The following is a 56410-nucleotide window of genomic DNA, read 5'->3' as shown; positions in this document are numbered from 1 at the left end:
GAGCGTGGCATCGCAAGCAAGCGCATCAAGGCCGAGAATGGTGCACAATGCGGGCCAGTGCTGATCACTTGCGCTGATATGGAGCCAATTTCCGTCACGGCATTGAAAGGCTGCGGAAGGCACGCGGCCGGGATGTTCCGTGCCTGAACGGGTTATGTCTTCGTCGAGCGCAAAAAGACGGGCGGCGGCAAGTGCCAGCAGGCTTGCCTGCACATCCATCATCGCCAGATCGATATGACATCCCTTGCCGTTCTTCCCGCGTCCGATCAGCCCGGTCAATATGGCAATGGCAATCCACAAGCCCGATGACATGTCGGCTATGGGTATGCCTGTCTTTGCAGGCGGGCTGTCGGGATGGCCAGTCAGGTGCATAACGCCGGACAGAGCTTGGAAGATGGTGTCGTAGCCGTGGCGATGACGATAGGGGCCGGTCTGGCCGAAACCGGTGTTGGAGACATAGATCAAACCCGGATTGCTCGCCGAAAGCCTGTCATAGCCGAGATTAAAATTGTCCATGTCGCCGGGCAGGAAGTTTTCAACAATTACGTCCGTTTGCGCCGCCAGCCTTGCGGCGATCTCCTGGCCCTCGCGGGATTTCAGATTGAGCGTCAGCGAGCGCTTGCCGCGATTGAAGGCGAAGAAATAGGCGCTCTCACCCTCGGGCAGACGTGGTTCAAATGAGCGCGATTCATCCCCATTGCCCGGCCGCTCCAACTTGGTGACATCAGCGCCGAGTTCGGCCAGAATTTGGGTTGCCATCGGGCCGGCGAGAACCCGGGAAAAATCAAGAATGCGAATCCCTTCAAGCGGCTTCATGACTGCGTCTCCCTGAAACCGCGCATCCGGGCATTGACCGCGCGGCCCGCTGCCATTGCCTGGTCATAGGGAAGATCGGCCACGGTGTAATAGAGAGTCTTGACGGCGGCCATGGCCTGCGGGTTGGCGCTGGCCCATTGTTCCGCAATCCCGACAGCGGTATCGAGAACAGCGTCCGGATCGACCACACGATTGGCAAGGCCCAGCTGAAAGGCTTCTTCAGCGCCGATCAGGCGTCCAAGACTGACCATTTCAAAGGCGGCTTTGCGCCCGAGCGAGCGCTGCAGGCCGGTCATGACGAGAGCTGGAACGATCGAGTGTTTGAGCTCGGGATAACCGAATTTGAGATTGGTGCCAGCAACCATCATATCAGCGCCGATAGCAAGGCCCGCACCGCCGCCGACGGCCGGCCCGCACACGGCGGACACCACGGGCTTCGACAGGCCCTGCATCATGGCCTGCGTGCGGCAGGTCAGGTCGGCACGCTTGTCAACAAGGTCCTGATTTGCCGGGGTCAGGGTGCTGAATTCGGAAAGATCGGCACCTGCACAGAAGCCGCGCGGGTTTCCTGCAAGAACGATAGCACGAATGGCATCGTCGTGGTCTGCGGCCATCAGGGCGTCGTGCAGAGCCTGGGTCAATGCCGTATTGAGGGCATTCAATTTATCCGGGCGGTTGAGCGTGATGATGCGGACTGCGCCGCGATCCTCGACAAGCAAGACGGCTGATTGGACGGTTTGCTGCATCATGTGATCCTATGCTGCGAGATGGCCGAAGCCGGCACGGGCGACGCGGCTTTGCAATTGCCGGCCCAGCACCTTTTCGCACAGCTGCGAGGCATGGCTGAGGCGGGTAAGGTCAAGGCCGGTATGGATACCCTCGGCTTCGAAAAGGTTGACAAGGTCCTCGGTGGCGACATTGCCGGTATAGCCCTGTCCGTACTGGATTTGCGCGGGATGGCCGCCCACACCGCCAAACGCACTGTCAAACCAGCGGCAGCCAGCGTCAAAGGCGGCCACGCAATTTGCAATCCCGCTGCCGCGGCTGTCATGAAAATGCGCTATCGGTATGATGTCAGGCATTTCATCGGCGATGCGCCGGAAGATCCGCTTTACGTGTGACGGCGTTGCATGTCCGGTGGTGTCGCAGACTGAAACATGGGTAACGCCAAGCGCGGCGAAACGCCCGATATCGGCGAGGACGCCGGTTTCGTCGACCCGGCCTTCAAACGGGCAGCCGAAAGCCATGGACAGGACGCCGATTAGGCGAAAGCGTCCATTGGACAATTTCACCATATCGGCAATGTTTTGCCATTGCTGATCGCGTGTCGTGCCAAGATTGCGTTGTGTGTGGCTCTGCGTCGCCGATACGAGAAGGCTCAGTTCATCAGCGCCATATCCGGCATCTCCATCCGCAATGGCGCGCTCGACGGCGCGCCTATTGGGACATGTGGCTTTGTAGTGACTGCCTTTGCGGCGCGTGATCCCGGCCAGAACGGCGGAGGCATCGGCAAAGGAGGGTATGCGAACGGGGTTGCTGTAACTGGTCGCTTCTATGCGCTCAAAGCCTGCCGCGGTGAAGGCATTGATCAGTTCAATCTTTGTGCCGCTCGGGACCGCTGCGGTTTCGTGTTGCAGACCGTCCCGAGCGAAGCATTCGCAGATGACCACCGTTCGTTCCATCCGATTCACTCCATCCCTATTTGGTTGAGTAAGTGAACCATATAGTTCATAATGTCAACTAAATTTCGCGTGGAGTTGATCACTCCTCGTCAAGCTGCTGCAAGTCGTCCTGTGATGCTGTCTGCTTCAGGTGGTGGTAATACTGCGTGCTGCTACGCGTTACGCGCTGCAGGAGTTCAATCAACATGTGGCGTTCGGCCTGGCTGAGCGTGGAAAGCATGTGCTCGTTGCGTTCAAACGAATCGTCCAGAATCTGTTCCGACAGATCGAGGCCCTCCGCGCTCAGGCACAGCAGAATGCTGCGGCCGTCGCCTGGGTTGGCGGTCTTGTCGATATAACCGCGCTCGATCATTGCCGAAACGGTGCGGCTCATCTGGCTTTTAAGAAGACCGCTATGCTTGGCAAGCTCCTGCAGCGGTACTTTTCCGAGATATTTCAGCACGGCAAGGGCGCGCCATTCGCGTGCAGTAATGCCATATTTGGGGCGTATCGACAGGGCGGCAATCCGCGTGGAAAGGCCGGCAAGACGCTGGAGCTCAAAGGAGAAGAGGTCGCGGATATCGCCATCCGGACCTCGCCCGGCGTGTTGCGGGCCAGATGCGGATTCGTGTGCGGTACTCCCGGCAAGAGGGGCAACGGAGCGTTGACCGTCTGCCGCGATTTTGTCGGGTCTTGCATCCCAGTGCGTTTGGGTGGTTTGCGGTTGTTTCATTCAGTCTCCGTGAAATGCATTGGATTTACGTGTCAAAAAACTAGTTGACAATGTAAACTAGATAGTTAATTTCATCAACTAGATTGCCACGATATGAAACATTTGTCGACAGTGTCGATGATCCTGCAGGGGAAGCAGGCGACGTGAGAAGCAGTCAGCTCAAACGGGAGAACGAGCAATGCAAATCGGACGTATTACATTATCAGGTTTGTTGATTGGTGCTGCTGGTCTGGCAATGGCGTCAGGATCTTTTGCCGCGAACGAAACCGTGACCATCGCCGGCTTCGGCGGCAATCTGCAAAAGGATCTTCGCGCCACGTTGTGGCAACCGGCGGCCGACAAGGCCGGGCTTTCCATCGCGGAGGAAACCCATGACGGGCTGGCAGCCGTGCGTGTACAGGTTCAGTCGGGTTCACCGACCTGGGATCTGGTCCATCTGGGATCCGATGATTGCGCGGTCGGCGGCAAGGAGGGCCTGTTTGAGCCCCTGGATTACAACGTCATCAACACCGACGGCTTCGACAAGCGGGGATATGGCGAGCACTGGATTGCCACCAATTCTTATTCGGTCGTCCTGGCGTGGCGCACTGATGTTTACAAGGACAAGGCGCCGCAAAGCTGGAAGGATTTGTGGGACACGGAAAAATTTCCGGGCCGCCGTGCATTGAGCACCTATCCGCAGGAAATGCTTGAGGTGGCTCTGATGGCCGACGGTGTGCCGAAGGACGAGCTTTATCCTCTCGACAGCAAGCGGGCCTTCCGCTCGCTCGATAAGATCAAGAGCAAGGTCGCGGTATGGTGGTCGTCGGGTGCTCAGTCTTCGCAGTTGATCAAGGATGGAGAGGTGGACATGATGGCGATCTGGGGCAGCCGCGTTGCCAGTGTGATTGCCGATGGAGCGCCCGTTTCCTACACGTATCAGGATGCTATTTTGGGTTATGGCTGCCTGGCCATCCTCAAAGGCGCGCCGCATGTCAAGGCGGCACAGACATTGGTTGCGGGTGTGGTTTCGCCTGAAATTCAGGCCCGCATTCCGGAAATGATGCCCTATTACGGTCCGACCAACAGTCTGGCTTTCCAGGTCGGAAAATTCTCACAGGAGGTGCTGGCGCGCTCCAACATGTCCCCCGAGAACCTCAAGAAGCAGGTGTTTCTCGATGCAAACTGGTGGCGGGATAATACCAATCTGGTGCGTGAAGACTATAGTCTCTTGATGGCAAACTGACGAACAAATGACTTCGGGAGGGCATCATGGGTGCAGGTAAGGTTTCCATTCGCCACGTTCACAAGGCCTATGGGGCGTTCAAGGCGCTCGATGGAATTTCACTGGATATTTACCCGGGGGAGTTCCTTACCCTTCTGGGGCCGTCAGGTTCGGGCAAAACCACGCTGCTCAACGTGATAGCCGGTTTTGAGCGGCCCGATAGCGGCAGTCTGATGGTGGATGACGTGGAATTCATTACCCGGCCGCCGCACAAACGTGACCTTGGCATGGTGTTTCAAAACTATGCCCTATTCCCCCACATGGATGTTTTCGACAACGTCGCCTATCCGCTCAAACTGCGTGGGATAGACCGGGAATCGATCCGCAACCGTGTCATGGGTGCGCTTGAAACCGTCCATATGGACAAGCTGGAGGCACGGCGCATTGGGGAACTGTCAGGTGGTCAGCGCCAGCGGGTGGCCTTGGCGCGTGCTATCGTGTTTGAACCCAAGATACTGCTCATGGACGAGCCGCTTTCGGCCCTGGACAAGAATCTGCGCGAGCATATGCAGATGGAATTGAAGCGGCTGCATAATCGTCTGGGGATGACGACGGTCTACGTGACGCACGATCAGCAGGAGGCACTGACCATGTCGGATCGTATCGCGGTGCTTGACCGGGGCAGGGTCGTCCAGCTCGATACACCGCAGAACATCTATGATCATCCCAACTGCAAATTTGTGGCCGGCTTCATGGGTGAAACGCGCTTCCTGCCGGTCGAATGGCGCGACAACAGTTATCATCTGGGCAACAGGTCCTTGCGCCTTGCTTCCCAGCCCTATTGCGATGTCAATGGCTGGCTGATCGTGCGCCCGGAGCGGTTGCGCTGGGCCGGTAACGCGCAACGCGACAACCGGATCGCCGGCAAGATCATGGACATTGTCTATCGCGGCGACAGTCATCTCATATCGGTCAGCCTGGCGGGTAACCACGAAATTTCCATCCGCCACACGGGGTTGGAAGGAAAGGAACTGCCCGTGCCTGGCCAGGAGATCGAGCTATGGCTGACGCCTGAAGCCAGCGTTGTTGTTGGAGATGCGGTCCAATGACCGTCATGGTGCAAGAGACCGAACCGGTCGTTCTCAACAATTCTCTGCTCCAGCGCTCCCGCAACCTGCAGGGCATCTCTTTTATCGGGCTATCGCTGCCTGCTGCGATGCTGGTGGCGGCGGTCCTGATCATTCCGTTCAGCTGGCTGGCTTGGCTTTCCTTATTTGATGCTGCCGGGAACCTGTCGACGGAAAACTATGTGCGGCTGCTGCGCCCTGCTTATGTTGATAGCTTTCTCACCACGTTCAAGGTTGCTGGATTGGTCACAGCCATCTGCGTCCTGCTTGGCTATCCCGTTGCCTATCTTTTGTCGCAACTGCCGCAGCGCGCAACCCAGATACTGATGGTCTTTGTAATCTTGCCGTTCTGGACGTCGGTTCTGGTGCGTACCTACGCCTGGCTCGTTCTGCTTCAACGGCAAGGCATCATCAATCAATGGCTGCTATCAAGCGGTCTTATCAGCGAGCCTTTGCCGCTGGTACACAATATGACGGGAACCGTGATCGGGATGGTGCATGTCATGCTTCCGTTCCTCATCTTGCCGCTTTACGCCTCGATGAAAGCGATTGATCCGGTTCTGTTGCGTGCCGCAGCCAATTGCGGCGCTTCACCGGCGCAGGCGTTCCGGCAGGTCTTTCTACCCCTATCCCTGTCCGGTCTTTCTGCCGGTATCGCCCTGACCTTTGTCCTGTGCCTTGGCTTTTATCTGACGCCCGCCCTGCTTGGCGGGGGACGTGTGGCCATGTGGTCGACCCAGATCGCCGACATGGTGGCCAAATTTGCCAATTGGGGAGCGGCGAGCGCATTGAGCGTGGTTCTGCTGGTCGTGACAGGGGGAATTCTTTGGGGCGTGAACCGTTTCATGCGCGTACCGGACGCATGGGGAGGCAAGCGCTGATGTTGCGTCGTCCCGCCACCTCAACACAGATCACGCACCTTCAGCGATTGTGGCTCTATGGTCTCGTCGGACTGGTTATCGCCTTTCTCATCATCCCATGCTTGATCGTTGTGCCCATGTCATTTTCGGATTCGCAATATCTGGAGTTCCCGCCGCGGGTCTGGAGTCTCCGTTGGTACGAGGCTTATTTCTTCTCGTCGGAGTGGCGCCAGTCGACATGGGTGTCGCTGAAGGTCGGCGCCGTGACAACCATTTTGGCAACCATTCTGGGCACACTTGCAAGTTACGGACTGCACAAGTCGACAAACGTGTTCAAACCCATCGTCCGCGGCATGCTGGTGCTGCCCATGATGGTTCCGCTGATCTTCGTGGCGATCGGTGTCTTCTTCGTTTACGCCAGGCTTGGTCTCAACAATACGATTGCCGGTCTTGTACTGGCACACACAACGCTGGCTATTCCTTTCGTCATGATCGCTGTCGGGAATGGGCTTTCCGGCTTTGACATGAATTTGGAACGTGCCGCCCGGGGACTTGGAGCCTCGCCGGTTCGCGCCTTTCTAACCGTGACGCTTCCGCAGATCCGTATTTCAGTCCTGTCGGGTATGCTGTTCGCCTTTGTGACCTCCTTCGATGAGGTGGTGGTCTCCATCTTTGTGTCGAGCGGCGCAAACTCCACTCTGACCAAACGAATGTTCGCCAATATACGTGATCAGGTTGATCCGACGGTCGCAGCCATTTCGTCCCTACTCGTTGTTTTGTCGATTGTGGTCCTGGTTGCCGGCCAATTCATCCAACGGCGCGGCCGTTCCGGCCCTTCGCCAGACTAAACATCCGCAAGATGCGCTTGAGCAAAAAGGAAAGAAACCGTGACCTATAACTCGCTACGAATGCGCGACATCAGCACGCATATCCATCCGCAAACAAATCTGGCGCTGCATGAGACGCTGGGGCCGACGATCATGATGCGCGGGGAGGGTGCCTATGTGTATGATGACGACGGCAAACAATATCTGGAAGGCATGTCGGGCCTGTGGTGCGCGGCACTGGGCATGAGCGAGAAACGGCTCGCCGATGTTGCGACCAGACAGCTCAATACGCTGCCCTATTACCAGAATTTTGCCCATCGTTCGACGGAGCCTGCCATTGAACTGGCCGAGCGCCTTCTCAAGGTCGCGCCGGTGCCGATGTCAAAGGTTTTGTTCCAGAGCTCCGGCTCGGAAGCCAACGATACGGCCATCAAGCTCGTATGGTACTATTTCCATGCCATGGGCCAGACACAGAAGCGCAAGATCATCGCGCGCTATCGCAGCTATCACGGGACGTCAATTGCATCGGCAAGCTTGACCGGCCTTCCACACCTTCATCGGGATTTCAACCTGCCGCTGGAGGGTTTCCTGCACGTCACCTGTCCGCATTTCTATAGGGAAGGCCAGCCCGGGGAGACGGAAGAGGCATTTTCAACCCGGCTTGCTGAAGAGCTGGATCAGCTGATCCTTGCCGAAGGACCGGAAACGGTCGGCGCCTTTTTTGCCGAGCCCGTGATGGGGACCGGTGGGGTGATCGTGCCGCCCGCCGGTTATTTCGAGAAAATCCAGGCCGTTTTGCGTAAGCACGACGTTCTTCTGGTTGCAGATGAAGTCATCACCGGCTTTGGCCGTACCGGAAACTGGTGGGGAAGCCAGACCTATGACATGAAACCCGATATCGTGACCTGTGCCAAGGCGCTGACCGCGGCCTATATGCCGCTCTCGGCACTGCTGATATCCGAGCGGGTCTATCAGGGGATGCGGGCGCAAAGCGAGAAGATCGGCGTCTTCGGCCACGGCTATACCTATGGCGCGCACCCCGTTGCCTGTGCCGTCGGTGTCGAGGCGCTGCGCATTTATGAAGAGGACGGGATCATCGATAATGTCCCGGCACTGGCCGCGCGGATGCAGGCGGCAATGGCGCCGTTGGCCGATCACCCGCTGATTGGCGAAATACGCGGAGTAGGGCTGATGTGGGCCGTCGAGCTTGTGCGGGACAAGCAGAGCAAGGAGGCCTTTGCGCCGGACATGCAGTTTGGTCTGGGTGTCCAGAACCGGGCGTTCGAAAGAGGGCTTGTCTGCCGGTCGCTGGGTACTGGCATCGCCTTGGCACCGCCACTGATCTGCACGGAGGAGCAGATCGACGAAATCGTTGCCCGCTTCACGCAGGCGCTCGACGCATCACTCGACGCCTACAGCGCGTCGGGCGGAACAAGCTGCGGCTGACATGTTTGTCCCGGGCAGCTTCGTGTCCGGCGGTGTCGCAAAGTCTTGATTGTCATAAAACAGGGGAAGGAAAGAGCATGGGTGTTCGAAAGCTGTCTTTATGCCTGGTCTTGATGCTTGGTGCCGGTTTTCCGGCTGCTGCCAGGCAGGTTGAGATCGTCAAAAAGGGCAATACCGAAATTGAAACCATCGTTGACGGAAGCGGCCCGGCAATCGTCATCCTGCCGTCGACGGGGCGTGATGGCTATGAGGATTATGATGCGGCGGCGGAGCACTTGGCCAAAGCGGGGTTTAAAGTGCTGCGGCCGCAGCCAAGGGGCGTGGGACAATCCAAGGGCCCGATGGAAGGCGTGAGCCTCTACGATTTTGCCCGGGACACGGCCAATGTCATCGATGCCCTGGGTGATGGCCGGGCCGTTGTCGTCGGCCATGCCTATGGCCATTTCATCGCCCGCATGGTTGCCACCCAGTACCCCGAGCGGGTTCGGGGCGTTACGATTGCAGCGGGTGCTGCCAGCGATACCGCAGAAAGAAATCCGCTGGTCTGGTGGGCGCCGGATTATGCCTCCACACCTTCCCTGTCCGATGATATGCGGCTGGCAGCCTTGAAGGGTGCTTTCTTTGCCAAGGGGCATGATGCCACCCTGTGGCTGCAGGGATGGTATCCCCAAGTTATCAAGATGCAATCCGAAAACCCGGTTCCGCGGACGATCTGGTGGGCGGCGGGCAGCGCGCCGATTCTTGAAGTCATTCCTGAGGAAGATCCGTTCAAGCCGCGCGACCGCTGGGGTGAATTGCGCCAGCAATTCGGTGACCGGGTGACGACCATCACCATTGCCAATGCGTCGCATGCCTTGTTTCCGGAGCAGCCGGCTGCCGTCGCCGACGCCATCGCGACCTGGGCAAACGGCTTGCCGAAGTGATGGAGTGGCGGGTCCGCACACATGAGCGCCCGCAGCGGAATGATGCAAAGATCAGGGGTGTGATAAATGCTGGCAATCTATGATCCACGTCAAGAATTGCACCAGCCGCTGACGCGGCTGGCAGGAGGGGTCCTGCGTCCAAATCTGGAACAAGCGGACCGCATTGTGTCATTCCAGAATGCGCTGCACAGGATGTCCATTGCTACTTCGGTGCCTGCCGATGCGGGTGATGAAATCCTGCACAGCGTGCATGAGACCGGATATCTGGATTTCCTCGCCACTGGTTATGCCGAGTGGCGGGCTATGCCGGACACGGGACCGGAACTGCGTGTCAGCGCGCATCCCAATGTCTACATGAACCGCTTGCCGCGCAATTTCTACGGACGCGCGGGCTATTACCAGGCCGATGCTGGCTGTGTGATCGTCGAAGGGACGTGGCCGGCCTGCCGTGCGAGCGCGATGACGGCGATTGAAGCAGCGAGGCGTGTCGTTGATGGTGCGCCAGCTGCCTATGCACTCTGCCGCCCGCCTGGGCACCATGCCTATGCCGACAAGGCCGGCGGCTTTTGCTATCTCAACAATACGGCACTCGCGGCGCAAGTTGCACGCGGAAGCACGGACCGCGTTGCCATCATAGATATTGATGTCCATCACGGGAACGGCACACAGGCAATCTTTTATGATCGGTCCGATGTCTTGCATGTCTCGGTGCATGGGGATCCCGCCGATCTCTATCCGTTTTATGCTGGCTATGCTGATGAGTGCGGGCGGGGCGCCGGCGAAGGGGCGAATTTGAACCTGCCCGTGCCGCTGCTGAGTGACACTGCCGTTTACTGCGCCGCTGTCGAACGCGGGCTCGGCGTGATCAGCCATTATGCTCCGGAGATGTTGATTGTCGCACTTGGCCTCGATGCATCGACAGATGACCCCTTTGCCTGCATGCGCGTGGATCGGACCGGCTTCGCGCGCATGGGTGAGGCCATTGGTACCATGCGCCTGCCGACGGTGATCGTGCAGGAGGGGGGATACCATTCACCTGAGCTTGAGCACAATTTCGAAGCCTTCCTGACCGGCTTCCTGCACCGTCATGGCTGAGGAAAACATGCACCCGGACAATCAGACAGCAGAGTGATACCACAGACGAAAGGGTTGCACGGAATGTCTTCGACTTCTTCTGATGCCATGAGCCTCGAACGGCTGGCCCGTTTTGGCGAGGATTGGCGGCGTCATGACCTTGATGCCTGCATGGGCTATTTTACCGACGATGCGGTCTATGCTGCGTCGACGGGACCGGGACCGGGCACGATCTTTGCGGGAAGGCAGGCCATCCAGGACGAGCTGGCGCGCATTTTCCGGTCGCTGGAGCCTGGATCGTTCAAGCCCGGCGCCTGCTCTATCAGCGGGAATCGCGGCTTTGCGTTGTGGGAGCTTGAAAGGCGCATGCCGGATGGATCGATTATAATCTTCGAGGGCATTGACGTGTTCGAGTTTCGAGGTAATTTTCTCACGCTAAAAGATTCTTATCGCAAAACGTTTGCGTGAAAATTGTCCAAATCCCCGAGTTACTAGCTGCACTTAAACCAACGAGGCGGAACCATCAACCGATGCGAGAGGACGCGCATCGGTGCGACTTCGATGATTGCCAATGGAAATGAATGTTGTTGGTATCATTGTAGCCGTGGCGGCGTCACCTTCGGCGATGACGGCGGACTGATCGGCGCGATCGGGGTCTCCGGTGGAACCCCGGAACAGGATGCGGTACTCGCCCACGCAGCTGCCGCTTGATACTACAGTTCTAGGGCCGCCACTATAGCGGCCATAGAACGTTGAGAATGCTGAGTAAGGTTCTGTCGCAATAATTTGCATGGGACATTATAAGTACAAGCCAGTTAGACTTAGGCAGCGAGTATTTGGGGTTCTAAGTCCTAAACCAGACTTTAGAGCCAAGATATCAACGTGAGCAACTTGATCTCTTCAGCGTCATTTACATAAAGATTCTGATCGGCTGCATCCTGCGTGCGCACTTGGCATGGCGCCGTGTCAGTATTGCCTCAATGAGGCTATCCCGCTGAGGATGAAATCAACTCCTGCGAGAAAATCCATTCGGTCGTCGTGAGTGGGCAACTGTGTGGCTACGCTTCGCGTGAACGGATACTCATTCGGATCGAGCTGAGACCAAACGATTGATACCTCTGCTAGAAAGTTGGCTCGATCAAAGCCTTGCTCAAGACCAAGCTGGGCGTTGGCCGCATTCTGGCTGCCAACGCCAAGGATGTAGTTCAATAAAGCAGCTACGACTGTCCATTGTGTGTTGTCTGGGACGCCCAAGGCGCGAACCTGCTGGCCGAGGCGTTCGAAAATGCGCACCATTGGCAACTGCCCAGCCGCACGTGTGAGAGCTGATCCCACCCACGGATGCGCGTCGATTGCGTCAAACATGCCGAGTGCAACGGCGCGAATTGTTGCCTCGGGCGTTGTGCCAACAGATGTGGTGTTCATCGTACGAGAAACGATGGCATCGCAGGCGGCCGTCAGAAGCTCGCTTTTGTTGGCGATATGCCAATAGATTGCACCAGGACCCGTGGCGAGCCGTTTGGACAGGGCCTGAAACGTCAGTCCGCCTTCGCCGCTTTTGTCCAAGAGCTCAATGGCCGCTTCAATGATTCGATCCGTCGAGAGCGATTGCTCCCGTCGCTGGGTGCTGCGTGCTTTTTTCATCATGTCGCATCTTGACATAAATGGAATGACGTTCCAAGTATGGAATGACATTCCATTATTAATTCAGAGTTTCTGACAGAATTTTACAACACGAAGGAATTAGGATGACGATATCAGTTGCAATTATTGGAGCGGGGCTTGGCGGTCTGACTTTAGCCCGTGTCCTCCATGTTCACGGCATTGAGGCGATAATCTATGAAGCGGAAGCCTCGGCAGACGCACGCGCGCAGGGAGGAATGCTTGATATCCACGAACGTAATGGGCAACTCGCACTCAAGGCGGCGGGACTATTTGAAGATTTTCTCGAACTCATTCACCCGGGAGGCCAGGCGTCGCGAGTGCTCGACAAGGAAGGCAATGTCCTGCTTGATAAACCCGACGACGGTACACTCAGCCGACCCGAAGTAAATCGGGGAGAGCTTCGCAGGATACTGCTTGGCTCACTTCCTGCCGATCGGATTCGCTGGAACCATAAAGTCACAGCCGTGACCCCACTCGGCGATGGACGGCACATGGTGGCCTTTGCTGACGGTTCCACGGTGACTACGGATCTTCTGGTGGGCGCGGACGGTGCTTGGTCGAAAGTTCGTCCGCTACTTTCCCCCGACAAGCCAGAATATGTTGGCACGTCATTCATTGAGACGTACCTGTTTGACAGCGACAATCGGCACAAGGCAAGCGCGGAAGCAGTTGGCGGTGGCGCGCTGTTTGCACTGGCGCCGGGCAAAGGCATCCAGGCGCATCGGGAGCCCGACGGAGTGCTGCACACATACGTGGCGTTAAACAAGCCCGAAGACTGGTTTGGCCATATCAACTTCGCCGATCCGGCGACTGCCTTGGCCTGCGTTGCCAAGGAATTTGAAGGCTGGGCCCCAGAGCTGACAGCGCTGATCACCGACGCTGAGACCGCCCCTGTGCTTCGTCCTATCCATTCACTCCCGATCGAACACAGATGGGATCGCGTACCCGGGGTGACACTGCTCGGTGATGCAGCACACCTGATGATACCGTCCGGGGAGGGGGCAAACCTTGCGATGTATGATGGCTCTGAACTCGCGAGAGCCATTGTTGCCAACCCCGGGAACGTTGAAGCAGCGCTTCTGGCCTATGAAACGGACTTGTTTCCTCGCAGCGCATCTGAAGCTGCAGAGGCAATGCAGATTAACGCACTATTATTTGGCAGCAATGCTCCTTACAGCCTCGTTGATTTTTTCACGGATAACCAGCCGGTCGAATAAAGAACTGCATATGAGCAAAATGACTTTGGAAAGTGCCAAAGGCCTCGTGAATGGGCGAAAGTAGACTGATAGATTTAAGTTTTTTCCTATTAGATTGCCGATACGCTCCGTAAATCCCGTTGCGTGATTTTGACTGGGTTCTGATCGTCAAGGACTTATTGAAAGAAAAGCACTTGTTGCAACAGCATTCCCGGTGCTCGGGCATACCAAATGTTTGTTATCTTATCACTTGGGTGTGCCTGACCGATTCCGGACTGGCAGAATTCAACTGGATGTTGAGTCTTGGATTTCACTATGGATAACACCTTTACCCCTCTTTCGATCAAGACCGACCTGTCTTGGGTGCCGGATACGCTTTCAATTGGCGAGCCATTCGTAACAGCTCAGACATATGTCGAAACGTATCTGGCAGATCCAAAAAAATGGCATTGGTCGACGGACCTTCTTAACGAACCGCAGGACTTGGTCCTGAAGCGGGTCCTTGCCATAATATCCCAAGCACGGCTTCCCGATCATGCCCTGGCACTTGGTCAATTGGGAGCGGGCCCACTTGAAAATATGATGTCCAAGGAGCTGCTAGATCATCTGCAGTCATGGGTGCCATTCAGCGCGACGATGTCCTACGCGCTTGGTATGGTGCGAATGACATTCGAAGACACCAAGCTACAACAGCGTTTTGAAATTATGATGCAGCGGTCAGATGGTGTGCCCGGATAAGACAAGGCTGATCCAGTGGTGGATCGTTGAGTGTTGAATTTCATCCCAATTTGATCCACTTTTTCATTTCGCTCCGACCATATGGAGAAATAGAAACCCATGTGTTCTATGATGCTTAACTTCACAGGAGTGGATCACCAACAGATGGAAAAGCCGTTCAATGCGTGCTGCGAATCAATAGAAAGTGGCTGTGAGAGTAAACCCACGTTTTATAATCAGCTCTTTTTATGGCCCTTCGATGTTTGTTCGAGCCGATAATCTCCCTCGCCGATTGCAACGCCAACTTTACAATCGATGAGATGGACAGCCTCTGTTCCATTCATATCGCGCGGGATACAGCTTCCGCCGTGCGTACAGTAGAGCCAGCCGTCAGGTCCTTTTCTGGCAATGTCCAACGGTAGTTTCTGTCCTTTTTGCCAAACGTTGCTCATGTCGTCGGTAATGGACTGTCGAACCAGGGCATGGCAGTCTGCCGCTTCACTCGCTTGCCCGGTTATCGATAGCAAGACCAATGAAATTCCAAGGCTTCGCGCAACATTTCTCATCTTATTCTCCTTGTACTCAGATAAAATTTCTCGAAAGTGAGCCTTTATTTATTGGTATGAGGATTGCTTTGGTGCTCGGCTACTTCCGCTTTAAGTCACCCTCATACACTTGAAATCCTCACCCAGTGTTGTTCGGCTATTTCGATCAGTTTCGATTGCGATGGGGGGCGGAAGACATCCGGGGTAACCCTAGTGTCTGTACCAAATTCGGCATTTTTCAGCACTATCAAATCCCGGGATTTGGGGTTTGGCGGTGTAGATATCCGATCGTCAACGTTGGGGATGGCTGCGATCAATCGGCGCGTATAAGGATGCGCTGGCGTTTGAAATATTTGCTGCCAACCTCCAGATTCCACAACTTCGCCGAAATACATTACGAGCACCCGGTCGCTCATATGCTCCACGACGCTCAGATCATGGCTGATCATCAGATATGAGAGGCTAAGCTGTTCCTTGAGATCTAATAGCAGATTGATGATCTGGGCTCGTATGGATAGGTCAAGTGCGGACACCGGCTCATCGAGAACAACGATTTCCGGTTCGAGGATGAGTGCGCGCGCGATGCCAATGCGTTGGCGCTGTCCACCAGAAAACTCATGCGGATATCTGTTCGCCTGTTCAGGTGTAAGACCGACATTTTTGAGCATCACTTCAATTCTGGCTTCGATTTCGGATGCTGCTGTAATCCCATGAAGGCGTAGCGGTGCCGAAAGCGATTTACGTACTGTCTGCCGCGGGTTCAAAGAGGCATATGGGTCCTGGAATACCATTTGCACCGCCTTTGCTCGCTGCATGCGTGTCGGTGCATTCGGCCCGGTGAAGGGTTGGCCGCGATATGAGATTGTTCCTTCCGTTGGCTGTTGCAAGCCAAGGATGGTGAGAGCCGTTGTGGTCTTGCCGCACCCTGACTCGCCGACAATAGACAGGCACTCACCCTTGGCAAGTGAGAAGGTCACTCCGTTGACAGCGTGAAGCATATGCCGGCTGCTGCCGAATAGGCTTCCGCCGCTCATTGAAAAGCGAACATGCAGGTCTTCCACACGTAGAATAGGAGCTGTCATGGTGTGCTCCCTTCTTTGATGCGTGGAGCAATGCAACGCGTTTTCGTCAGAATCGATCGATCAGTGATGATGCTGTCGATATCGACCAATCGCTGACGTCCGTTTTCAAGGCGACCTCCCAGTCGAGGGAGCGCGCCCAGCAGACCTCGGGTGTAGGGATGCTGAGGGTCGGAAAACAGGCGGTCTGTACTATTTTCTTCAACCAGGCACCCCGCATACATGACACCAACCCGCTGGCATACGGCAGCGATTACCCCAAGATCATGACTGATAAATAAAACGGCAGTCTGGCGCTCGGCACACAAATCCTTGATGAGCTTCAGCACCTCTGCCTGAACTGTTACATCGAGCGCCGTCGTCGGTTCGTCAGCGATGAGAAGGTCAGGATCGCAGGCCAGCGCGATCGCGATCATGACGCGTTGACGCAAGCCCCCGGACATCTGGTGTGGGTAGTCGTTCACGCGGCGTTCGGGGTTAGGTACGCGAACCCTTGCAAGTGAGTCGACTGCTAGCCGTCGTGCTTCGCGCCAATTTTTCCCCTGGTGCAGGATAAACATTTCGGCAATCTGGCGTCCAACGGTCGATAGTGGATTGAGCGCCGTCATGGGTTCCTGGAAGATCATTGCGACATTCTTTCCTCGCAGGCGTCGCATTTCACGCTTTGGCAAGGTCAGCAAGTTTCTGTCCTTGAAAATGATTTCGCCGCCGGAGACTGACAGTGGTTTTCGCAAAAGACCCATCACAGCAAGCGAGGTTATTGATTTGCCCGAACCGGACTCACCGACCAAGCCGTAAGCTTCGCCAGGCATGATTTGGAATGAAATGTCGTTAAGCAGCGGATGAAGGTCTCGCCCGAGCCTGAGCCCAAGGTGAAGATTCCTGATGTCGAGAAGTGGCTGGGTCATGGTTTGCGCGTCCTCATGTGCGGATCGAGGCTGTCACGTAGGCCATCGCCGAGGAGATTGAAGCCAAGCACGGTCAGGAAGATTGCAAGGCCCGGAAAAACGGCGATCCAGGGCGCGAGCTGGATAAGCTGACGGGCATCCGTCAGCATGGAACCCCAGCTTGGAGAAGGAGGCTGAATTCCAAGTCCGATGAAAGAGAGCGCGGCCTCGGAGAGAACCGCAGATCCCATCCCCAACGTCGCCATGACGAGAATAGGACCCATCATATTTGGGAGGATTTGCGTAAACATGATGCGCATATCTCCATAGCCGAGAATTTTCGCGGCTTGGACATACCCTTGCGATTTGAGGGAGAGGGTCGATGAACGCGCCACCCGGCATGTCCAACTCCAATTGGTCAGGCCGAGCGCGATCAGGAGCGACGGGAGACCTGGGCCCAGCACAGCTAAAACGGCAAGCGCGAAGATCAACGATGGGATCGCGAGCATCACGTTGGTAAGACCGCTGACCAGATCGTCCCACCAGCCACCCCAGTAGCCACCAGTCATACCGAGTGTAACGCCGATGAGGGAATTGATGAGTTGTGAGACGATACCAACGGTCAATGAAATCTGTGCGCCGTAAAGCGTGCGGGTCAATACATCCCGGCCCTGTGCGTCTGTGCCGAACCAGAATGTTGCGTCGGGAGGTAGTTCAGAATTCATCAAATCCGCATTGAAGACCGGATCGAAAGGAGCAATCCATGGAGCAAGGATGCCGGCAAAGATTACCAGTGCGGTCAGGGTCGCACCGAGCCAGAAATTAAATCCAAAACGCATTGCCGTTACCCCTGCTTGATACGAGGATCGATCGCCGCGTAAATGAGATCGACTGCCGTGTTGATGGCGAGGAACCAGAGCACTATGACGAGGATCGTGCCCTGAACCACAGGAATGTCGCGGATTGCGACGCTGTCTACGAGCAGCGAACCTATGCCTGGCCAAGCGAAGAGCTTTTCGATAATGACGGCCTGGCCGACGAGCGATCCGAATTGCAAACCGACAGTGGTAATGATCAGCACGAGCGCATTGCGTGCCACGTGCCATCGCATGACCTTGACGTCACTCATGCCCTTGGCGTGAGCAGTGCGGATAAAATCTGAGTGGAGTACGTCGAGAACACCTGCGCGCGTTGTGCGAGCGAGAAGAGCCATCGGCGCGACACCCAGCGTGATTGCAGGCAGGATGAGGTTCTGGAACGACCCGTCGCCATAGCCGAAGCTGGGTAACCAATTGAGCTGGAGGGCGAAGATATACATCAGTACGAGTCCCAGCCAAAACTCCGGAACGGACAGGCCAGAGACCGCACCGATCATCGTCGCGGTATCCACTATCGAGCCCGGCCTCAGGGCGGCAATGAAGCCCAGAGGCAGAGCAACGATGAGAGCGAACATCATTGCTGCCGATGCGAGTATGAAGGATGCCCAGATGCGATCAGTAATGAGATTGATCACTGGCTGCCGGGTCCGAAAGCTGGTGCCGAGATTGAAATGTGCGAGGTTGGTGATATAGGTCGCGAACCGCTCAACAAGTGGTTTGTTCAGTCCAAGTTCTTCGTTAAGGCGCGCAATAAGTTGAGGATCGGCAGCACGCTTTCCATCAGCCAGAAGACTTGTCGCGAAAGTTCCTGGCACGACTGAGAAAATCACGAATATGATCAGCGCTGCGACGATCACGGTCGGTATGGTTTGCAGAACGCGGCGTATTGTGAAAATAAACATGAGCGGATCCAGTTAGCGGCTGATCGGTAGTGACAATCGAGAAGGGGCAGTTCCGCCAATCTCTCTCGATATTCACTTGCGCGATGCCGGAGCAATCTCGTCGATCCAGATTTGGTCGTAAGGTTGTATTGCCAACTCGTTTGCGTCCGGGACGAGCCCATGAACCCATGGCTGATAGGCCATTACCGCCTTGTTATAATTGAAAAACCAGTAGGGCGCGTCGTCTTGCACGAGGTTATTGGCTTCTCGCAGCAGATCGCTTTGCTTGCTCGGATCACGCTCTTGCTCGGCAGCTTCAAAAAGCTTGTCGAACTCGGAGCTGGCATAGCTGGTAAAGTTGCAGGCGGACTGCGGCGTCTTCGAATAGAAGCATCGCATTGCGCTCAGTGGATCCGGTCCTGACGGGATGGACCATAGGAACGACTGGAAATTGTTCGTTGTTACCTGATCGCCCAGTACTGTGCTTTCGACCGGTTTCGGTTTGACGGTGATCCCGACTTTTTTCAGCATCGGCAGAATCGCTTCGACGATGGGAACGCCCCAACTTTCATTTGGGCTGGCTGTGACCTCAAACTCAAAGCCGTCAGGATAACCGGCTTCGGTGAGAAGAGCCTTTGCCTTTGCTGGATCGAATGCGTACGGCGCTTTGTTCTTGTCGAAGGCCGGAGATGAGAGTGGCAACCACCCGGTTGCGGGGTAGGCCTTATTCTTGATCAGTCGTTGCACGATCAGCGGCGTGTTAATTGCATAATTTATCGCCTGGCGCACGCGCTTATCCTGGAATGGCTTCAAAGCTGGATTAAGGCCGATGCCGCGCGTGTAGACTTCGGCGACTTCAAGAAGGTGATCTTTCAGCGCCGGGTCTTTTTGGTAGATTTCGTAGTGCGTCGGGCCAAGGATCGAAACATCGATTTCCTTGTTTCGAAAGGCAACATCACGCGTTGCGTCTTCTGCCATGAGGACGATATTGATGTGGTCAAGATAAGGCTTGCCTTCTTTGTAATACTTGTCGAATTTCTCGACCACCACCTGAGAGCCAGGCACATGCGCCTTGAAGACAAATGGACCCAGTCCGACGGGATGGGTGGCGAAGCTGGATTCATCCTTCACGTTCGACGGATAAATTGCTGTCGTGTTTTGCATCAAAGAAAAGCCGGGGTCGATCGGTCCGGTGTAGGTGATTTCAAGCGTGTTTTCGTCGATTTTTTTCAGACCGGAAATGTCGGGTGATTTGCCTGCAATATATTCGTTAGCGCCCTGAATCACTGCAATGTAGCTGGCACCGGGGAAGGCGTTTTTGGGATTGGCAATGCGTTTGTAGCTGTAGACGATGTCATCGGCAGTCAGGGGTTTGCCGTTGTGGAAAATGGCATTCTTCCTGAGGTGATAAGTGTGAACATTGCCGTCTGACGACACGTCCTCAGATGCTGCCAACTCCAGAACCGGTTTGTTCTGGGTCGAGTCCCAGCTGTAGAGTGCGCGATGGATTGCTTGTGCAATGAGCTCTTCCTGGGTGTTGGGGCTCGCCTGTTCGTCGAGTGTGGCAAAGTTCGAACCATAAGGCGCAGTGAAAATGAGCGTCCCGCCATAATGCTCACCGGAAGCCAGAACGGTCGTGGCCATCCCGAGGCTCAATATGGCGGTGGTCGTAATTGTCTTCAGCATTTTATGTTCTCCCTCTCGTGCCGTTAGCGGCATCGTTTCAATTCGTATGCCCGCTTTCACAGCGCCTCATGCACGACGCGGCCTGCAAGCAATGTGAGCACACACCGGGTTGCCGACAGAATTTCGTCTGCGGATGCTTCAAGAAGATCATTGTTGAAGACGGCGATATCCGCCCATTGTCCTTGTATGAGCCGACCCCTTTGTCCTTCCTCCTTCTGAGAATAGGCGCCGAACTCGGTATAGGCCTGTAGAGCCTCCTCCGGGCTCAGTGCTTCCGAGACATTCATGATCGTGCCCCGGGCCGTCTTTCGGGTCATCATGGCGTGCAGGTTGGGGAAGGGGTTCGGGGAGCATACGGGCGCGTCCGAGCCGGTTGACGGCTTTAAGCCCATGCGCATCCACGTCGCGATGGGAGCTGATGCGTGAGCTCGAGCCTCACCCACAACAGAAATATAGCTGTCGCCGAAATCGTGTATGGAGACGATCTGAGGTGCAGGCAGGATTCCTGCCGCCTTGATGCGCTTGTTCTGGCTGGCGCTTACGAAGCTGCAATGTTCGATACGATGGCGGCGATCCGGATCCGGATTTGCTGCGAGCGCCTTTTCATAGCTAGTAATGAGCTGTTCGATTGCCTGATCGCCGATGGCGTGGCAGACCATTTGATAGCCTCGGTCGTGATAGTCCTTTATGACCTTATCTGCGATGTCATTCGGCAGCATCTGCACACCAATATTCGCCGGTTCGCCCTCATAGGGTTGTGACATCCAAGCGGTGCGGCCACCTGCAGATCCATCAAGGAAAACCTTCACGCCTCCGACACGCAACATGTCGTCGCCGGCGCCGGACAAAAGTCCTGCTCGCCATGAATCTTCGACGATGGAATTACCGGGGTCGCCTAATAGGGTTAGCCATACACGCACGGGGAGGCGACCGGCTATCTTCGCCATTTGATATGCTTGAATTTCCGCGAACCCGGCGATGTGACCAACCGCGGCATCCATGCAGCTTGTTATGCCGAAGGAAAGTAAATGCTGTCCGCCGCGCTCGATAGCCTCGATCAGTTCTTCGGTTGTTGCAATCGGAAGCGCCTCTTTCAGAAGGTGCTGGGCGTTGTCCGCTAACAGCCCATTTAGTTTGCCGTCTGTCTTACCGATCACACCGCCGCTTGGGACAGGCGTATCTTCGGTGATCCCGGCGAGTTCGAGGGCGCGTGAATTGGCAATCGTGATATGGCCACATGCGCGCATCAACAGGACCGGATGATCCGGAGCGGCTCGATCCAGATCTTCGCGCGTGGGATGAACGCCGGTGTCTAGGTTAACCTGGTCATATCCGAAAGCCTGCACCCATGCGCCTGTTTGTGTGCTAGCAGCCCGGGCGGTAATTTTTTCCAGTAATGTTGCCAGGGTAGGAGCGACTGAGAATGTCACCTCAACGTCGTTCATTGCCATGCCAGTCGCAATCAAGTGCAAATGGTTGTCTACCAATCCTGGGCATGCAAAGCGCCCTCCAAGATCGATTACCTTGGTAAGAGAGCCCTTTAGGTTGAGGACATCAACATTTGTTCCGGTTGCGATAACCTTGCCTTGCCAAACAGCAAGTGCCTGGCAAATGCCTTCAGAGGAGCCGCGCCAAATGCGCCCGTTGTGCAATATGAGATCGGCTTCCACCAACAATGACATTACCATCCTCCCTAATCGTTACACGAGGCTAAGTTTCGACTGCATTACGGCAGAACCCGGAATGCGAACGTTGCGACAGGGGGAGGATAGATTATTCCATTTGGAACTAGAAATTTATTTAATCATTGATTTCGATAAAAAAATTGAATGATAAGCTATGTGAGGCATTTAAGTGATCTATAGGTAGGTTATTGTGCCAAACCGAAATATTCGGCGACCAAAATGGGCAAATATTTTAGCCATAACAATAATGATCGACACCTAAAAACGCGCGTCTAGAAGGCGAGGAAGCATTGTGTATCTGCGGCAGAGCGGACAGGTACTTTAATCTGATTTTTATGCGACCCAACAAGACGCGGCTAACGCAGTACAAGCGTATTGTTGCGCCTCAACATCGTGCCTGGCATGAGCGCGCCGTCTCGATGAATCGGATCACTGCGGGTCTGGTCGGATCCCCTACTGTTGCTATCGCTGTCAGCAGTTTGACCCCCAGATCCTCGACTGGCTTGAAGACGAGCAGGGGATGAGTCCCAGATAATGAGGCCGGAACAAAGGCGACGCCGAGCCCCGATGCGGCCTGATCGAGCATCGAATGCCACCTGAACATTTCTTCGCGCAATTTCGGTTGGAAGCCGGCTTTTCCGCAGGCAGCAAGTATTGAGTTGTACATGATAGGCCCGAGTTGCTCGGCGCATACGATCAGGCGCTCGTGCTTGAGCTCTGCTAATTGGAGAGCAGGCTGCGCTGCCAGCGCGTGATCGGCACGAAGAGCAGCGACGATAAGCTCTTCCCCGGCAGGTCGCATTACCAATTGCGGAGCGTTCAACGGTGGATGAAGGAAAGCCACGTCAAGCGATCCCGCGGTCAAGGCGTCAACTTGCTCAATGGTCGGCATATTGATGAGGGTGACGTCCACGCCAGGATAAAGATCGGTGTAACGACGAATGGCGGCGGTCATGTTTCCTGCTTCCGGCAACTCGCAATAGCCGATCACCAATGCGCCGGAATCTCCACGAGCGGCATCCTGCGCCATCTGAAAAGCGCCGTTTACATGGTTCAGCGCCGCGCTCAATTCCCTGGCCAGTATCATGCCGGCCTCAGTGAGAAGGACCTTGTGAGGCGACCGCTTTAGAAGAATGCATCCCAGTTGCTCTTCAAGTTTTTTGATCTGATAGCTGAGGGCCGGCTGGGTCAGATGAAGGCGAGCCGCTGCCTTGTTGAAGTGCAATTCCTCGGCAAGGACGCAGAAGCTTTTAGCATATTTGATCATGGTTTATGATAAGAATTATTGATCAGAAAACGCAAGAAAATAAATTTCCCCTGGTGCACGCACTTCCATATTCTTTACGTGGGCACGGCATCCTGCCAGGCCTCACCATCGCTGTTCCACGGGTTGGGTAGAGCACGACGCAACATTTCACGAATCCCGCTGGCCAGAGCTTCGATGGTAGAGACTGTGTTCCGGAAAGCGGTGATCATCATGAGAGGAAGCCCCATTGGTTGGAATAAGTGAAGAAATGCCCGTAGACCAGGTGAGAAAATATTGCTGCGGCACGGTTGGAAAGCTTATCTCTTCCAATATGAAAGCGGCATTGCTTTCGCTATGCCTCTCAGCCTTGTCACTCGGCTATTTGGGCCCCGCCCTCGCTGAGAATGCGCCTGACAACTCAGATTCTGCTGGCGAAGATGCAAAACACACAAAACGTAATGACATTCCACCACGCCTTCAATGGGAGGCAAACTACGGTTATTGCGGTGAGGTGGCGCTCATCAGCGCAGGGCTTTATTATGGACAATATGTTTCGCAGTACGATGCGAGAGCGATTGCCAGTAAGAATGCCGATCAAACGACTGAAAAGAGCCAGCTTCTACTCGGTGTAAATGATAGTTTTGCTGCCAAGCAGATGCATTTGAATGCAGTCGAATGGAATACCGACGCGAAGTCAAACGCAGATGACTTTCTCGTTTGGGTCAGGAAAAATGCCGCTTCCAGTTATCCGGTGATAATTGGCGTCTACATGAATCACTCCCGCTTTCAGGAATCCGGAGCGGAACAAGATGCCGGGCATGAAGAGTACGATCATATCGTACCCGTAATGGCGATCTCCTCAGTCCGGCCATTTGCGGAGTCCAGCCGCTATGACGGCAATGACGTTATTACATTTAGCGACAATGGCCTTTATACCGGTAGCGACAGGTCGGCTGATAAACTTTATCGCTCTTCGTTTGAAGCGTTCCAGGCCGATCGCCGGCAAGCAAATTCGAAGTCACGGCCACTTTATTCCCTGCGACGATCGGGCGGCAACTATGGTTTGGCGGTGAAGGGAGTAATGGATCGTGACGGTCAGACATTACCCGTCCGGGTGTCGACCAACCGGAATTATGAAAAACCCTCTATGAACGAAGGTTCAAACGCTCGCCCTGCGCCGATGAAGCTTACCTTGACTGTGAAAGTATCCGGATTAAAGCCCGGCGTTTCGTATACGCTTTACCGTTACGATAATTTTAAGTCCGTTCCTGATGCATCTTTCAATACGCATGCGGCAAATGCATCCAAAAACTGGCCGATAAAAATTCAATCGGGGTCAAGCTTCACGGTTAAGGAGGAAATTTCGTCGGATCAGTCCGCGATCTTCCGCGCAGTCCCGTCCACAGCGCCTTGATCTTGCAGGGTCCTTGGCCCACCGCCCTCTGCTCAGCTATTTTACAACTGGGCTATTGAAAAAGGTGCAAGGCGGTACGCTGTTTGTTTAGGTTTGCGCTGATCAACAAGGGCGTCGTTGCCAGCATGCAGGAAATGGCAATGCAAGTCTTGGAGGGTGGGCGATGCGATCCTGGAGCTTTCACAGCTGGCTTTCTTCCAATCTGCAATAGTAGCAGGTAGGGAAGTAGCCAAGCAGCGTCAGGTAAGCGACGAGGCGAATCCAATTAAGAGTATCATCTTTTGCATACTGAACTAACGACAGGGCACCTGAATTAAATACGACGCCGAGCAGCAATTCGGGAATTGCAACGACCATCGCGGTAATCTTGAGAAACCGATGCGCTGGAAATACAAACAGAAATGCGATAGTGAAGCAGGCAATGCCAGAGCCGGACGGCCAAACAGCATAGCATATATGCCGTCCAAGTTGATTCTGATGTCTGACACCGGGGGTATGTGCCCAAGGCTCCGAATTTGATCGCAATCAAGCGCCGATCTCATTCAGCCGTAGCAATATCGAGTAGATCGTGCGTCGAGCGCACCAGCCGGTCCAAGCGGGTGATCACGACTCCTTCATTGAACTGGATGTGCGCCATCTACTTTTTGCCGGTTTATCCCGACGCACTCTCGTCTTGGCCTTATTTGGGAAGCGCATGAGAAATTATCTCCCCAAGCGGGCCGCTCCACATATGCGATTTTGACCAGGTTGTGGAACGTTCTAGGAACCAATTGACTCGTGACCAGGTTGCGAGCTGGAATTCACTTCTTAAACAGGGATTGGACTGCTACCTATGCCCGGAAGGATCAACCGGACATGCAATAGATTTTGACGTTCACTATCTCGTTCAAAGGCTGGATGGGAAGTCGAAGGTTTTTGGTTGGATATCAGGTAATGAGCATGCGCTTCTAAAAGAATATGGTATCGGTTAGCCGGCGAAAAGCGGGCTCCGTCGCACAATTGCCAGTACCTGCAGCGTTGCAATTTTTCGGATTATGGTGACACCACCGGTTCGAAAATTAGATTTTGAGGAATATAGATTTTGAAAACTTACAGAATGGAGTCGGGTGTCCATATGGAGCTGCGTAGCGGTTTGCCAAGTGATATTCCCTTTATATATCGCTTAGAAAAACGCTACATGGAAGAAATCGAAAACGATCATCTTGCCAAGTGGCAAGATGGTATCGAACACCATCTCAAACAATGGATAAACAGCCTTCCCCACACGTCCATCGCGTATTTGCAGGACATCCCAGTAGGCTATCTCTTTTGGGAGCGAGAAGGCGAGAAGGCGGTGATTGCGTCGGTGAATGTCGATCCTTCATTCAGACGCAGAGGAGTCGGTTTGGCCTTATTAAAAAGTTTTGAGGATGAAGCTCGGCTCACCGGATGTTCCGTGGCGGAGTTGGGCTTTGTCATCCACAATCCTGCACGTCATTTGTACGAAAAGTGCGGCTATCAGACCGCGGGTGTGGAAGGGCGTTATTTGCTGATGACCAAACGCTTATGAAAGGTTTCGCGATCATGTCCACCTTGTACCGATTTCAGCCGGATTGTGTCTGTCGTCAGAAGATTTGAGCCAATTTGGTTACAAAAGACAGGAGTTTCTGGCTCGGCTCGTCGTGGATCAAAGCGGCTTGGCGTTTGTGATGCAAGCGCCTGAGTTTAATAGTATCGCGTTTGATCCTTTTCCCTTTGTAATAGGATGGTGTGGCCTCGGCTGAAGAATACGTTGGCGGGAGTGAGATCACCGATACTCTCTTGATATCGGCAGTGATAATAGTGCGCGCGAAGGCAGCTATGTGCACTTCGAAGTTTGTGCGAAGTAGGAGTTTTCCAGAAGGATGTGGTTCTTAAGGGTAAGCGGTGTTCTGCTGCCACGTTGCCTTCAGCATCTGATCTGTGATCGACGTTCCGTGGACGAGCGACAAGGAGTTTCTCTTTTGAGACTATATTGGAGGTTCTCAGGACGCGGCGGAGGCAACTTGAGGCTCATCCCCAATATTCGGACGAGGTCAAAGCGTGGATCGAGCGGAGAATTTGCGTCCGGGCGTGACGGTAAATGAGGTAGCCGCGCGCCACGGACTGAAGGCTGATCACATATCCTCCTTACGCACGCTTGCGCGTGCAGGGCAAGCCGGTTTACGGAGGGCTGGCTTCGGTGATTCAAAACTGATCTACGCTGAAAACATTCATCTAGCGTTCCACGATGCTCCGCATAATCGTCATGAGGTGGCGTTCGATGTGTTGAATACTCCCGTTCTGGGCAGAAACCTGAGCGCCTTCGAATAGAAATGTGATCTCCGCAGTCGTGAGCTGCGGATTTGGAATGTGGGCTTTGCGGCACATCTGTAAGACGCGCCCGGCCTGTGCCGTCTTGTGAGTCTCGATTTGTTGGCGCAGAGGGCTTTCTCTGTCTTCGATCTCGGCAATTGTATTCACAAACGGGCAGCCCCGGTGGGATATTGTCTTCAGACCCCGTGAAATAAACTCGGCCAATGCCATAAGCTGCGCGCGTGGGTTATCGTGGTGTACTCGCTCAATTTCGTCCAGCGCATGGCGATAGCGATTAATGGTTACCGTCAACCAATCCTGGATGAGGGCGTCGCGTGAATCAAAATGCCTGTATATGCCCATTTTTGTCGTCTTCGCCTCAACTGCGATGGCGTCCATTGTCACATGCTGGATGCCATTCTCATCAAACAGTTTGTAAGCGGCTGCTGTAATGCGTTCTTTCAGCGAAGACATCTGATCCCCTCAAACAATCAATCTTGACAATGATACCAACAAGTATCATTGATACTGCACAGTATCATTCTATCGAATGTAGTTCATTGAAGAGAGGAAGCAAGCATGAATCTGCGCGATTATACCGCCCAGGACGCCTTGGGGCTCGCGAAGCTGATTGAAAATCGGGAGGTGTCAGCGCATGAGGTTATGGCTGCGGCCTTGGAAGCCAACAGCTTGGTCAATCCAGACATAAATGCTGTTGTCGAGATATGGCCGGAGGAGACGCTGATGCCCCAGTCTGAGCTGGCAAGCGATGCTGCTTTTCCAGGCGTGCCGTTTTTGGTCAAGGATTTGGGTATAACCCGCGCCGGGCGTGCAAGTGAACTTGGCAGCCGTGTCGCCGCCGGCATGGTGGCGCCGGCGGATTCGAACCTGATGAAGCGGTTTCGGCAAAGTGGACTGATACCTATTGGAAGAACAACGACACCTGAATTTGCCATCAGCACGACAACTGAAAGTGTTGCCACTGGCCCGACGCGAAATCCCTGGAACACCCGCCGTAGTGCCGGTGGATCAAGTGGAGGTTCAGGGGCAGCGGTAGCGGCTGGGATTGTTCCTCTTGCCCATGCGACTGATGGTGGTGGCAGTATTCGTGTGCCTGCTGCGGTAAACGGATTATTCGGCATGAAGCCAACCCGAGGCAGGGTGTCCAACGGTCCTTTTGTTGATGAGGTTTGGAGCGGGCTCGCAGTACAGTTCGGCGTCAGCAGGACAGTCAGAGACAGCGCAGCGCTTTTGGATGCTGTGCATGGGGGTGGTATAGGTGAGCCATATTATATTCCATCACCAGCAAACACCTTCCTTTCAGCATTGGACGCCGATCCGCAATCGCTCAGGGTTGGGTTTATGCTTCATCCGATCAACGGCACACAAACGTCGCGTGCAGTGGCAGATCAGCTTTGCCTGATTGCGAAGCTTTGTGAGAATCTCGGTCACAACGTGGAGGAGGTTCAGATGGATCTTGGAGTTTCGTGGGAAGCTTTCGTTCATGCCAATGCTCAGTTCTGGGGGGTAAATACAGCTGCCTGGATCAATTTGGTGGCGAGATTGACCGGCAGAAAGCCTGACCGTGACGTACTTGAGCCGGCAACATCTGCCGTTTATGCCTATGGACAAAAAGTAAGTGGCCTCAATCTACTCGAGGCGCTTGATACAAGAAACACTGTGACGCGCTCCCTCGGAGCCTTTTTTGAGCAATATGACGTGCTGTTAACTCCAACCTTGCCTAACCTGCCTCCTCTGATTGGCGAATACAATAACCGCCAGGACCATCTGGATGGCTTGGAGTGGGTGGAGCGGGTATTCAGTTACTCACCCTTCACCGCTGCTGCGAATGTTGCCGGTATACCTGCGATGTCCGTGCCCTTATCTGTTGATGCAGCAATCGGTATGCCCGTGGGTTCGCAATTTACCGCAGGCTTTGGTCAAGAGGCTCTGCTTTTTAGTCTCGCGGGTCAACTGGAGCGAGCTTTGCCTTGGATCGGACGACAACCGACGGTGTGGGCTGGTAAGCCAAGAGAAAAGTTTTTCGTGAACTTGTGAATAGGTTGCGAGAACAGCAGCACATTCTGAATTCGAGCCTGGCGAATTTACCCAGAAACTCCAGTCATACTCATCCTGGCGTGCCTTTCCCGAGGCGCGTTCAGACTCAATGACCATGCAACGAGGTGGGAACAGGTTTTTACAGGCGTGGAGATTCGGATAGCTCGAGAGCGATCGAATTCAACATGCCTAATAGAAAAGTTCTATAAATCCCGTTGCGTGATTTCAATCCCTGCCGGTGTCTTGATCGATTTGCGTCCGGCCGTAACATCCAAAGCAATCATATCGTTTATCAACGTCGTTTGCGCTTTCGGCGCCAGGGCATATCCTTTTCCCAATTGCCTACCATGATGCATCCAAACGGGATCACTTCGTCGACCACTTCGACAAAACCATAGCGCGCGATCTGAACGCGCACGTTTACTGCATTCTTTATGGTTTCTGACTAACGACTTTAATTTGAATCGCTTAGCCAGAATGCAGCGCCAGAATGGCCGATAAGCTCAACAATCATAAGATGTTATGCGAATTGAAATGCTTAGTCATAAGTCATACTCATTGAGGAGGCTGCTCATCTTCACTTTCATGCGGTGTTTCTTCGATTGCCGCCGGCTCGCGATCAAGCCGGTGCACGTTCGCATCATCATTGTCGGAAGGCTCGATGACCTGATCTCTTTTCGTGGATGGGGGTTGTTCATCCTGATCAACGATTATAGCTCCTTCCGAGGTGCCGGCAGATGGTTCAGGCTGCGCGCTACTCTGTTTTTCCTCCGGCTCACCAGCCGGAACGATAGGCTCAGTTACCGGTTCATTTGCGACCGACGGCACTCGTGCATCCGATTCAACCGTTGGAGTTTCATCGGCAGTATTGTCGTTAGGCTCGACCTGGATGCCTGTCTCAATCGGAGCAGGTATGGTTGCTGGAGATTCTAATGAGGATTTGGCGTTCTCTTCCTCCAATTCATAAGCCGGCGTGGAAGGTGTGTAGTCGACCTGCTTCATGTCAACATCAGTTTCTGCAACTGGCAGATTCTCGAAATAATTTTCGGTTTGATGACTCTCGTCAATCATGATGCTGATGTTCTGTTCTGCGTAGTTGTTGACCACCACTTGTGTCGATGCATCGATATTGATGTTGACGTTTACAGTTGGCGTAAACGGATCATCGTAGTAGCCCCAGTCTGTATAGGTGTAATAGGGCTCGTAATAGTTGGTCCAGCAGGTCTCCCAATATTCATAGGTAACCCGTTCCACTACGAAGTAGCGGGTATAAGCCGGGTAGTAGGTCGTGGTGACGACGTGATAGCCGTCCATCCACCCCATAAACGAACCGAGGAGAAAGACGGTTCGCTGATAGTTTGCCTCATCAATACGGTCCTGTTCGATCCGGTTCAGTTGAGCCGACAGTCTTCTGACATTGGCTGCGAGCTGGGCATTCGACCTTGTTTCGGTTTGCAGCCTGTTCACCTGTGAGCGAAGCTTAACTACCTGCGCCTTAAGTTCGTTTATTTGCTTGAAACTTGCCTTCACGGGTTTTGATTTGACTGGTTTCGTAAGCGCATAGCGCGTCCCGTAGGCAGCCCAGTTCGTGGAAAGAGCCCTGACGCCTTCGCGCACCGTCGGATTGGCAATCCTGGCAGAATCCGAAATTGCTTCAATGCGGCCAACAGCAACAGAAAGACTGCTTGTAGCAGTAGTCATTTTCTTGGGGTCGCGGGCATCAATACCTTTTTCAAGGCTCCCAAGTGCCCGCAGTGCTTCGTTTGTCGCTTTCATGAGCATGGCATCCGCCCGCGAGCCTTTTTTAGGTTCGTTTTTGTAAGCAACAAGAATAGTCGAAAGAGAACGGCGCATATTGAGTTGCAGTTGGGTTGCATCAATCTTTGCAGGTGACGCAGCTATAGCCTGACTCATCTCAAACAAAGGAACGGTGATTGATCCGGTCATGGCTAAAAGAAAGGCGCTGCTCAACATCATTGTTATGCGGCGTGTTTTTCTGATCGAGTTCATTCTTGTCCTCTTGCGTATTGGGTTGGCGCAGGCAAGTGGCACGCGCAACGTTGTCAGGTTCGGGTGCGGCTTTCGAGCTGCTTCGGTTTGTCGTAATCACCGTTGGCCCGGTCTGAGCGTGTGCTTTTGTGCTGAAAAGTTCATCCGAACCGGCCCCTGTATGCTCCCCTATGGAGCGGCAAAGCGTCAGGTTCTGCCGGGTGTTAGGCATCGTTCACACGAGGATCGAACAAACAAGCGGGGTGGTTTCAGTACCGTTATCCAGCATGAGTGGATGCACCATAAAGAAGCGGCTTTCTACACCATGCATTCAATCTCAGCGCACCAGTCTGCAATCGGAATATTTCTCATACTGGCAATGTAGGTCGAATGGTTTGCTGACACGTGATGGACGAACGATCAACGTCGACGAAATGATTGCAAATAGAGCGACCATATAGATGGCAGCTGGCATAAAGCGAAATGGCATTTGCATTTTGTATTCCTTTTGGGGCCATCAACCGTCGAAAAATATGACATCGGAGACTTTAATCGACGCTATCCTGAAGGTTGGGGACCCTGCGATTTAGGGTGTTGGGAGTTCGTCACGGTCGGGCATATCGAAGACTGGGGAAGACTCCTTACCAGTTTATTGTTTTGACATAAGGGCCGCCGGTTTGCCCGACACTGTACGAAAATCTGAAATGTCCCGCAGGCATGTCGGTCCAAGCAACCAGTATCGTAAAAAACATTCCAGATAGCGCAGTCACATAAATGACGACTGGTACAAAACGAAACAGCACGCTCATGTTGAAGCTCCTGGTTTTTGCTCGTATCTCGAAGAAACATACCATCGTGTGCGGTCGCCTAATGTCTGCTCGGTTGCATGGATTTTCACCTCGTTGCCAATTCACTTGTTTTGCTTCGTCGGTGGCTGGTATACTTCATGGTGCCTGAAAAACGCGTGAGTGGGTTGTCAGCGAATTGTCAGCTTCGTTGATCTAAGCTATCCCCCTGACGGGCTTATATGGTTTTAGGAGGATGCGAGTGCGTTTTCGGCCCCTGAGAGCCTTGCTGCGGTGTGCGGTTGTTGTCCTGGCACTACACCTTCCCAAGGCGGTGCAGGCACACGAATGGACAAGTGACGTAGAGGGTGTTCATTACATCCAAATCTCCGACGACGGAGATTCGGATGGTTCTTCGAGCGACGGTGGCGCTGTGGGTGGATCGGACTCGGACGATGACTTCTCCGGTTCGGATGATTCCGAAGGCGATCAGCAATCTTCCCCCGACGGTTCTGGAGGCAACCAACCCGCGGAGAAATTTGCCGGACCAAATGGCGCTTTAAGAGCCGTCCAAGCCAATAGAGCCCTCCCGCTGGCCGACATTGTAACCATTGCCCGCCGCCTTACCGACGGCCAGATCATTGACGCACGATTGCGCCCCGTGAGAGGTATTCTCCAATATGAATTGAAGGTGCTCGAGACCAACAGCGAAGTTAGCCGCTATTCCTTCAATGCCCGCACAGGCAAACTCATCAGAGTGAGGTAAACATGCGGATACTTGTTGCCGAAGATGACCGCCGCATAGCCGAGTCGCTTGGCGCAGCACTATCGGCGGCCGGTTTCCTCGCCGAATATGCCAAAGATGGAGAAGACGCCTGGTTCCGTGGTGACACCGAGAAATTCGATGCCGTGATCCTTGATCTGGGCCTTCCAACACTGGATGGCTTGACGATCCTGAAACGCTGGCGCCGCGCAGGGCGTAACGCTCCCGTATTGATTCTTACCGCGCGCGGACAATGGGACGAAAGAGTAGAAGGAATCGAGTCCGGGGCTGACGATTACGTTGTGAAGCCTTTCCGGATAGAGGAGGTCGTGGCACGCATACGTGCGATCGTGCGCCGGGCAGGTGGCTTTGCATCATCTCAGATTGAAATTGGCAAACTGGTTCTCGACACACGGATGAGACAGGTCTCGCGCGAGGGCGTTCCTATCGTACTGACACCACAAGAATATCGGCTGCTCGCATTCATGGCACATCAGGGCGGACGTGTCGTTTCACAGATCGAGATTACCGAGCATCTCTACACGCAGGACTTCGAGGGCGGCTCGAACGCCGTTGAAGTCTTGGTTGGTCGCCTGCGCAAGAGATTAGGTGCCGATATCATCGCAACGCGTCGTGGTTATGGGTATATCCTCGGTGGGGATGCCCCTTGAGAAACCGGTCTTTACGGGTTCGTCTGATATTGGGAGCCGGTATTTGGATTACCATTGCCCTCGTATTGGCGGGTGTGACCATCGGATATCTATTCACCAATAACGTGGAACGAGGCGCGTCTGCAGATTTATCGGCGACAATGTCGCGCCTTGTCGCCTTGATCAATCCGGACGCGCCCGGTGCCCTACCTTTGCTTACTGGCGCTTTGCCTGATCCACGCTATCAGACACCGGTCAGCGGTCTCTATTGGCAGATCACAGATCTTGGGACTCAGCAAAACATCCGCTCGCGATCGCTCTGGGATTATGTTCTTAAGGTTAGCCCTTCAAATGAAGGCGGACACGTGTCAACCGTTCAAGGGCCGGTAGGCCAATCATTGCTTGCGTTGTCCCTGACGGCACGCTTTGCAGAAACCAACGATGAACGGCGTTTTCAGATCATTGTCGCTCAAGACCGATCAATCCTCGATGAGGCGATCACCCGATTTGGGTGGGAGCTGGCCTTAGCGCTTCTGGTCCTGGGCTTCGTTCTTGTCGTTGCCGTCATCCTGCAGGTGCAGTTCGGTCTTTCTCCGTTTAAGAAATTGCTCAAGGATATTGAAAGTATCCGCAACGGGGTTGCTTCTTCAATCGATGCCATCTACCCGCTGGAAGTTGCAGCTGTGGTCGGCGAAGTAAATGCCCTCCTTGCCATGCAACAGAAATCGATGGATTTTGCGCGATCCCGTGCATCTGATCTCGCGCACGGGCTTAAAACCCCACTGACTGTGTTGGGCACGATCGCCTATGAGCTCGAAAAAGGCGGCAACACTCGCAGCGCAGCATCAATCGTCGATCTGACGAACGAGATGCGTGATCGGATAGATTATCAGTTAAGGCTGGTCCGACTGCGTCAACGCGTTCGGATGCACGCCCTCAGCGCGTCATTAAGCAGCGTTGTTCCCCGCGCGATTGCGGTGTTGAAAAAAACGCCCAAAGGCGAACAACTAATCTGGGTCGTCAACGTCAAGGATGGCCTAAACGTCGACATCGACGTAAACGATCTTGTCGAGCTTGTTGGAGTGATACTGGAGAACGCAGCACAATGGGCGAGCACGCAAATCCACATTGAGGCCAAACGGGACGCTCCGTTCGTCGAATGGCGAATATCTGACGATGGTCCGGGCATTCAGGTCTCAGATCACAGTACGATCGGTCTACGTGACAGGCGGTTGGACGAGACAGGCACCGGCACGGGCCTTGGCTTGGCAATTGCTTCTGAGATTGTCTCCCTCAACAACGGAACGATTGCGTTTGAACGTTCCAGTCATGGTGGACTTGAAGTCATCATCTGCTTGCCAAGCGCCTCCTAAATGTTGGTTATGGGATGGCCCCCCTTCAAGGAACGCCGAGTATGATGTGTCTGTTGTAAAGGAAGGGAAGCCGATCAATGACGATTTCAATATTGGGTATCGATATAGGAAAGAATAACTTCAGCGTTGTTGGTGTTGATGAGCGTGGAAACGTGGTCTTGCGTCGAACGATGCGTAGGGGGAGAACATCGTATCGAAAAAATTCCAGAAATTGGCCTATCCATCATCAAGTCAATTTCAGCAATGTAGCTTCTACTTCTAGAAATTTTGTTGGCGAAATAAGCAAGACCGCATGTCATCAGGTAATCGCACACGAGGGACCCAAACGTAGTCGATCCAAAACGTAGGTTGCGACCACCGTTCAGATCAACAAGTGCCTATACCCGGCGATCGGTTCACTCACTGCCGTACCCAAGGGCATCACTGAGAGCCTCACGCCCGGCTCCTGAAAGCCAGGACCGGAAAGAGAGAATCTCTGGATAGATCTTACGCACGAAGTTCAGATCCACATGATCTGCCAGTGGCCCATCTTCCAGGCTCGCGGAGATAGATGCAAATCCGGGATTGGCGGCAAGATCGTCTTCGGAAAAGCGCGCGTAGGCTATCGGACGGCCGACGACTTCGGAAAAAACGGTTTCGAGCTCGCGGCCCGTAACAGTATCGCCTGCGATTTTGAACGTCTCGCCGCCGAAACGCGTCCTGTCGGCGAAGATCGCTGCGACAACATTACCAATGTCTTCTACGGCAATAAGCTGCACCGGCTGGTCCGGTCTGACGAAGAAGTTGAATCGACCCTTTTCCAATCCAAAGCCGGGTCTTGTCAGCATTTCCATAAAGATCACCGGCCTCACGATGGTAGCAGTGACAGGCAGTGTTCGAATATGCGCTTCGACGCGAGCCTTGGCATCGAAACGCGCCACGCCACTCGGCTCATCGCCGACGCCGGCGCCCGAAGAGTAGACCAGGTGCGCGACGCCGCTTTGGGACGCCAAATCTGCGATTTCACTCCCGAAGCGCACTTCATTTTCAATGGCCAGGTTCCCCGGCAAGACACTAAAGACACCATAAGCATTGTTCAATGCTGCACGCATCATGTCGATGTCTGTGAATGATCCCTGTACGAGTTCGGCGCCTGCGTCGCGAAGCGCGATCGATTTTGCCGAGCCAAGATCGCGTACCATTGCGCGCACTGGCCAGCCGGCCTTCAACAGCGCGGCCACAACCGCTCCGCCTTGTTGGCCTGTTGCACCGAAGACCAGGATTGGACGTGTGTCATTTGTCATTTGAGAACCCTCGTGTTGAGTGAGGGCATTCATATATAATGATGGGAATGCTGTTGGAAGACAGCACATTATTCAGCCTCAGGCACAAGGATGATACGCTTGGAAAAACTTATCCATCGCAGGTCTGACGAGGAAGCGAAGAGCGATCCGGATTTCAGACCGATCCCGTCGAACGGTATCTGCACGCGCCTCGGTGATAAATGGACTGTTCAAGTCATCTGGCGTCTTTCACTGGCGAGCGGGCATCGGCTTCGCTTTTCAGCACTCAGGAATGAGATCGACGGGATCACCCAGCGCATGCTGACGCTGACACTCCGAAATCTGGAACGGGACGGTCTGGTGGTGCGGCACTACTTTCCCGAGGTGCCGCCACGGGTCGAATATGAACTGACAGAGATGGGCGCGGGCGTCTTGCGTGCCCTTGAAGGAATCAACTTCTGGATCAGGAGCAACTTGTCTCACGTCGAGAGATGTCGTCGCAAATACGACGGGGCTGAACCTTGAGCCGATCGGTAATTTAAGTACTGTCCCGCTGCCAGAGCGCCACCACTGGCCTTTGCAATATCGACACTGGTGATTTTTGCTTCGAATTTGACCCGCCCGGGGTGCGGACGAAAATCTGGACGACCAAGGCGGGCACATGGAGCGAGATTTCCAACGAGTCATGAAGATGCGTCATCTATCCGTCACTGTGGCAATTCAACTAATGCCATCAATGACCGCTTTGGGGCCGAAACCATCCGACTTCAACAGGAGTAGCTGACGATGACCGCTTCACGTCAATCAATGGATTGCGCAATTGGACCGACGCTCGACCGCTGCGCCGTCCTTCTCGGCATGGGTGCAGAGGCGTCCCTGTCCGGCACCGCATGGGGAGCGCCGCCGCCGCCGTTGTCGTCGCGCACGGTCAGCACGGATCGCCACACCACCCATTATCTTGAAAGCGGAGCTGCCGATGGTCCGCTGATTGTCTTCGTTCACGGCTTTCCAAGCACAAGTCTGATATGGCGCGCTCAGATGGAGGCCTTTGCCGAGGATGGATGGCGTTGCATCGCTCCCGACATGCGTGGCTATGGTGGTTCCTCGGCACCTTCGGCCAGGGACGCCTACACCATGAAGGAAATCGTGAAGGACATGGCGGAGCTTCACGATCACCTTGGCGGTAAACCGGCTGTCTGGGTGGGTCACGACTGGGGAAGCATCGTCGTCGGTTCGCTGGCCGCCCATGAGACCAAACGATGCCGCGGCGTCGTGTTGACGTCCTGGGCGTATTTTCCGCAGGGCAACAGCCTGGACACACTCGTCTCCCTGGTCGACCGTGAGATCTATCCCGCCGACGAGTATCCCGACGGCCAGTGGGATTACGCCCGTTACTACAATACGCATTTCGACCAGGCGGTCGCCGACCTCGATGCTGACAAGGCCGCATATCTGGCATCGGCCTATCGATCCGGCAGTCCCGCTTCCGTCGGTATGGTTTCGCCGATGGCAAAGGTCACGCGCAACGGAGGCCGCTTCGGAGCTGCCCACCGTGCCCCGCCGACCCAGCCTGATCCAGCTCTTTGGCCAGTGGCGGACTTCGAGGCGCTGGTAAAGTCGTTCGATGCGCACGGCTTTCGTCCGCCTTGCTCCTGGTATGTGAATGACAAAGCCAATATTGCCTATGCGCTGGAAGCGCCCGATGAAGGTCGATTGTCGATGCCGGTGCTATTCGTCAACGGCGACTATGACCAGATCTGCAGCATCCTCGGCAATCGCCAGGGGGACCCAATGCGTGCCGCCTGTAGTGATTTGAGTTTTGTGAGCTTGCCGAGTGGCCATTGGCTGCCGTTGGAACGTAAGGCTGAGCACATTCGGGCGATCCGCGATTGGCGCGACAGAAAGAATTTGTAGCACCGGTGAAAAGCAGTGGTGTCGATCCCATCCCCGGTACGCAAACCAGATCGGCTCAGCACGAAGAACCTGAACGACCGAATTGGGGCCGTTTGCAGATCGGCAGGTTCCAGGGAGTGCCGGTGGGATAGCTGCCCTTCACCGGGTGTAAGTGCTCCGACCGGCGTCGACCACTTCAATTCTGCGCCTGCACGCCTACTCATCGCTGGGTTGTTAGTACTCAACACCCGCCGAGCAGGCCGCCCACGCGCTTGGCGGGTATCGCAAACGGGCCGAACCTGTGAGAGATCTTCGAGGAGATCGCCCCGGCGTGTACCGGTTTTTAACTGTGGAAGTGTTGCGAACCCGACTATGCTTGAGCCCGTAGCGCATCGACGATCACCTTGAAGGCGGGAAGGTTCTGACGACGACTTGGATAATAGAGGAAATAGCCATCGAACAGGGGCGACCACTCGTTCAGGACCTGCACGAGCAAGCCCGATGCGATGTGACTCTCCACAATGTTTTCGGGCACATAGGCAATACCGTATCCATTTACCGCCGCGTCGATCATGGCGTAGGAATTGTTGAAGGTCAGTTGCCCGTTCACCCTGACGCGAAGCGCCTGACCATCCTTCTCGAATTCCCACGCATAAATAGCTCCCGCTGTCTCGTGACGCATGTTGATGCAAACGTGCCGCACCAGGTCCTGCGGATGCCTCGGTACACTATGCGCATCAAGATAGGCGGGTGAAGCGACGGCCACCAGGCGCCAGTCCGGACCGATGCGGACTGCTATCATGTCTTTCTCGACGCTTTCTCCAAGCCGAACGCCGGCGTCGAACCCTTCTGTCACGATGTTACGAAAGCTGCTGTCCAGGATCAGTTCGACGCTGATGTCGGGATAGACGATCAGAACCGGCTTGAGCTTTGGCCATACGACGCTTTCCAGCGCGTGGTCGGACAGGGTCAGCCTGATAGAGCCCGACGGTTTCTCGCGAAATGCCGTCAAAGCAGCAATCTCATCCTCGATTTCGCCGATACGCGGGGCGATCGTCTGGAGAAGCCGTTGGCCCGCTACAGTCGTCGCGACATTGCGTGTGGTACGAGCCAGCAACCGTATACCCATGCGCTCTTCGAGCTGCTTGATCGCATGGCTTAGCGTCGATTGAGACACGCCGAGCTTTGCCGCCGCTTTGGTGAAGCTGCGCTCCTCGGCGACGGCTTGAAACCAGGTCAGCTGATTAAGGTCGGTCTTTGTCATAAAGGCCTTTCTCTCCCATGCGCTCTCGATTATTCGCTTGAGTCGATAAGTTCATGCGGATTTTTATGGCTAATCGAATGATAGCTCAAGCATTAAGTTGACCCTGTAAATTCACGAAGGAGTCAAATGAATGGATATTGCGACCACATCCAATACACGCATTGGACCGGTCGCCGCCTGGGGGGCTGTGCTTTCCATGGCGCTCTGCGTGGCGATGCTGATCGCTTCAGAGTTTATGCCGGTGAGCCTGCTCACACCGATGGCGGAAGGCCTCCACGCAACGACCGGGCAGACCGGACAGGCGATTTCGATCAGCGGCCTTTTCGCGGTGGCGGCCAGCATGATCATCACCACTGCCGCTGGGACGCTAAATCGGAAAATGGTCCTCGTCGCGATGACCGCTCTGATGTTGCTTTCATTGGTTGTGGTGGCGGCAGCACCGAATTTCGCGGTGCTTATGATCGGCCGCGCGCTGCTTGGAATCTGCATCGGTGGTTTCTGGGCATTGGCCACCGCCGTGATCATGCGGCTCGTTCCCGGAAGAGACGTGCCGCGTGCACTCGCCCTGATGTATGGCGGCCAGGCCATCGCGGCGGCGTTCGCCGCGCCGATTGGCAGCTATCTGGGCGACATATTTGGCTGGCGCGCGGTGTTTTGGGCGCTGACACCGATCGTCGCCGGCAATCTCGTCTGGCATATGATAGCGCTGCCGTCACTGCCCGCAAGCCAGCGCCAGAACTTCCGGACTATGTTCAGTCTGTTGACGCGCCCTTACTTTCTGCGCGGCCTCATTGCGGCGATGCTGTCCTGGGGCTCGGCCTTTACCATGTTCACCTATCTACGCCCGTTCATGGAGCAGGTGACGGGCGTCGACGTGGCAACGCTCTCGATCCTGCTGCTCGTCCTTGGCTGCGCCGGGTTCGCCGGCACCTGGGCGGCGGGCCGTTTCGTGAGCGGCAATGTCGCACCGCTCCTGCGGCTGCCGGCGCTGCTGATGGGGGGCTGTACGCTAGGGCTCCTGCTTTTCGGTGGCTCGGTGGCCGCAGCCGGACTCATCCTTGCTCTCTGGGGCGCGACGAACACCGCGATGTCTGTGATCTGGATGACGTGGATGTCGCAGAACGCGGCCGATGCGCCCGAGGCCGCCGGTAGCCTGATGGTTGCAGCGATCCAGGCCTCGATACTGCTGGGCGCGGTCATCGGCGGGCTGCTTCTGGACGGTCTGACAATCGTCGCGACCTTCATCGGCAGTGTGGTTCTCGCCGCCCTCGCAATCGGCCTGATCGGCAGTGGGCAGCGGTTGCTCAAGTCCGATCGCTAACATCGATAGATAATTCAACCAAGCTGCTCCATCCCAATGAAAGCCAACCAGGAGATCGCAATGCCTCTGAAAACCCCTGACACGAACTCGTCAACACATGTCGTTCACCGACGCGAGCTTCTGAAGCTGACCGGAGCAGGCGTCGCCGCATTCGGTGCAGCTTCGATGTTCAACACACCCAACGCAAAGGCTCAGACTATGTCAAACGAATGGGATAAGGTCTTCCCGCGCAGCCAGAAGGTCAATCACGAAAAGGTCACGTTCGAGAATCGCTACGGCATTACCCTATCGGCTGATCTGTACCAGCCGAAAAATACCAGCGTTAAGCAGGCGGCGATTGTCGTCAGCGGCCCCTTCGGCGCCGTGAAAGAGCAGTCCTCGGGCCTCTATGCGCAGACTATGGCCGAGCGCGGCTTCGTCACCCTGGCTTTCGATCCGTCCTATACCGGCGAAAGCGGCGGAGAGCCCCGCAACGTCGCGTCGCCTGACATCAATACCGAAGATTTCAGCGCAGCGGTGGACTTCATTGGTCTGCGGCCCGAAGTCGACCGCGAACGGATCGGGGTTATCGGCATTTGCGGCTGGGGCGGCATGGCGCTGAATGCCGCTGCTTCGGACAAGCGGATCAAAGCCGTCGTGGCCAGCACCATGTATGACATGACCCGCGTGATGTCGAAGGGCTACAACGACAGCGTGACCCCGCAGCAGCGCGCAGAGACGCTGGAGCAGCTGAGCCGGCAGCGCTGGCAGGACGCAGAAAAAGGCACTCCCGCTTATGGACCGGTCTCACTCGAGCTTAAAGGTGGTGAAGCGCAGTTTATCGTGGAATACGCTGACTACTATAAGACGCCCCGCGGTTTCCACCCGCGAGCTATAAACTCGAACGGATCGTGGAGCCTTACGACTCCACTCTCCTTCATGAACATGCCGATCCTCACTTACATCGCCGAGATTTCGCCGAACCCGGTTCTCATTATTCATGGTGAGAAGGCTCATTCGCGCTACTTTGGCGAAACAGCTTTCGCCGCCGCAGCCGAGCCCAAGGAACTTGTGATCATTCCGGGTGCCACCCACACCGATCTTTACGACCAGGTGGACGTGATCCCGTTCGACAAGCTGACGAGCTTCTTCAATCAGCATCTCGCCGCGTAAGTAGCGAGAGAGAGCCTGCCTTTTTGGTCAGGCTCTCTCTGAACGGGTTAGGGATAGAGATGGCCGCATGCTGAAGTTAATGATAAGCGCGGCTGCTCTCACAATGGCAATAGATGGAACCGCCATGGCTCAGGAGCGCATTCGCATTTCGTCAGACTGGGGTGAGGTCACAGCCGATCTTGCTGATAACGAGGCCGCAAAGGCCTTGGCTCAGATGTTGCCACTTACCATTAAGATGAGCGATCATCTTCGTCAGGAAAAGACCGGCAATCTACCGGCCGAGCTGCCGGAACAGTTACGGCAGCGCGACTTCTCGGTTGGCACGCTTGGGCTGTGGAATTCGGATCATTTCGTGATCTATTATCGGAATGGTCGTGTCCCTTCACCCGGTATCATTGTGCTCGGAAAAGCGACCGGCGGTCTGTCGATATTTGATCGTCCCGGCTCAGTCACGGTAAGAATTGAACGTTCTGATTGAAGCACGAAACAACTGCGTATCGTCCGCCCGGTCAGACGAACCCGATGGCTGCAATCAGCCATCCTGCGCTGCCTGGCAACGCCAAATAGGGGCAAGAACAAGATTTGTTCCCCCAGACACGCTAGCGGAGAACAAATGCGGACCCACCCGGTCTGAAAGTGACTTTTGATAGTTGCTGAGTCTCCGAAAGCCCGAATTCATAATTTCTGACAACATTTTGAAGCCTTGATTGGCATAACTAGGTTTCGCAGAGCGCAAACAACCGGCTTACGTTGATACTGTCATTCGGGATCATACGCGAAAGCTCGAACCGGTTTATTTCTGTATCGTGGTCGATGAGAAAACTGGCCACAAAGCAACGAAATCAGGCTGAGGATGCACAGTCCGATTCTGACCCGTCCCATAATCATGAAGATCATCAGGCGCGAGAAAATGCGTAGTTCCATAAATCGCGTACTGTGATTTTTACAAACAAGCCTACGGGCTTTCCTTGTCGACTATGATTCCGCCCGTCTTGATGTATTTGAAGTTCACTTCCCTTCTTTCGCCATGTCCGCATGCCGATGAACGAGCTTCCACCCATCTTCGAACCGGAAGGTTTCGGTGATGCGCAGGGTCATGGAAACGGCCTTGTCCTTACCCTTCATTTTGACGTCTGCTATCTGAAGGCCGGTCCACCAGGCGATGTCACCCCGCGCCGCCATCTGATGGATGACGAGCCTACTTTTGCTGCCTGCGGCAAAGGTTTTCGCGTCGTGCCGATACCGTTTGGAGACGATGTCAGCACCTTCCTGAAAATCACCGGCGGGCGAAAAGAATGTGACAGGATTTTCCTTTGACGCGATTGCATCCAGCGGGGCGCTGTTGCCATTCACATAGGCCTAGGCTATTTCAGATCGGCGTTTCATAAACTCTTCGAAGGAACGGGTGGCAGCCGTCGAACTTGTCAGTGCAATCCAACGAGCGAAAGCCTGCATGAAACCCGCAAATATCTTCTGGCTCTCTTTGTTCTTCAAGGAACCCTTGTTGTCGAGCAAATCTGCTGCACCGCCGATATAGGCTTCCGGTTGTTGCAGGATGGGCATGTCGAGAAACACAAGTGTCTGGCGAAGCGCGTGATTGGCTCCAAACGCGCCAAGCTTATAAGGCGTGACACTGACAATCCCTGCAGACAGGCCCTTCAGCACGCTCTGTCCTTCCGGGCGTGATGCTATATCCATCGCATTCTTAAGGCCGCCCGGAATAGAACGGTTGTACTCCGGTGTTACAAAAAGAACGGCATCGCTGGCCTGTAACTGCGAGCGAAAGCGTTTCCAGCTGGCCGGCGGCCTGGCATCGGGTCTTCATTATAAAGCGGAAGGTCCCCGATCTCGACAATCGAGCAATCAAGTGATGCCGGTTGCAGTTCGATCAATGACTTCGCAATTTTTCGGCTGATAGAATCTTTGCGCACGCTACCCACGACAACTGCAACATTAAACTGTTCACCCACGTCCATATCCTCCCGGAATTTCAGACAATTCACGATCTGTGAATCTTACAGCGTTCGATCCCATGAATGGAGACGCCATTAGTTTGAATGCATAGGTAGCAAGAGGTTTCCGCAGGTCGCGTTACATATCAGTTCATGGTTTTGGCTCTCGGATGAGAACTGAACATCGTTGGAAGAAAAATCCGGAAGGGAAACATTGGCGATGACGAAGCCACTGACACCGTTGTCCATGGTGAAATAGACACCGGCTGGAGTGTCCTGCGCGACAGTAAGGAAATTTGCAAAATCGTGGATGCCAGCATGTCCACCGATGGAAAGATCTTGAAGATGGATTACATCTCCGCTTTGGGTGTCAAAGTCATTAATTTGATTGATGCCTTGAAGGGGTTGGGCGTTGAATATATAAAACCAAAATGTATCGGCACTGCTCCACCGGTCATTGTAGCGTTTCCGGAACTGTTGACTAAAACATCCGCACCTTCGCCACCAAACAGCTGATCGTTGCCTTGTTGGCTCCCAGAGTATCATCGCCAGCTTCGCCATAAACCATGTCATCGCCGCCTTCACCGAACAGCACGTCACGACCACTCCCCCCAGAGCGCATCATTGCCGTCGCCGACACGGATCAGGTCATGCCGTCTCTAGTCTGAACCGTGTCATTGCCAAGTCAGTGCACACGGCGTAATAGACCGCTCCACTGCAGAGTAATGAGATTGCAATTGCGCGATCGATACAAGGTCGTCGGCGATACTTATTTATCGGGAGGAACGCGGTTATGCACATCTATGATCTTAATGATACCTGCCGATCCTGTGCGATCAGCCCAAGCACATAGTCTTGCAAGGATGTCGATCCCCGTTTCACCTTGTCCAAATCCGGGAACGTTGCATTCACAGTCAATGCTGTCATGCCGCTATAGGATTTGGCGGCCGCCTTGGAGAACCCCAAGGCCTCGAAATACTCTGTCCATTTATCCCGTGGGATGGTCACAACATTGACTGGCTTTCCAAGTGTTGCCGCGAATGCAGCCGCAACGTCTGCCGGCGTGTAGCGTTGGGGGCCCTCCACATAATGAAGCCTCTGGTGCTCACCGGTCTGAGTTAGAAGATCAGCCGCGATCTGGCCAATGTCATTGTGTGCGACCATCGGTATTTTAAAATCTGCGGGAAACAGAGTGCGGATCACCCCTCCTTTGCGCGCTGTTTTTAAGGAAGCGTCCCAATTGCTCATGTAATAAGCCGCGCGAATGATGCTGACCGGGATTTGTTTGGTCTCCAACCCCTGTTCGAGATCAAATAGCGTATCCAAATCACCAATTTGTTCGCCGGCCTGCACGCCATAGGCTGATTGAGCCACTATCTTTTCAAGGCCAGAATCGTCGAGCGCAGCCAGAATGGCTGAAATTGTATTTCTCTCCTCAATATCGGTATCCGTCGATGGATTAGCCGGAGGGTTGAGGAGGAAGAGCCGTTTGCCTTGGCGAAAGACATGCCGCAAAGCATCCACATCATGGACGTCCGCGACAGCTATTCGTGCGCCCTTGTTTCGCAAGTGTTCTGCTTTGGCAGGGCTGCGCGCCACAATCGTAACGGGCTTCCCGCGCTCTAACAGAGTTCCTGCAACTGCGGATCCAATGTGCCCGGTTCCACCAAGGATAATGTTCATGGGTTATCTCCAACTTCGCAAAAGGTAGTCAAAGATAAACCGATAGTGAAAGGAGAGGTTCCTCCCCAATCTGTTCTCATGACAAACCTGTGTGGTAAAACGAACCCGAACCGGAACTTATTCACGACCTGTTTTGATTTCAATGTTTGCAAATTCGACTTCCACTTTATCGACATAGCGCTTGCCGTTGATCTTGTCGTGGCGCATGAAAGTCGGGGGCTCGATAGTGACGTGTAGCGCATAGCGTCCATCGCCGGGTACTTTAATATTGCGACCGTAGTGATAGAGACCAGGGTGCCAAACAAATGGTATTTCGAACGGGCCGATCTTTGCACCCGTTACTGGCAACAGAGTTGCTTTTATGGTTAGGTAAGGAACGAAACGCTTATCGCCGGCGTCACTTACGGAAATTTCCAGGTGGCAGTTTTCGTCCGTTGGCTCTGACCATTTAAGCCTCCCGCTCTTGTCCGGCATGTACATGCCCTCGGCACGCTCTTGGGCGTAAGCAACGATATAATCGCCAGCCCGTTTTTGCCCTCCGGCATCTGCGACTTCTTCTGCCATGTAACGGAGAGAATTGTGGTACGCATCACCTTCCTTTTTGGCCATGGCAATCTGTTTGGCGTCAGCTTCATCACTGGGCCGTTCTGACGGGGTTGTTTTGTTCATTTCAGGCACTCTCCTCACAGTTCTGGTCATAAACGTGCTGGGATAAGTGAGGTTCCCGACAACAGGTCTGGCGGACTACGGACTAGTGAGCATTTGATGGGTAATGCAGAGTTGCATTCTTTGGATGGCACCACCCTGCGCTCGAGAGCTGCGAGTTGGGTATTATTCAAAGGAAGGCAACAATTGCCGTCTGCTTCACTGCAACAAGGCATCGTCGCCGTAAGCAACGCGTTTGAATGATGCGTCAGGTCGGAGTCGGGGCATCCTGCTCGATCAGCGTCTGCGACTTCAGATCGATCCAGAAGTCATTGGGTATTCGGTCAACCGATCAGCAGGAAATTAATACCAAGCGATCAGGTTTGCGACTCCTGCCAATGCGGATAGGTAACATAAGCCGTCACAGCGCCCTCCTCATGTGAGCGAATCGTGACCTTATCGCCTCTTTGCAGAGCGATGACGTCGCCCGGGCCGGCTGTGACCGTACCATTTTCGCTTGATACCGAAATCTGACCCTCGAGCACTACAATGGTGTCGTGGACTTCTATCACCTCTTCAAGCTCCTGGTTTGCTCCGTAGCGACCGAAACCGATTGTGACGGGTCCACCGTGGCGTTGGTCAAGAACGTTGCCGGTGAAGACATCACCATCTTGTCCCGGCGAGCGTTCGAATGCGGCGTCGGCGAGGCCGAACTTGTAAACTGTCACGAGGCATCTCCTTCACGTAGCGAATTTCAAATCGATGGTTGTTTCAGAACGCAACTGGCGGTTGCGCGGTTCCACTTTTTTGCTCAGGAACTTTTCAGCAGCTCGGCGGTTCTCCTTGCTTGACCCAATGAACAATGCGTGGAGTAATCCATGAGCAAGAGCGATCTGCACCGGACCTCAAAGGCAAGCGGCACCACGGTCAAGCGTCAACGAAGTATCCAAGCTGCAACCGACCGCTCAGAACAGAACAAACAGAGCGGCCGTTCGAAAAAACTGCCGCAAACTGGCGCGCGTGCTTAGCTGCCGGGAACAAATGAAAACGTCAGCTGTTAATTTAGCGCCGACAACGTCGGCTGCTGGCGCGGGAAACTCGGCTTATACGAATGAATGAATTCCGTCTCAAGGCGTACCGGCCAGGCTAAACGCCAAAGGAAAAAAGCTCAATATCCCGAAGGACAGCGGGGCTTGATTGCAACAGGTTCTTCTGGCAAATGACCCGCGCTTGTGGGAAAGCAAGCATGGGACCCGGTAAACGCCTACCTTTGATAAGCAGTCGCTGCCGGGAGAGGGTGTCTCGGAGTGGCGGATCGATTGGGGTCCGGGCATTCGCATTTACCTCGCCTTCGACGGAGCAAGACTCATAATCTTGCTTGGTGGTGGTATCAAAAGCCGGCAACAGGCCGACATTGATCGAGCTCTCCAACGATGGGCCGACTACAAGCGCCGCAAGAATACAAAGGAGTAAAGCCATGGTCTTGTCTCGAAGTTTTAAGGATACTGTGAAAGCGCGTGCCGCACGCGATCCGGCATTTCGAGCAGCTCTTCTCGGTGAAGCTGTGGAGGCGTTCGCAGCGGGGGATGCCGATTCTGGGAAAGCACTAATAAGAGATTACATCAATGCGACGGTCGGCTTTGACCAGCTCAGCGAAAGCTGTGGCAATTGATCCTAAGAATTTGATGCGAATGTTTGGACCGCGTGGGAATCCGCGTCTTACCAATCTGTCGGTGGTCCTTCGGGAGCTCAATCGTCGTGAGGCAGTACATTTCAAGGTTGAGCCTGAGGATTTGGCTGGCTGAACCGTAGCTCTATACAGATCAATTGATCTGCGTCTGAATACTCGATCACTTTCGTTCGAGAGCCCGATTTTGCGTAATCAAAAGGTTCTCAGAAGAACGCTGGCTAGCGTTGGAGCGCTATGCCGCTTCCCACACCTGATTAAGCACGCCGGACGCATTTTCCATATCATGAAAACCGCTGCGAGCGCTTAGTTGCCGGATAAGAGCTCCGGCTTAAAACGTTCCAGGAGATCCCGGATACGGCGCACATCCGTTGCGTCTATTTTGAAGCCCTCGTTACGAAGCGCCTTGGCTGCGTTTCGATCGATGAGCTCGGTAGAAGGTGAGGGACCGGTTGGTTTCTTGGAAGAGCATAGGCGAGTGCTTTGGTAAAAGTCGTTATGGAGCGCACTACGAGGTCTGGTTAGCAATGGACTGAAACACGCTCCGGCGCGAGCGCGGTAATCTCCAAAGCACACGAGCCACCAACCGAGCACCCTACGACGATGACTTGGTTGCCTCTGGGAAGGTTTAATGCTTCGCCAGTGCTGCGTGGAAACCGGATGGTGGCGCTCGGCAATGGCAGTCAGTCGTGGAGGAAGCGGCACTGACAGGTCTTAGCGCGCGATCAATGCCGCATAGCCAGCCGGCTCGGTCAGAAGGCGTCCGTGAAACTCTTTCACCGACTGCGTAGGCCATTCACCCATAAATTTCCTCGCGTAAATCACCCACCGGATCTCGGTCCGGCTAGCGAAGACTTGTCACGACTTGCGAACACCTATCACAGGAATTGGAATTTGCGAATAACGATCACCAAATCTTTTTGTAGGCGATATAGAGCATTCTCGCGAATTTGGGGTCCATGCCGATACTCGATCCATCAGCTGACGACAGAATTTCGAATAAACTCAATGGTCATTTGACAGGTTGACGGTCATCAGTGTTGTGCGCCTTCATCAACCAGTCGATTTCACCAGTTTCAATAGGGAGCACGAGAATATTGTTGCCTCGATAAAGAAGCGTGACAAACACTCTGCCTTGTCTCTCCTACGTGGTCACATCTCGGCGTCGCGTCTCTCAAGACCGCTCGCGTTCATGATGTCTCGCCCAAGATCGTGTCGTGCCGGGTCGAAAGGTTCGAACAGGAGGGACGGAATGGGATGACGGATCTTTATACGGTCCCTTGGCTGCGAATTTTGACGATTGATTTTCAACCTTTCACTGAAACCCTGTTGACTATAACTATTATGTTATATAACATTTATGTTATGAATAGTTCAACAGAAGCGACAAGCCTTGATGCTGCATTTTTAGCGCTGGCTGACCCCACCCGCCGAGCGATTCTTGCGCGCCTGGCGCATGGCGAGGAGACGGTGATGCAGCTAGCGGAACCCTTCGCGATGACCCAGCCAGCAATTTCGCGGCACTTGAAGGTGCTCGAAAATGCCGGGCTGATTGTTCGGCGGGTCCAAGGCACGAAGCGGCCCTGCCGGTTATCGAGCGCCGGGATCGAAGCCGTCGATCGATGGCTTGCGATGCTCAGGGATGCACTGGCTCAGAATTACGACAGGCTCGATGGAGTCTTGGCTGACATGATTGAAAGTGGAGAGGAATTGAAATGAGCAAACTAACGATCAAGACCGAAGACGATCTGCATGTTGTGGTGACGAGGCACTTCAATGCATCGCCTCAAGCAGTTTATCGTGCACACATAGAGCCAACGCTGATTCAAAGATGGATGCTTGGACCGGATGGCTGGACAATGCCTGTCTGCGTTAACGACGCACGCCCTGGCGGGAAGATCCGATATGAATGGAAAGGGCCTGATGGTGGTGGCTTTCATCTCACAGGTGAATATCTGGAATTGGAGCCCTACAGCCGAATTGTTCATGTCGAACGGATGCACCTTCCAGATACGACACCGGACAACCATGTGGAAACGCGGTTCGACCCGGACGGATCCGGTACGCTGATGACCATGCGTATGACTTTGCCTGATGCAGAAACGCGATCAATGATGCTGGCAAGCGGCATGGAGCATGGCATGGAAGCGAGCTATGTCCGGCTGGACGGATTGGTCTAGGTTGGCAAACCGGCGGAAAAAAACGCGGCTGGCGGTGCTTCGCAAATGGGTGATCGAAGGTGACGGAGGATGCCCGTTCTCTATGCACGCAATGTGAGGACCACAGGGTGTCGGAAGGCAGTTAATCAGGGTCTTCTCGATTCGACACGCCGAATAGAGAAGACCCGTTTGAAGTATAAATCGACAGGATGGTTCGGTTCCAATCACTGCGTGAGAACACGAATCAGAACCCAATTCACGCACGCTTAGACTGACCGGTGCTCTGAGACAAAGCCGGCTATCATATCGCCAACTTTAGATGTTCGGAAACAACCAGCCCCGCCGCGCCGCGCAATGCGGTGTGGCCCTCACCAAGTCCATTGCAGACGATGGTGATCTCTTGGCGTGGTCGTGCCAAAAGACGCTTTCAATTCATTCGATTTTTACGGCGAGGCGCGAGGTGTTCTATTGATTGGCAATCCTGTTTACCTTTGCTTTGGGTACGTCAGTTGGTAATCCCGTCGCGGAAACATTCGGGTTTGGTTTTATAACGACGGGCCTTATCTTTGGCGGCATCATCGCGGCTGTGGCAGCGTGTTATTATTTCCTCAATCTCGATGGCGTGTGGGCATTTTGGCTCGCCTATATCTTCACACGTCCGCCGGGGGCGTCACTCGGTGACTTTCTTGCGCAGCCGCTTGAGTATGGCGGACTGGGATTTGGGACAGTCACTACGAGCCTGATTTTTTTCGGCTGTATTGTAGCGATCGTTGTCTACATGACATTTTTATGTCCCGGGATCGGACTTACACTGTGTTGAGACATAGCTCGAGCTGATCCGGCGGTACGTTAGTGCCGCAGCGTTTTGAATTCGCTGTTGGCGCGAAATCTTTGCTTCGTCCGGCCGGGACGGCTGACAAAACAACGTTGCGGATGTCGGTGCGTAATTCCACTGCAACACAGGCAGTTTACGGACTGGGGAATCGTAATCATGGCGGAGTTTTATTTTCTCATGTATGTGGAAATTCAACAGATAGGAAGCGAACTGTTGCCATTGGCGATCAGGGTATCAGCCAACCTTGTCGGGGTAGCGGCTGTTCTCGGGATCTACCACTTGGGCTTGTCCGTCGACCGGACAGTTTTCATGGCAATTATGTTTCTTGGCTATATTTTCTGGATTTCGGAATATTTCGCCGGGATTCAGATACAGGTCCTTATTGTTCTAGGTGTTGTTGGTATCGGATTCCTTGCTGCCATGATGCTCAGACGCGCCTGCGTCCAAGCCAGGTTCGCGGAATCGAAGAGTGTGTAGAAAAGCCCATAAGAATTAGCACCTACCGTCTATGCGCGTTCCGGAACATCACCCGTTAGCCCGTTTGTAGATTGTGAGCGAGGTCGCGATCAACCCTTCCGCCCCCACAAGACTCACGGCTGCCCAGAACCCTACCGTGACCGGATCATAATGTGATGCCCCGATACCGTATCCGAGGCATAAGAACGGTGCGTTCCACAGCAAGCTACCGACAAAGGTCGCAGCAGTGAAAGTTGGGTAATGGAGCCGCAAAATACCCGCAGGAAGCGCCAGATAGATACGGACCGCCGGTATGAGTTGCCCCGTAAAGGTCACCCAGAAATGATTGCGGCGATAGGCATTCGTAATTCGGGCATAGAATTGCGGATTGACGAAGAGATATCGTCCATACCGTTCTACCATGCCGGCAACGCGGTCCGCACCCAAAAACTTGCCGATGCAATACCAGCACATCGCGCCGATAACCGATCCTATGGTCGTGGCAAGGATCGTGAAAGCAAGACCATGAATATCGAGGATGGTCATGCCTAAAAGCATCAAAAGCAAATAGGAAGGAAAAAGAGGGACAAATTTTTCCAGTACGGCGAGACATACAACCCCGCAGAAGCCGTAACCGAGCAGAGGAGAAAACCAGTTAAACGTATCCATGTGAATTCACTCTGTGGCTGAAAGACTGGAGAGACGGTTGATCCGATAAACCGATGCCGGCGGAACATTCCGCATAGTACGGCCGACAAATCGGGTCTCCAGATGCAGATGATCAAGGATATCAGGGGAAACTGGACAACGTGGGCCATAGGTGATCTGGTAAAATGAGCCGCCAGGCCGCAGATATTTGAATGCGCCACTGAGAATACCCTTCACCTGCCTCGGTTGCATGGTAAGAACACCAAGACCGCTGACCACGGCACCAACGGTTCCTGTTTCGTAGAGATTGGCTTCGCCGATCTGTGCGGCATCCATCTGGAGAATTCGGGCTTTGGGAAAGCGTCTTTTCAAAAGCGTTGTAAATTCGAGACTATACTCAACCAGTGTCAGTTCAGTCTCCGGAATTCCGCGTGCAAGAAGCGAACGGGTAAATGGTCCCGTACCTGGGCCAAGCTCGAGCACCGGACCAAATCCAGGATCAATCTCTTGTGTCATGAGGGCGGATACGGCAACACCAGATGGCATGATTGCTGCAGTTCGAAGCGGACTACGTATCCAGGAACGCAGGAACGCAAGAAGGTCAGAAAGCGACATGGTATTCTCCAGGCTTGCGACTGCAACATGAAGAAGAAGCGCGGGATAAAGGGTGATTCCGGGTTGGTTGCATGAATGTTTCCTCGGGTGGAATATTGTTGACGAAGAAACGGATGCGGCTTCTAGATTGAGGCAGCGTGTCATGCTGCGCGGGAGGCTAGATTTGGTTTGCAACGGGATCAACCAGCATCTCTCGCTTGCAAGGTTGCCTCAATGTAGGAGGCGCATTGTCAGTGGTTTGAACTGTGGATGGCGGGGAACTGATATGAGGGTGTTACTGGTCGAAGATGAGAAGGAGATGGTCGTTGCTCTCAGCAATATTCTTACTCGCCAGAATATGATTGTAGATGCCGTTGCAACGATCGAAGCCGCTGAACACGTGCTGAAGGACAATGTGCATGATGTTGTGGTGCTCGACCGGCAACTTCCCGACGGGGATGGATTATCACTGATACAGAGGCTGCGGGCGAGGGGCCAGACCATTCCCGTCCTCGTGCTGACAGCTCGCGGTGATCTGGATGATCGGGTGACAGGTCTTCAAAGTGGAGCCGATGACTATCTCGGAAAACCTTTTGCAACCGAAGAACTCCTCGCCCGGCTTCGCGCTTTGCTCCGCAGACCGTCCGGACTGATCCCGGATGTGGCGAAAATTGGCGGATTGGAATTTGATTTCGCGCATCGCGAGGTCTGGGTGATGGGTGAGCGCGTGGAAATGCCGAGGCGGGAGATTCTTGTACTGGAAGCTCTGATGCGGCGCATGGGCCGGATGGTGCAGCGTGCAACGCTCATGGAAGCGGTATTTGGAATGAATGACGAGATCGATTCAAATGCGCTCGATACGCATATTTCCCGGGTTCGCCGCAAACTGACTGAGGCAGGCGCTGGCGTGACGATCAACGGTATCAGGGGGCTTGGGTACCTGTTGCGGGAAACGGCATGAGGTTGTGGAGTGGCCGGTCACTGAAGTGGCGTCTCATCAGTCATTTAGTCATATTTGAAGCTCTGATTATCGTGTCTTTGTTCACCATCATTGTTGTTGGCCTTTGGAGTTCGGGTTACCTGATCGAAGAATATGAAGGAGGCAATCTTGATGTACTCAAGGATGCCCTCGTGCGTGATCGAGACGGTAAACTGGCCCTCGTCGAGACTGCCGAATTGAGGCAATTGCGAAGAGATGTCGGAGATCTCTGGTTTGTCGTTCATGACAGGACCGGTCAGGAACTCGTGCAAGGCACCATCCCTCCGCAATTTACCCAAACATTGGCCATACTGGAGCATCTAAGCGACGCGCGTCTGACCAATGAATCTGGACGTGCCAATCGACCGGATGCCATTGTCAAATGGCAGCAGAGCGCTGCTGGCGATGCGCAGATATTCTCGGGAACACAGGGGCGAATGTCGTTCAAGCGAATGCTGACGGGCATTTCTGCGGGATTGATAACCGTCATCTTCCCGGTTTTTGTGGCCATGGTACTGGCCACGTTGGCTATGACACCGTTTGTTGTCCGTTTTGCATTAAGAGGGATCGGGCGAGCGGCTGATCAGGCCGCTCAGATCACTTATGACAAGCGGGGTATTCGCATATCGACAGGCGAGGTTCCGGACGAAATCCGGCCGCTGGTGAGTGCGGTCAATGACGCATTAAGCCGGTTGGACAAAGGTCACGCGATACGAGACCGTTTTCTGGCCCAGGCAGCACATGAACTGCGAACGCCCATTGCCATCCTGAATGCACGTGTAGCAGCCTTGCCTCCAAGTCCTGAAAAGACGCAGCTCCTGCTCGACTCCTCGAGACTTGCAGTTCTTGGGGGGCAACTTCTTGACCTTCAGCGGTTAAATCACACGCCGATCGATTTCCTTCCGATCGAACTTGTTACGATCACCGGACGTGTTGTGTTTGACCTCGCTCCCTTGGCTTTTGCAGCGGGTTATGAAATGTCATTTGAGCCGGGTATCGCAGAAGTCACTGTTCAGGGTGACCAGACGTCAATCGAGCGGGCCATCACAAACCTGGTCCAAAATGCCATTGATCATGGAGGAGGGACAGGAACAATCAAGATTATGGTGCAGCAAACGAAAACGGTAATCGTTTCAGACGAAGGAGCCGGCATACCTGCAGCAAATCTCGAAGAGATATTCGAGCCGTTCAACCGACTTGCTCCGCACAGTTCGGGAGCCGGATTGGGCCTTAATCTCGTTAAGGAAATCATGGAATGGCACAATGGAACTATCCTTGCCGAAAACAACGCATTGAAGGGTGCTTGCTTTACCCTTGTGTTTCCACGTTAAGGCAGAGAACTGGATTTTTACTCGGTATCTGGGGGTAGAACATCAGCCAGGAACGGATAGTTTCATAAATAGTCATTGCAATGTTGTGGCAACGGTAGCCGTTCATTGTCCATTTCAGCCGGGCGTCCAGCCTTCCTCAGGCGACATTAATTCTGGAGAACTGAGATGAAACTTTTTTGCTGTGGTCTGCTTTCAGTACTGGTTTTCGCGAGCATCGGTTCAGCACACGCACTTACGCCTTCAAGAGTAGGTGCGGGGTCGAAATATGATCTGTATCGTGAAGTGCCAATGTTGCGAACTATTCAGTATGAAAGCAATCCTTGTACCGATGGCCGATACAATGACGGCAAGCCACGGAGTTGCCGCGAGCTTCTCAGAACGCTTGAACGTCGTCAGCGTTACTGGGAAAGACGCGAGCGATATGATCCCTGTACGGATGGCAGCGTGAGCGACGGGCGGCCTCGCACTTGCCGGGAAATACACCGTTGGCTGCGCAAACCGGTTAATGAAGAGGAATGGCGTCCGCGCAGGGATTGGAAATAGCAGAAAAGACAGGCCGAGATCGTTTGTGAGGTTTGATAGATTCTGTAGTGTTTGTCTGAATACTGGAGGCTTCCGGCTCCTTGGCACTTAACCGAGGGCTCCTCTTTTTTGATAATGATGGGAAGCATGCAATTGCGCAGGTGTTGGATCGGTTCAGCCGTTCAATCCAATAATCATCATGGAAACTGCTTCAATCTGCGCACTATCGGCATTTTCAAAGGGAGATTTACGAGCCTTTCGCGGCATATACAACCAATCAACTTCTGATGACTTGCGTGTTTGTACAGACCAACGTTGATAATCAGATATTTGAACCGGTTTCACGTTCCCGACGCGCGGTAATAGACGCTGTGAGGATTCACGCAGACTTTGCAGGGGCTGCAGTCTTTATGAAGACAGCGGCAACTCCTTCAACGGATTCCACCATTTTACCCCCATCGGTCCAAAATGCTTTTCGTTAGCGGTCAACACCGTCAGACCGTTGGCATCCGCGGTAGCAGCGATGGCGATGTCAGCAAATCCAGGTTCATGCGCTCGAGCACGATCAAGGATCGCGCCGGCGGCGGAAGCTTCTTTGCTGCCAAACGGGAGAACTCTGTTTCCATACAGATTCTCTATCAGAGCTACCCAATTGCGGAGCCGTTTTGCCTTGGTTATGGCCTCAAGTCGTTCGGCTCTATGAATACCATGCCAGATTTCAGCGATGGTGACAGACGATAGATACACTTCAGAACCGTGAAGTTCGAGCCAGCCAAGAATTGGAGGCCGTGTATTTTGAGCTGCAGCTACGGGCGATGTCGCAGATACAATGTTGGTATCAAGCAAAAACAAGCTCAGAACTCCGAATTGTATGAGCGGGATGGCCTCTGGCTCCGTTCCGGAACGTCATCGGGGTCGCCTGGGAATGCTGCAAGAAGCTCGCCAAAGGTTGGGATTTTAGAAAGCCGCTCGTATTCCTCAAATGAAAGCACGACGGCTTCCTTGCGACCGTGACGGGTGACAATAGTAGGCTCGCCGGCAACGGCCCGATCAACGATTGCGGAGAAAGTAGCTTTTACGTCTTTCAATTGTGACTCTTTCATTACGTACACTCCGAAATGACCTTTGGTAGTCATATTATAGCTTGTAGAGTTTTCCGCAAGGGTCTCCAAAGCATTATTGCTGCCTCATCACGCTCCGGCGCTACCTTCATCGTGCAGCCTGTCCTTTGACGATTCTGACATGGTTTCCATTGGCTCTGAGCTGAGCGAGGAGCATGGGCCCGACGGAGAATTCCCCTTTGGCGGCCTTGTCGGTGAGGGATCGCAGGTATCCGCCGGCGGAATTGATATGTCCGGCGCGCTGCAGAATGGGGACCGTATAAAGTTGTGGAGCAAGCGCGCAATGAGCTCTATTGTATCATTATCCTGGCGGCCGCTATTACCCGTTCTCTAGGTAGTGTTGACAAAGTGGATTCCCAAATCAGTTTGGATATGATTCAGGACTTCCTTTTAGGAGGTGATTTTGGCTCGTGGGGATCTGACGG

At 54.2% G+C, this 56410-nt stretch carries 56 protein-coding genes and 5 pseudogenes (1 of these 61 cut by a window edge); 31 read left to right on the top strand and 30 right to left on the bottom strand.

The genetic code is table 11. The annotated features are described in order from the left end of the window. From FHW16_RS27135 to FHW16_RS27120, 4 genes are all read right to left on the bottom strand, one after another. Positions 1-816 carry the 5' portion of a CaiB/BaiF CoA transferase family protein gene (locus tag FHW16_RS27135; protein WP_182552422.1) on the bottom strand. It extends 372 nt beyond the left edge of the window, so the window shows 816 of its 1188 coding nt (coding positions 1-816); it begins with the start codon at positions 814-816; its stop codon lies beyond the left edge, outside the window. Further along, complete coding sequence (locus tag FHW16_RS27130) at positions 813-1565, bottom strand: enoyl-CoA hydratase/isomerase family protein (RefSeq protein WP_246711978.1); 753 nt, start codon at positions 1563-1565, stop codon at positions 813-815. Before FHW16_RS27130 ends, FHW16_RS27135 begins: the two co-directional genes overlap by 4 nt. A 6-nt stretch (positions 1566-1571) precedes the next feature. Continuing rightward, entirely contained in the window at positions 1572-2498 is a 927-nt protein-coding gene (locus FHW16_RS27125) for a hydroxymethylglutaryl-CoA lyase (RefSeq protein ID WP_182552418.1), read from the bottom strand. A 79-nt stretch (positions 2499-2577) separates the two neighbouring features. Then, positions 2578-3210: a MarR family winged helix-turn-helix transcriptional regulator gene (locus tag FHW16_RS27120; protein ID WP_182552416.1), complete on the bottom strand. Its 633-nt coding sequence runs from the start codon at positions 3208-3210 to the stop codon at positions 2578-2580. A gap of 178 nt (positions 3211-3388) precedes the next feature. Here FHW16_RS27120 and FHW16_RS27115 point away from each other — a divergent pair, with 178 nt between their 5' ends. From FHW16_RS27115 to FHW16_RS29325, 9 genes are all read left to right on the top strand, one after another. Continuing rightward, on the top strand, positions 3389-4435 hold the full coding sequence (locus FHW16_RS27115; RefSeq protein WP_182552415.1) for an ABC transporter substrate-binding protein: 1047 nt from the start codon (positions 3389-3391) through the stop codon (positions 4433-4435). Positions 4436-4461: 26 nt separating this feature from the next. Further along, complete coding sequence (locus FHW16_RS27110) at positions 4462-5523, top strand: ABC transporter ATP-binding protein (protein ID WP_182552413.1); 1062 nt, start codon at positions 4462-4464, stop codon at positions 5521-5523. Next, positions 5520-6422 (top strand): ABC transporter permease, encoded by a 903-nt coding sequence (locus FHW16_RS27105; RefSeq protein ID WP_246711977.1) that lies wholly within the window; start codon positions 5520-5522, stop codon positions 6420-6422. Before FHW16_RS27110 ends, FHW16_RS27105 begins: the two co-directional genes overlap by 4 nt. After that, the gene (locus tag FHW16_RS27100; RefSeq protein ID WP_182552411.1) at positions 6422-7249 is read left to right on the top strand and encodes an ABC transporter permease; all 828 of its coding nucleotides are present in this window, start codon (positions 6422-6424) and stop codon (positions 7247-7249) included. Before FHW16_RS27105 ends, FHW16_RS27100 begins: the two co-directional genes overlap by 1 nt. Before the next feature lie 39 nt (positions 7250-7288). After that, on the top strand, positions 7289-8674 hold the full coding sequence (locus FHW16_RS27095; RefSeq protein ID WP_182552410.1) for an aminotransferase: 1386 nt from the start codon (positions 7289-7291) through the stop codon (positions 8672-8674). A 77-nt stretch (positions 8675-8751) separates the two neighbouring features. Further along, positions 8752-9597: an alpha/beta fold hydrolase gene (locus tag FHW16_RS27090; RefSeq protein WP_210278293.1), complete on the top strand. Its 846-nt coding sequence runs from the start codon at positions 8752-8754 to the stop codon at positions 9595-9597. A gap of 66 nt (positions 9598-9663) precedes the next feature. Continuing rightward, on the top strand, positions 9664-10692 hold the full coding sequence (locus tag FHW16_RS27085; protein WP_182552408.1) for a histone deacetylase family protein: 1029 nt from the start codon (positions 9664-9666) through the stop codon (positions 10690-10692). A gap of 63 nt (positions 10693-10755) precedes the next feature. Further along, positions 10756-11139, top strand: coding sequence for a nuclear transport factor 2 family protein (locus FHW16_RS27080; RefSeq protein WP_182552407.1), 384 nt, complete (start codon positions 10756-10758; stop codon positions 11137-11139). A 93-nt stretch (positions 11140-11232) separates the two neighbouring features. Further along, positions 11233-11382 (top strand): heme-binding protein, encoded by a 150-nt coding sequence (locus FHW16_RS29325; protein WP_182552405.1) that lies wholly within the window; start codon positions 11233-11235, stop codon positions 11380-11382. A gap of 255 nt (positions 11383-11637) precedes the next feature. Here FHW16_RS29325 and FHW16_RS27070 read toward each other — a convergent pair whose 3' ends face one another. Continuing rightward, positions 11638-12318: a TetR/AcrR family transcriptional regulator gene (locus FHW16_RS27070; protein ID WP_182552403.1), complete on the bottom strand. Its 681-nt coding sequence runs from the start codon at positions 12316-12318 to the stop codon at positions 11638-11640. Between the two features lie 101 nt (positions 12319-12419). Here FHW16_RS27070 and FHW16_RS27065 point away from each other — a divergent pair, with 101 nt between their 5' ends. Beyond that, the gene (locus tag FHW16_RS27065; protein WP_182552401.1) at positions 12420-13553 is read left to right on the top strand and encodes an FAD-dependent oxidoreductase; all 1134 of its coding nucleotides are present in this window, start codon (positions 12420-12422) and stop codon (positions 13551-13553) included. 282 nt (positions 13554-13835) lie between these two features. Next, positions 13836-14270, top strand: coding sequence for a hypothetical protein (locus tag FHW16_RS27060; protein WP_246711976.1), 435 nt, complete (start codon positions 13836-13838; stop codon positions 14268-14270). A gap of 215 nt (positions 14271-14485) precedes the next feature. Here the strand turns inward: FHW16_RS27060 and FHW16_RS27055 are convergent, their stop codons facing one another. From FHW16_RS27055 to FHW16_RS27020, 8 genes are all read right to left on the bottom strand, one after another. Continuing rightward, entirely contained in the window at positions 14486-14815 is a 330-nt protein-coding gene (locus FHW16_RS27055; RefSeq protein WP_182552399.1) for a hypothetical protein, read from the bottom strand. A 101-nt stretch (positions 14816-14916) separates the two neighbouring features. Then, positions 14917-15876: an ATP-binding cassette domain-containing protein gene (locus tag FHW16_RS27050; protein ID WP_182552397.1), complete on the bottom strand. Its 960-nt coding sequence runs from the start codon at positions 15874-15876 to the stop codon at positions 14917-14919. Beyond that, complete coding sequence (locus tag FHW16_RS27045; RefSeq protein WP_182552395.1) at positions 15873-16781, bottom strand: ABC transporter ATP-binding protein; 909 nt, start codon at positions 16779-16781, stop codon at positions 15873-15875. Before FHW16_RS27045 ends, FHW16_RS27050 begins: the two co-directional genes overlap by 4 nt. After that, positions 16778-17599 (bottom strand): ABC transporter permease, encoded by an 822-nt coding sequence (locus FHW16_RS27040; RefSeq protein ID WP_182552393.1) that lies wholly within the window; start codon positions 17597-17599, stop codon positions 16778-16780. The genes FHW16_RS27045 and FHW16_RS27040 overlap by 4 nt, the downstream gene beginning before the upstream one ends. 5 nt (positions 17600-17604) lie before the next feature. After that, positions 17605-18540 (bottom strand): ABC transporter permease, encoded by a 936-nt coding sequence (locus FHW16_RS27035; protein WP_182552391.1) that lies wholly within the window; start codon positions 18538-18540, stop codon positions 17605-17607. A gap of 72 nt (positions 18541-18612) precedes the next feature. Continuing rightward, positions 18613-20205 (bottom strand): ABC transporter substrate-binding protein, encoded by a 1593-nt coding sequence (locus FHW16_RS27030; RefSeq protein ID WP_182552389.1) that lies wholly within the window; start codon positions 20203-20205, stop codon positions 18613-18615. Between the two features lie 56 nt (positions 20206-20261). Further along, a complete protein-coding gene (locus FHW16_RS27025) occupies positions 20262-21887 on the bottom strand; it encodes an amidohydrolase (protein WP_182552387.1) in 1626 nt (541 codons plus the stop codon). A gap of 388 nt (positions 21888-22275) precedes the next feature. Further along, positions 22276-23157 carry a LysR family transcriptional regulator gene (locus tag FHW16_RS27020; protein ID WP_182552385.1) on the bottom strand — a complete coding sequence of 294 codons (882 nt, stop codon included), beginning with the start codon at positions 23155-23157 and terminating at the stop codon, positions 22276-22278. 226 nt (positions 23158-23383) lie between these two features. On the opposite strand from FHW16_RS27020, the gene FHW16_RS27015 reads away from it, so the two are divergent. Beyond that, positions 23384-24550, top strand: a complete 1167-nt coding sequence (locus FHW16_RS27015) for a hypothetical protein (protein ID WP_210278292.1) — start codon at positions 23384-23386, stop codon at positions 24548-24550. Positions 24551-24730: 180 nt separating this feature from the next. Here FHW16_RS27015 and FHW16_RS27010 read toward each other — a convergent pair whose 3' ends face one another. Continuing rightward, positions 24731-24907 (bottom strand): hypothetical protein, encoded by a 177-nt coding sequence (locus FHW16_RS27010; RefSeq protein WP_182552384.1) that lies wholly within the window; start codon positions 24905-24907, stop codon positions 24731-24733. A gap of 462 nt (positions 24908-25369) precedes the next feature. Here FHW16_RS27010 and FHW16_RS29000 point away from each other — a divergent pair. Then, positions 25370-25521: pseudogene (locus FHW16_RS29000) on the top strand (nuclear transport factor 2 family protein); the annotation flags it as partial. Between the two features lie 143 nt (positions 25522-25664). Continuing rightward, complete coding sequence (locus tag FHW16_RS27005; RefSeq protein ID WP_182552382.1) at positions 25665-26099, top strand: GNAT family N-acetyltransferase; 435 nt, start codon at positions 25665-25667, stop codon at positions 26097-26099. 686 nt (positions 26100-26785) lie between these two features. On the opposite strand, the gene FHW16_RS27000 is transcribed toward FHW16_RS27005, so the two are convergent. Continuing rightward, entirely contained in the window at positions 26786-27337 is a 552-nt protein-coding gene (locus tag FHW16_RS27000) for a TetR/AcrR family transcriptional regulator (protein ID WP_182552380.1), read from the bottom strand. Between the two features lie 105 nt (positions 27338-27442). On the opposite strand from FHW16_RS27000, the gene FHW16_RS26995 reads away from it, so the two are divergent. Further along, positions 27443-28921: an amidase gene (locus FHW16_RS26995; protein WP_182552378.1), complete on the top strand. Its 1479-nt coding sequence runs from the start codon at positions 27443-27445 to the stop codon at positions 28919-28921. Positions 28922-29476: 555 nt separating this feature from the next. Here the strand turns inward: FHW16_RS26995 and FHW16_RS26990 are convergent. After that, a complete protein-coding gene (locus FHW16_RS26990) occupies positions 29477-30931 on the bottom strand; it encodes a hypothetical protein (protein WP_182552375.1) in 1455 nt (484 codons plus the stop codon). Positions 30932-31957: 1026 nt separating this feature from the next. Between FHW16_RS26990 and FHW16_RS26985 the strand changes: the two genes are divergently transcribed. The 3 genes from FHW16_RS26985 to FHW16_RS26975 are packed head-to-tail and all read left to right on the top strand — an operon-like array spanning position 31958 to position 34481. Beyond that, positions 31958-32461 carry a PepSY domain-containing protein gene (locus FHW16_RS26985; protein ID WP_348643937.1) on the top strand — a complete coding sequence of 168 codons (504 nt, stop codon included), beginning with the start codon at positions 31958-31960 and terminating at the stop codon, positions 32459-32461. 2 nt (positions 32462-32463) lie between these two features. Next, on the top strand, positions 32464-33129 hold the full coding sequence (locus FHW16_RS26980) for a response regulator transcription factor (RefSeq protein WP_182552371.1): 666 nt from the start codon (positions 32464-32466) through the stop codon (positions 33127-33129). 29 nt (positions 33130-33158) lie between these two features. After that, on the top strand, positions 33159-34481 hold the full coding sequence (locus FHW16_RS26975; protein WP_246711975.1) for a sensor histidine kinase: 1323 nt from the start codon (positions 33159-33161) through the stop codon (positions 34479-34481). Positions 34482-34876: 395 nt separating this feature from the next. Here FHW16_RS26975 and FHW16_RS26970 read toward each other — a convergent pair whose 3' ends face one another. Further along, positions 34877-35764: an NmrA/HSCARG family protein gene (locus FHW16_RS26970; RefSeq protein ID WP_182552369.1), complete on the bottom strand. Its 888-nt coding sequence runs from the start codon at positions 35762-35764 to the stop codon at positions 34877-34879. A 90-nt stretch (positions 35765-35854) separates the two neighbouring features. Between FHW16_RS26970 and FHW16_RS29160 the strand changes: the two genes are divergently transcribed. Continuing rightward, the gene (locus FHW16_RS29160) at positions 35855-36268 is read left to right on the top strand and encodes a winged helix-turn-helix transcriptional regulator (RefSeq protein WP_182552368.1); all 414 of its coding nucleotides are present in this window, start codon (positions 35855-35857) and stop codon (positions 36266-36268) included. Between the two features lie 261 nt (positions 36269-36529). Continuing rightward, a complete protein-coding gene (locus tag FHW16_RS26960; RefSeq protein ID WP_246711974.1) occupies positions 36530-37657 on the top strand; it encodes an alpha/beta fold hydrolase in 1128 nt (375 codons plus the stop codon). Between the two features lie 349 nt (positions 37658-38006). Here the strand turns inward: FHW16_RS26960 and FHW16_RS26955 are convergent, their stop codons facing one another. Then, positions 38007-38900: a LysR family transcriptional regulator gene (locus FHW16_RS26955; RefSeq protein ID WP_182552367.1), complete on the bottom strand. Its 894-nt coding sequence runs from the start codon at positions 38898-38900 to the stop codon at positions 38007-38009. A gap of 130 nt (positions 38901-39030) precedes the next feature. Here FHW16_RS26955 and FHW16_RS26950 point away from each other — a divergent pair, with 130 nt between their 5' ends. From FHW16_RS26950 to FHW16_RS26940, 3 genes are all read left to right on the top strand, one after another. Beyond that, a complete protein-coding gene (locus FHW16_RS26950) occupies positions 39031-40221 on the top strand; it encodes an MFS transporter (RefSeq protein WP_182552366.1) in 1191 nt (396 codons plus the stop codon). A gap of 60 nt (positions 40222-40281) precedes the next feature. Then, complete coding sequence (locus FHW16_RS26945) at positions 40282-41373, top strand: alpha/beta hydrolase (RefSeq protein ID WP_182552365.1); 1092 nt, start codon at positions 40282-40284, stop codon at positions 41371-41373. A gap of 67 nt (positions 41374-41440) precedes the next feature. Next, positions 41441-41851 carry a cyclophilin-like fold protein gene (locus FHW16_RS26940; RefSeq protein WP_182552364.1) on the top strand — a complete coding sequence of 137 codons (411 nt, stop codon included), beginning with the start codon at positions 41441-41443 and terminating at the stop codon, positions 41849-41851. Between the two features lie 530 nt (positions 41852-42381). On the opposite strand, the gene FHW16_RS29155 is transcribed toward FHW16_RS26940, so the two are convergent. From FHW16_RS29155 to FHW16_RS26910, 7 genes and pseudogenes are all read right to left on the bottom strand, one after another. Beyond that, complete coding sequence (locus tag FHW16_RS29155) at positions 42382-42726, bottom strand: nuclear transport factor 2 family protein (protein ID WP_182552363.1); 345 nt, start codon at positions 42724-42726, stop codon at positions 42382-42384. A gap of 6 nt (positions 42727-42732) precedes the next feature. Beyond that, a pseudogene (locus FHW16_RS29240) lies at positions 42733-43349 on the bottom strand (NADPH-dependent FMN reductase). A 72-nt stretch (positions 43350-43421) separates the two neighbouring features. Next, positions 43422-43886, bottom strand: coding sequence for a type I secretion C-terminal target domain-containing protein (locus tag FHW16_RS28975; RefSeq protein WP_246711988.1), 465 nt, complete (start codon positions 43884-43886; stop codon positions 43422-43424). A 10-nt stretch (positions 43887-43896) separates the two neighbouring features. Beyond that, positions 43897-43947 (bottom strand): annotated as a pseudogene (locus FHW16_RS28970) (hypothetical protein); the annotation flags it as partial. Between the two features lie 179 nt (positions 43948-44126). Then, on the bottom strand, positions 44127-45008 hold the full coding sequence (locus FHW16_RS26920; protein WP_182552361.1) for an NmrA family NAD(P)-binding protein: 882 nt from the start codon (positions 45006-45008) through the stop codon (positions 44127-44129). Positions 45009-45125: 117 nt separating this feature from the next. Then, entirely contained in the window at positions 45126-45677 is a 552-nt protein-coding gene (locus tag FHW16_RS26915) for an iron transporter (RefSeq protein WP_182552360.1), read from the bottom strand. A 353-nt stretch (positions 45678-46030) separates the two neighbouring features. Further along, positions 46031-46381: an AraC family ligand binding domain-containing protein gene (locus tag FHW16_RS26910; protein WP_182552359.1), complete on the bottom strand. Its 351-nt coding sequence runs from the start codon at positions 46379-46381 to the stop codon at positions 46031-46033. 150 nt (positions 46382-46531) lie between these two features. Here FHW16_RS26910 and FHW16_RS26905 point away from each other — a divergent pair, with 150 nt between their 5' ends. The 6 genes and pseudogenes from FHW16_RS26905 (at position 46532) to FHW16_RS26880 (ending at position 50811) form a co-directional block, all read left to right on the top strand. Next, positions 46532-46681 carry a hypothetical protein gene (locus tag FHW16_RS26905; protein ID WP_182552358.1) on the top strand — a complete coding sequence of 50 codons (150 nt, stop codon included), beginning with the start codon at positions 46532-46534 and terminating at the stop codon, positions 46679-46681. A 449-nt stretch (positions 46682-47130) separates the two neighbouring features. After that, positions 47131-47325, top strand: a complete 195-nt coding sequence (locus FHW16_RS28965) for a hypothetical protein (protein WP_246711973.1) — start codon at positions 47131-47133, stop codon at positions 47323-47325. A gap of 1272 nt (positions 47326-48597) precedes the next feature. Further along, a complete protein-coding gene (locus FHW16_RS26895) occupies positions 48598-49059 on the top strand; it encodes an ArsR/SmtB family transcription factor (protein ID WP_432652094.1) in 462 nt (153 codons plus the stop codon). Then, the gene (locus FHW16_RS26890; protein WP_182552357.1) at positions 49056-49520 is read left to right on the top strand and encodes an SRPBCC domain-containing protein; all 465 of its coding nucleotides are present in this window, start codon (positions 49056-49058) and stop codon (positions 49518-49520) included. Before FHW16_RS26895 ends, FHW16_RS26890 begins: the two co-directional genes overlap by 4 nt. A gap of 385 nt (positions 49521-49905) precedes the next feature. Further along, a pseudogene (locus FHW16_RS26885) lies at positions 49906-50319 on the top strand (hypothetical protein); the annotation flags it as partial. A gap of 171 nt (positions 50320-50490) precedes the next feature. Continuing rightward, complete coding sequence (locus tag FHW16_RS26880) at positions 50491-50811, top strand: hypothetical protein (RefSeq protein WP_182552356.1); 321 nt, start codon at positions 50491-50493, stop codon at positions 50809-50811. A 48-nt stretch (positions 50812-50859) separates the two neighbouring features. Here the strand turns inward: FHW16_RS26880 and FHW16_RS26875 are convergent, their stop codons facing one another. Both FHW16_RS26875 and FHW16_RS26870 read right to left on the bottom strand, forming a co-directional pair. After that, positions 50860-51459 carry a DedA family protein gene (locus FHW16_RS26875; protein WP_182552355.1) on the bottom strand — a complete coding sequence of 200 codons (600 nt, stop codon included), beginning with the start codon at positions 51457-51459 and terminating at the stop codon, positions 50860-50862. Between the two features lie 6 nt (positions 51460-51465). Continuing rightward, positions 51466-52053, bottom strand: coding sequence for a class I SAM-dependent methyltransferase (locus FHW16_RS26870; protein WP_182552354.1), 588 nt, complete (start codon positions 52051-52053; stop codon positions 51466-51468). Between the two features lie 265 nt (positions 52054-52318). Between FHW16_RS26870 and FHW16_RS26865 the strand changes: the two genes are divergently transcribed. Beyond that, positions 52319-52993, top strand: coding sequence for a response regulator transcription factor (locus tag FHW16_RS26865; protein ID WP_182552353.1), 675 nt, complete (start codon positions 52319-52321; stop codon positions 52991-52993). A gap of 71 nt (positions 52994-53064) precedes the next feature. Beyond that, entirely contained in the window at positions 53065-54342 is a 1278-nt protein-coding gene (locus FHW16_RS26860; RefSeq protein ID WP_182552352.1) for an ATP-binding protein, read from the top strand. A gap of 930 nt (positions 54343-55272) precedes the next feature. On the opposite strand, the gene FHW16_RS26855 is transcribed toward FHW16_RS26860, so the two are convergent. The 3 genes and pseudogenes from FHW16_RS26855 to repC all read right to left on the bottom strand — a co-directional run. Then, complete coding sequence (locus FHW16_RS26855) at positions 55273-55716, bottom strand: PIN domain-containing protein (protein WP_182552351.1); 444 nt, start codon at positions 55714-55716, stop codon at positions 55273-55275. Between the two features lie 2 nt (positions 55717-55718). Further along, positions 55719-55967, bottom strand: a complete 249-nt coding sequence (locus FHW16_RS26850; RefSeq protein WP_182552350.1) for a type II toxin-antitoxin system Phd/YefM family antitoxin — start codon at positions 55965-55967, stop codon at positions 55719-55721. A 106-nt stretch (positions 55968-56073) separates the two neighbouring features. After that, positions 56074-56235, bottom strand: a pseudogene (repC, locus tag FHW16_RS26845) (replication initiation protein RepC); the annotation flags it as partial. Positions 56236-56410 lie beyond the last annotated feature (175 nt).

This window comes from Phyllobacterium myrsinacearum, assembly GCF_014138285.1.
Lineage (GTDB): Bacteria > Pseudomonadota > Alphaproteobacteria > Rhizobiales > Rhizobiaceae > Phyllobacterium > Phyllobacterium myrsinacearum_A.
The sequence above is the reverse complement of the archived record's forward strand: the minus strand, read 5'-3'. Positions and strand labels throughout refer to the sequence as shown.

Coding starts and splice junctions, on each gene's coding strand:
- FHW16_RS27130 (WP_246711978.1), bottom strand. CDS start 1,565: ATGATGCAGCAAACCGTCCAATCAGCCGTCTTGCTTGTCGAGGATCGC.
- FHW16_RS27125 (WP_182552418.1), bottom strand. CDS start 2,498: ATGGAACGAACGGTGGTCATCTGCGAATGCTTCGCTCGGGACGGTCTG.
- FHW16_RS27120 (WP_182552416.1), bottom strand. CDS start 3,210: ATGAAACAACCGCAAACCACCCAAACGCACTGGGATGCAAGACCCGAC.
- FHW16_RS27115 (WP_182552415.1), top strand. CDS start 3,389: ATGCAAATCGGACGTATTACATTATCAGGTTTGTTGATTGGTGCTGCT.
- FHW16_RS27110 (WP_182552413.1), top strand. CDS start 4,462: ATGGGTGCAGGTAAGGTTTCCATTCGCCACGTTCACAAGGCCTATGGG.
- FHW16_RS27105 (WP_246711977.1), top strand. CDS start 5,520: ATGACCGTCATGGTGCAAGAGACCGAACCGGTCGTTCTCAACAATTCT.
- FHW16_RS27100 (WP_182552411.1), top strand. CDS start 6,422: ATGTTGCGTCGTCCCGCCACCTCAACACAGATCACGCACCTTCAGCGA.
- FHW16_RS27090 (WP_210278293.1), top strand. CDS start 8,752: ATGGGTGTTCGAAAGCTGTCTTTATGCCTGGTCTTGATGCTTGGTGCC.
- FHW16_RS27085 (WP_182552408.1), top strand. CDS start 9,664: ATGCTGGCAATCTATGATCCACGTCAAGAATTGCACCAGCCGCTGACG.
- FHW16_RS27080 (WP_182552407.1), top strand. CDS start 10,756: ATGTCTTCGACTTCTTCTGATGCCATGAGCCTCGAACGGCTGGCCCGT.
- FHW16_RS29325 (WP_182552405.1), top strand. CDS start 11,233: ATGATTGCCAATGGAAATGAATGTTGTTGGTATCATTGTAGCCGTGGC.
- FHW16_RS27070 (WP_182552403.1), bottom strand. CDS start 12,318: ATGATGAAAAAAGCACGCAGCACCCAGCGACGGGAGCAATCGCTCTCG.
- FHW16_RS27065 (WP_182552401.1), top strand. CDS start 12,420: ATGACGATATCAGTTGCAATTATTGGAGCGGGGCTTGGCGGTCTGACT.
- FHW16_RS27055 (WP_182552399.1), bottom strand. CDS start 14,815: ATGAGAAATGTTGCGCGAAGCCTTGGAATTTCATTGGTCTTGCTATCG.
- FHW16_RS27050 (WP_182552397.1), bottom strand. CDS start 15,876: ATGACAGCTCCTATTCTACGTGTGGAAGACCTGCATGTTCGCTTTTCA.
- FHW16_RS27045 (WP_182552395.1), bottom strand. CDS start 16,781: ATGACCCAGCCACTTCTCGACATCAGGAATCTTCACCTTGGGCTCAGG.
- FHW16_RS27040 (WP_182552393.1), bottom strand. CDS start 17,599: ATGCGTTTTGGATTTAATTTCTGGCTCGGTGCGACCCTGACCGCACTG.
- FHW16_RS27035 (WP_182552391.1), bottom strand. CDS start 18,540: ATGTTTATTTTCACAATACGCCGCGTTCTGCAAACCATACCGACCGTG.
- FHW16_RS27030 (WP_182552389.1), bottom strand. CDS start 20,205: ATGCTGAAGACAATTACGACCACCGCCATATTGAGCCTCGGGATGGCC.
- FHW16_RS27025 (WP_182552387.1), bottom strand. CDS start 21,887: ATGTCATTGTTGGTGGAAGCCGATCTCATATTGCACAACGGGCGCATT.
- FHW16_RS27020 (WP_182552385.1), bottom strand. CDS start 23,157: ATGATCAAATATGCTAAAAGCTTCTGCGTCCTTGCCGAGGAATTGCAC.
- FHW16_RS27010 (WP_182552384.1), bottom strand. CDS start 24,907: ATGGTCGTTGCAATTCCCGAATTGCTGCTCGGCGTCGTATTTAATTCA.
- FHW16_RS27005 (WP_182552382.1), top strand. CDS start 25,665: ATGGAGCTGCGTAGCGGTTTGCCAAGTGATATTCCCTTTATATATCGC.
- FHW16_RS27000 (WP_182552380.1), bottom strand. CDS start 27,337: ATGTCTTCGCTGAAAGAACGCATTACAGCAGCCGCTTACAAACTGTTT.
- FHW16_RS26995 (WP_182552378.1), top strand. CDS start 27,443: ATGAATCTGCGCGATTATACCGCCCAGGACGCCTTGGGGCTCGCGAAG.
- FHW16_RS26990 (WP_182552375.1), bottom strand. CDS start 30,931: ATGAACTCGATCAGAAAAACACGCCGCATAACAATGATGTTGAGCAGC.
- FHW16_RS26980 (WP_182552371.1), top strand. CDS start 32,464: ATGCGGATACTTGTTGCCGAAGATGACCGCCGCATAGCCGAGTCGCTT.
- FHW16_RS26970 (WP_182552369.1), bottom strand. CDS start 35,764: ATGACAAATGACACACGTCCAATCCTGGTCTTCGGTGCAACAGGCCAA.
- FHW16_RS29160 (WP_182552368.1), top strand. CDS start 35,855: ATGATACGCTTGGAAAAACTTATCCATCGCAGGTCTGACGAGGAAGCG.
- FHW16_RS26960 (WP_246711974.1), top strand. CDS start 36,530: ATGACCGCTTCACGTCAATCAATGGATTGCGCAATTGGACCGACGCTC.
- FHW16_RS26955 (WP_182552367.1), bottom strand. CDS start 38,900: ATGACAAAGACCGACCTTAATCAGCTGACCTGGTTTCAAGCCGTCGCC.
- FHW16_RS26950 (WP_182552366.1), top strand. CDS start 39,031: ATGGATATTGCGACCACATCCAATACACGCATTGGACCGGTCGCCGCC.
- FHW16_RS26945 (WP_182552365.1), top strand. CDS start 40,282: ATGCCTCTGAAAACCCCTGACACGAACTCGTCAACACATGTCGTTCAC.
- FHW16_RS26940 (WP_182552364.1), top strand. CDS start 41,441: ATGCTGAAGTTAATGATAAGCGCGGCTGCTCTCACAATGGCAATAGAT.
- FHW16_RS28975 (WP_246711988.1), bottom strand. CDS start 43,886: ATGGCGAAGCTGGCGATGATACTCTGGGAGCCAACAAGGCAACGATCA.
- FHW16_RS26920 (WP_182552361.1), bottom strand. CDS start 45,008: ATGAACATTATCCTTGGTGGAACCGGGCACATTGGATCCGCAGTTGCA.
- FHW16_RS26915 (WP_182552360.1), bottom strand. CDS start 45,677: ATGAACAAAACAACCCCGTCAGAACGGCCCAGTGATGAAGCTGACGCC.
- FHW16_RS26905 (WP_182552358.1), top strand. CDS start 46,532: ATGAGCAAGAGCGATCTGCACCGGACCTCAAAGGCAAGCGGCACCACG.
- FHW16_RS28965 (WP_246711973.1), top strand. CDS start 47,131: ATGGTCTTGTCTCGAAGTTTTAAGGATACTGTGAAAGCGCGTGCCGCA.
- FHW16_RS26895 (WP_432652094.1), top strand. CDS start 48,598: ATGACGGATCTTTATACGGTCCCTTGGCTGCGAATTTTGACGATTGAT.
- FHW16_RS26890 (WP_182552357.1), top strand. CDS start 49,056: ATGAGCAAACTAACGATCAAGACCGAAGACGATCTGCATGTTGTGGTG.
- FHW16_RS26880 (WP_182552356.1), top strand. CDS start 50,491: ATGGCGGAGTTTTATTTTCTCATGTATGTGGAAATTCAACAGATAGGA.
- FHW16_RS26875 (WP_182552355.1), bottom strand. CDS start 51,459: ATGGATACGTTTAACTGGTTTTCTCCTCTGCTCGGTTACGGCTTCTGC.
- FHW16_RS26870 (WP_182552354.1), bottom strand. CDS start 52,053: ATGTCGCTTTCTGACCTTCTTGCGTTCCTGCGTTCCTGGATACGTAGT.
- FHW16_RS26865 (WP_182552353.1), top strand. CDS start 52,319: ATGAGGGTGTTACTGGTCGAAGATGAGAAGGAGATGGTCGTTGCTCTC.
- FHW16_RS26850 (WP_182552350.1), bottom strand. CDS start 55,967: ATGAAAGAGTCACAATTGAAAGACGTAAAAGCTACTTTCTCCGCAATC.